This window comes from Candidatus Ruminimicrobiellum ovillum (assembly GCF_002392975.1).
Lineage (GTDB): Bacteria > Elusimicrobiota > Endomicrobiia > Endomicrobiales > Endomicrobiaceae > Ruminimicrobiellum > Ruminimicrobiellum ovillum.
Genome location: NZ_DGIC01000009.1, coordinates 57,672 through 115,342, shown reverse-complemented (window position 1 = coordinate 115,342; position 57,671 = coordinate 57,672). Strand labels below are relative to the sequence as shown.

The 57,671-nt window shown below is 31.3% G+C and carries 54 protein-coding genes and 1 pseudogene (2 of these 55 cut by a window edge); 45 read left to right on the top strand and 10 right to left on the bottom strand.

Going from position 1 to position 57,671, the window contains the following annotated elements:
• The 10 genes in view from hprK to ptsP are tightly spaced (at most 14 nt apart) and all read left to right on the top strand, a layout consistent with a single transcriptional unit that may run on beyond the window.
• On the top strand, nucleotides 1-345 hold the final stretch of the coding sequence (gene hprK / locus B2Y85_RS03425; protein WP_372519076.1) for an HPr(Ser) kinase/phosphatase. Its footprint begins 603 nt before the window's first position; the window shows 345 of its 948 coding nt (coding positions 604-948); its start codon lies off the left edge, out of view; it ends in the stop codon at nucleotides 343-345.
• Entirely contained in the window at nucleotides 335-1,195 is an 861-nt protein-coding gene (rapZ, locus tag B2Y85_RS03420; protein ID WP_372519075.1) for an RNase adapter RapZ, read from the top strand. Before hprK ends, rapZ begins: the two co-directional genes overlap by 11 nt.
• Nucleotides 1,185-2,150 (top strand): gluconeogenesis factor YvcK family protein, encoded by a 966-nt coding sequence (locus B2Y85_RS03415; protein ID WP_372519074.1) that lies wholly within the window; start codon nucleotides 1,185-1,187, stop codon nucleotides 2,148-2,150. The genes rapZ and B2Y85_RS03415 overlap by 11 nt, the downstream gene beginning before the upstream one ends.
• A complete protein-coding gene (locus tag B2Y85_RS03410) occupies nucleotides 2,147-2,560 on the top strand; it encodes a PTS sugar transporter subunit IIA (RefSeq protein WP_372519073.1) in 414 nt (137 codons plus the stop codon). Before B2Y85_RS03415 ends, B2Y85_RS03410 begins: the two co-directional genes overlap by 4 nt.
• A gap of 14 nt (nucleotides 2,561-2,574) precedes the next feature.
• Nucleotides 2,575-3,081, top strand: a complete 507-nt coding sequence (locus tag B2Y85_RS03405; protein ID WP_372519072.1) for a PTS system mannose/fructose/N-acetylgalactosamine-transporter subunit IIB — start codon at nucleotides 2,575-2,577, stop codon at nucleotides 3,079-3,081.
• A gap of 13 nt (nucleotides 3,082-3,094) precedes the next feature.
• Nucleotides 3,095-5,152, top strand: a complete 2,058-nt coding sequence (locus B2Y85_RS03400; protein ID WP_372519071.1) for an alpha-amylase/4-alpha-glucanotransferase domain-containing protein — start codon at nucleotides 3,095-3,097, stop codon at nucleotides 5,150-5,152.
• Nucleotides 5,153-5,155: 3 nt separating this feature from the next.
• Complete coding sequence (locus B2Y85_RS03395; RefSeq protein ID WP_372519070.1) at nucleotides 5,156-5,800, top strand: PTS sugar transporter subunit IIC; 645 nt, start codon at nucleotides 5,156-5,158, stop codon at nucleotides 5,798-5,800.
• Entirely contained in the window at nucleotides 5,793-6,569 is a 777-nt protein-coding gene (locus B2Y85_RS03390; protein ID WP_372519069.1) for a PTS system mannose/fructose/sorbose family transporter subunit IID, read from the top strand. Before B2Y85_RS03395 ends, B2Y85_RS03390 begins: the two co-directional genes overlap by 8 nt.
• A gap of 2 nt (nucleotides 6,570-6,571) precedes the next feature.
• On the top strand, nucleotides 6,572-6,841 hold the full coding sequence (locus B2Y85_RS03385) for an HPr family phosphocarrier protein (RefSeq protein WP_372519068.1): 270 nt from the start codon (nucleotides 6,572-6,574) through the stop codon (nucleotides 6,839-6,841).
• Nucleotides 6,841-8,589: a phosphoenolpyruvate--protein phosphotransferase gene (gene ptsP / locus B2Y85_RS03380; RefSeq protein WP_372519067.1), complete on the top strand. Its 1,749-nt coding sequence runs from the start codon at nucleotides 6,841-6,843 to the stop codon at nucleotides 8,587-8,589. Before B2Y85_RS03385 ends, ptsP begins: the two co-directional genes overlap by 1 nt.
• Here the strand turns inward: ptsP and B2Y85_RS03375 are convergent.
• The 4 genes from B2Y85_RS03375 to B2Y85_RS03360 form a co-directional block, all read right to left on the bottom strand.
• Nucleotides 8,586-9,971: a GGDEF domain-containing protein gene (locus tag B2Y85_RS03375; protein WP_372519066.1), complete on the bottom strand. Its 1,386-nt coding sequence runs from the start codon at nucleotides 9,969-9,971 to the stop codon at nucleotides 8,586-8,588. The genes ptsP and B2Y85_RS03375 overlap by 4 nt on opposite strands.
• A gap of 3 nt (nucleotides 9,972-9,974) precedes the next feature.
• A complete protein-coding gene (locus tag B2Y85_RS03370; protein WP_372519065.1) occupies nucleotides 9,975-11,348 on the bottom strand; it encodes a sensor domain-containing diguanylate cyclase in 1,374 nt (457 codons plus the stop codon).
• Nucleotides 11,332-11,829: a septation protein SpoVG family protein gene (locus tag B2Y85_RS03365; protein ID WP_372519064.1), complete on the bottom strand. Its 498-nt coding sequence runs from the start codon at nucleotides 11,827-11,829 to the stop codon at nucleotides 11,332-11,334. The genes B2Y85_RS03370 and B2Y85_RS03365 overlap by 17 nt, the downstream gene beginning before the upstream one ends.
• A gap of 89 nt (nucleotides 11,830-11,918) precedes the next feature.
• Nucleotides 11,919-12,248, bottom strand: coding sequence for a helix-turn-helix transcriptional regulator (locus B2Y85_RS03360; RefSeq protein ID WP_372519063.1), 330 nt, complete (start codon nucleotides 12,246-12,248; stop codon nucleotides 11,919-11,921).
• A 223-nt stretch (nucleotides 12,249-12,471) separates the two neighbouring features.
• On the opposite strand from B2Y85_RS03360, the gene B2Y85_RS03355 reads away from it, so the two are divergent.
• The 20 genes and pseudogenes from B2Y85_RS03355 (at nucleotide 12,472) to gcvPB (ending at nucleotide 30,895) form a co-directional block, all read left to right on the top strand.
• Nucleotides 12,472-12,984 carry a nucleoside-diphosphate kinase gene (locus B2Y85_RS03355; RefSeq protein WP_372519062.1) on the top strand — a complete coding sequence of 171 codons (513 nt, stop codon included), beginning with the start codon at nucleotides 12,472-12,474 and terminating at the stop codon, nucleotides 12,982-12,984.
• A gap of 32 nt (nucleotides 12,985-13,016) precedes the next feature.
• A pseudogene (locus B2Y85_RS03350) lies at nucleotides 13,017-14,822 on the top strand (phosphoenolpyruvate carboxykinase (GTP)); the annotation flags it as partial.
• Between the two features lie 193 nt (nucleotides 14,823-15,015).
• Nucleotides 15,016-16,740 carry a threonine--tRNA ligase gene (gene thrS, locus B2Y85_RS03345; protein ID WP_372519061.1) on the top strand — a complete coding sequence of 575 codons (1,725 nt, stop codon included), beginning with the start codon at nucleotides 15,016-15,018 and terminating at the stop codon, nucleotides 16,738-16,740.
• Nucleotides 16,740-17,804: a threonine synthase gene (gene thrC, locus B2Y85_RS03340; protein WP_372519060.1), complete on the top strand. Its 1,065-nt coding sequence runs from the start codon at nucleotides 16,740-16,742 to the stop codon at nucleotides 17,802-17,804. The genes thrS and thrC overlap by 1 nt, the downstream gene beginning before the upstream one ends.
• Nucleotides 17,805-17,927: 123 nt before the next feature.
• A complete protein-coding gene (locus tag B2Y85_RS03335; protein WP_372519059.1) occupies nucleotides 17,928-18,227 on the top strand; it encodes a DUF3467 domain-containing protein in 300 nt (99 codons plus the stop codon).
• 9 nt (nucleotides 18,228-18,236) lie between these two features.
• A complete protein-coding gene (locus tag B2Y85_RS03330; RefSeq protein ID WP_372519058.1) occupies nucleotides 18,237-19,529 on the top strand; it encodes a competence/damage-inducible protein A in 1,293 nt (430 codons plus the stop codon).
• Nucleotides 19,530-19,805: 276 nt separating this feature from the next.
• Entirely contained in the window at nucleotides 19,806-20,231 is a 426-nt protein-coding gene (ruvX, locus tag B2Y85_RS03325; RefSeq protein WP_372519057.1) for a Holliday junction resolvase RuvX, read from the top strand.
• Nucleotides 20,232-20,280: 49 nt separating this feature from the next.
• Nucleotides 20,281-21,039 (top strand): hypothetical protein, encoded by a 759-nt coding sequence (locus B2Y85_RS03320; protein WP_372519056.1) that lies wholly within the window; start codon nucleotides 20,281-20,283, stop codon nucleotides 21,037-21,039.
• 19 nt (nucleotides 21,040-21,058) lie between these two features.
• Entirely contained in the window at nucleotides 21,059-21,697 is a 639-nt protein-coding gene (locus B2Y85_RS03315; RefSeq protein ID WP_372519055.1) for an outer membrane beta-barrel protein, read from the top strand.
• Nucleotides 21,698-21,777: 80 nt separating this feature from the next.
• The gene (locus tag B2Y85_RS03310) at nucleotides 21,778-22,356 is read left to right on the top strand and encodes an outer membrane beta-barrel protein (protein ID WP_372519054.1); all 579 of its coding nucleotides are present in this window, start codon (nucleotides 21,778-21,780) and stop codon (nucleotides 22,354-22,356) included.
• A 94-nt stretch (nucleotides 22,357-22,450) separates the two neighbouring features.
• Nucleotides 22,451-23,032: an NYN domain-containing protein gene (locus B2Y85_RS03305; protein WP_372519053.1), complete on the top strand. Its 582-nt coding sequence runs from the start codon at nucleotides 22,451-22,453 to the stop codon at nucleotides 23,030-23,032.
• Entirely contained in the window at nucleotides 23,020-23,973 is a 954-nt protein-coding gene (mltG, locus tag B2Y85_RS03300) for an endolytic transglycosylase MltG (protein WP_372519052.1), read from the top strand. The genes B2Y85_RS03305 and mltG overlap by 13 nt, the downstream gene beginning before the upstream one ends.
• Nucleotides 23,974-24,186: 213 nt before the next feature.
• Entirely contained in the window at nucleotides 24,187-24,699 is a 513-nt protein-coding gene (locus B2Y85_RS03295; protein ID WP_372519310.1) for a peptidylprolyl isomerase, read from the top strand.
• Nucleotides 24,700-24,701: 2 nt separating this feature from the next.
• On the top strand, nucleotides 24,702-25,205 hold the full coding sequence (locus B2Y85_RS03290; RefSeq protein WP_372519051.1) for a DJ-1/PfpI family protein: 504 nt from the start codon (nucleotides 24,702-24,704) through the stop codon (nucleotides 25,203-25,205).
• Nucleotides 25,206-25,210: 5 nt separating this feature from the next.
• Nucleotides 25,211-26,224: a hypothetical protein gene (locus B2Y85_RS03285; protein ID WP_372519050.1), complete on the top strand. Its 1,014-nt coding sequence runs from the start codon at nucleotides 25,211-25,213 to the stop codon at nucleotides 26,222-26,224.
• Complete coding sequence (locus B2Y85_RS03280) at nucleotides 26,224-27,033, top strand: undecaprenyl-diphosphate phosphatase (RefSeq protein WP_372519049.1); 810 nt, start codon at nucleotides 26,224-26,226, stop codon at nucleotides 27,031-27,033. Before B2Y85_RS03285 ends, B2Y85_RS03280 begins: the two co-directional genes overlap by 1 nt.
• A gap of 2 nt (nucleotides 27,034-27,035) precedes the next feature.
• Nucleotides 27,036-27,650 carry a YqaA family protein gene (locus tag B2Y85_RS03275; protein WP_372519048.1) on the top strand — a complete coding sequence of 205 codons (615 nt, stop codon included), beginning with the start codon at nucleotides 27,036-27,038 and terminating at the stop codon, nucleotides 27,648-27,650.
• A gap of 80 nt (nucleotides 27,651-27,730) precedes the next feature.
• On the top strand, nucleotides 27,731-28,111 hold the full coding sequence (gcvH, locus tag B2Y85_RS03270) for a glycine cleavage system protein GcvH (protein WP_372519047.1): 381 nt from the start codon (nucleotides 27,731-27,733) through the stop codon (nucleotides 28,109-28,111).
• Between the two features lie 5 nt (nucleotides 28,112-28,116).
• Nucleotides 28,117-29,457 carry an aminomethyl-transferring glycine dehydrogenase subunit GcvPA gene (gene gcvPA / locus B2Y85_RS03265; protein WP_372519046.1) on the top strand — a complete coding sequence of 447 codons (1,341 nt, stop codon included), beginning with the start codon at nucleotides 28,117-28,119 and terminating at the stop codon, nucleotides 29,455-29,457.
• A 4-nt stretch (nucleotides 29,458-29,461) separates the two neighbouring features.
• A complete protein-coding gene (gene gcvPB / locus B2Y85_RS03260; protein ID WP_372519045.1) occupies nucleotides 29,462-30,895 on the top strand; it encodes an aminomethyl-transferring glycine dehydrogenase subunit GcvPB in 1,434 nt (477 codons plus the stop codon).
• A gap of 1 nt (nucleotide 30,896) precedes the next feature.
• Here gcvPB and B2Y85_RS03255 read toward each other — a convergent pair whose 3' ends face one another.
• Together B2Y85_RS03255 and B2Y85_RS03250 are read right to left on the bottom strand one after the other, a co-directional pair.
• The gene (locus B2Y85_RS03255; RefSeq protein WP_372519044.1) at nucleotides 30,897-32,375 is read right to left on the bottom strand and encodes an SH3 domain-containing protein; all 1,479 of its coding nucleotides are present in this window, start codon (nucleotides 32,373-32,375) and stop codon (nucleotides 30,897-30,899) included.
• Nucleotides 32,376-32,447: 72 nt separating this feature from the next.
• Nucleotides 32,448-33,050: a hypothetical protein gene (locus tag B2Y85_RS03250; RefSeq protein ID WP_372519043.1), complete on the bottom strand. Its 603-nt coding sequence runs from the start codon at nucleotides 33,048-33,050 to the stop codon at nucleotides 32,448-32,450.
• Between the two features lie 79 nt (nucleotides 33,051-33,129).
• Here B2Y85_RS03250 and B2Y85_RS03245 point away from each other — a divergent pair, with 79 nt between their 5' ends.
• The 11 genes from B2Y85_RS03245 to miaA are packed head-to-tail and all read left to right on the top strand — an operon-like array spanning nucleotide 33,130 to nucleotide 40,130.
• Nucleotides 33,130-33,756 (top strand): hypothetical protein, encoded by a 627-nt coding sequence (locus B2Y85_RS03245; protein ID WP_372519042.1) that lies wholly within the window; start codon nucleotides 33,130-33,132, stop codon nucleotides 33,754-33,756.
• A 19-nt stretch (nucleotides 33,757-33,775) separates the two neighbouring features.
• Nucleotides 33,776-34,291 (top strand): nitroreductase family protein, encoded by a 516-nt coding sequence (locus B2Y85_RS03240; RefSeq protein ID WP_372519041.1) that lies wholly within the window; start codon nucleotides 33,776-33,778, stop codon nucleotides 34,289-34,291.
• 12 nt (nucleotides 34,292-34,303) lie between these two features.
• Nucleotides 34,304-34,723, top strand: a complete 420-nt coding sequence (locus B2Y85_RS03235; RefSeq protein ID WP_372519040.1) for a secondary thiamine-phosphate synthase enzyme YjbQ — start codon at nucleotides 34,304-34,306, stop codon at nucleotides 34,721-34,723.
• A gap of 44 nt (nucleotides 34,724-34,767) precedes the next feature.
• Nucleotides 34,768-35,598 carry a 3-deoxy-8-phosphooctulonate synthase gene (kdsA, locus tag B2Y85_RS03230; protein ID WP_372519039.1) on the top strand — a complete coding sequence of 277 codons (831 nt, stop codon included), beginning with the start codon at nucleotides 34,768-34,770 and terminating at the stop codon, nucleotides 35,596-35,598.
• A gap of 1 nt (nucleotide 35,599) precedes the next feature.
• Nucleotides 35,600-35,824 carry a hypothetical protein gene (locus tag B2Y85_RS03225; protein WP_372519038.1) on the top strand — a complete coding sequence of 75 codons (225 nt, stop codon included), beginning with the start codon at nucleotides 35,600-35,602 and terminating at the stop codon, nucleotides 35,822-35,824.
• Between the two features lie 14 nt (nucleotides 35,825-35,838).
• Nucleotides 35,839-36,372, top strand: coding sequence for a KdsC family phosphatase (locus B2Y85_RS03220; protein ID WP_372519037.1), 534 nt, complete (start codon nucleotides 35,839-35,841; stop codon nucleotides 36,370-36,372).
• A 2-nt stretch (nucleotides 36,373-36,374) separates the two neighbouring features.
• Nucleotides 36,375-37,274: a lysophospholipid acyltransferase family protein gene (locus B2Y85_RS03215; protein WP_372519036.1), complete on the top strand. Its 900-nt coding sequence runs from the start codon at nucleotides 36,375-36,377 to the stop codon at nucleotides 37,272-37,274.
• On the top strand, nucleotides 37,246-37,782 hold the full coding sequence (lptC, locus tag B2Y85_RS03210; RefSeq protein WP_372519035.1) for an LPS export ABC transporter periplasmic protein LptC: 537 nt from the start codon (nucleotides 37,246-37,248) through the stop codon (nucleotides 37,780-37,782). Before B2Y85_RS03215 ends, lptC begins: the two co-directional genes overlap by 29 nt.
• Nucleotides 37,775-38,464, top strand: a complete 690-nt coding sequence (locus B2Y85_RS03205; RefSeq protein ID WP_372519034.1) for an LptA/OstA family protein — start codon at nucleotides 37,775-37,777, stop codon at nucleotides 38,462-38,464. Before lptC ends, B2Y85_RS03205 begins: the two co-directional genes overlap by 8 nt.
• On the top strand, nucleotides 38,461-39,180 hold the full coding sequence (lptB, locus tag B2Y85_RS03200) for an LPS export ABC transporter ATP-binding protein (RefSeq protein WP_372519033.1): 720 nt from the start codon (nucleotides 38,461-38,463) through the stop codon (nucleotides 39,178-39,180). The genes B2Y85_RS03205 and lptB overlap by 4 nt, the downstream gene beginning before the upstream one ends.
• A 20-nt stretch (nucleotides 39,181-39,200) precedes the next feature.
• Complete coding sequence (gene miaA / locus B2Y85_RS03195) at nucleotides 39,201-40,130, top strand: tRNA (adenosine(37)-N6)-dimethylallyltransferase MiaA (protein WP_372519032.1); 930 nt, start codon at nucleotides 39,201-39,203, stop codon at nucleotides 40,128-40,130.
• Between the two features lie 19 nt (nucleotides 40,131-40,149).
• Here miaA and B2Y85_RS03190 read toward each other — a convergent pair whose 3' ends face one another.
• A complete protein-coding gene (locus B2Y85_RS03190; protein WP_372519031.1) occupies nucleotides 40,150-41,895 on the bottom strand; it encodes an ankyrin repeat domain-containing protein in 1,746 nt (581 codons plus the stop codon).
• Nucleotides 41,896-42,603: 708 nt separating this feature from the next.
• Here B2Y85_RS03190 and nusB point away from each other — a divergent pair.
• From nusB to B2Y85_RS03170, 4 genes are read left to right on the top strand one after another with little or no spacing between them, the layout of a single operon-like run.
• A complete protein-coding gene (gene nusB, locus B2Y85_RS03185; RefSeq protein ID WP_372519030.1) occupies nucleotides 42,604-43,014 on the top strand; it encodes a transcription antitermination factor NusB in 411 nt (136 codons plus the stop codon).
• Nucleotides 43,015-43,021: 7 nt separating this feature from the next.
• Entirely contained in the window at nucleotides 43,022-45,019 is a 1,998-nt protein-coding gene (gene ligA / locus B2Y85_RS03180; RefSeq protein WP_372519029.1) for an NAD-dependent DNA ligase LigA, read from the top strand.
• Nucleotides 45,009-45,725 (top strand): RluA family pseudouridine synthase, encoded by a 717-nt coding sequence (locus B2Y85_RS03175; RefSeq protein ID WP_372519028.1) that lies wholly within the window; start codon nucleotides 45,009-45,011, stop codon nucleotides 45,723-45,725. Before ligA ends, B2Y85_RS03175 begins: the two co-directional genes overlap by 11 nt.
• A 2-nt stretch (nucleotides 45,726-45,727) precedes the next feature.
• Complete coding sequence (locus tag B2Y85_RS03170) at nucleotides 45,728-46,771, top strand: DUF362 domain-containing protein (RefSeq protein WP_372519027.1); 1,044 nt, start codon at nucleotides 45,728-45,730, stop codon at nucleotides 46,769-46,771.
• Here the strand turns inward: B2Y85_RS03170 and B2Y85_RS03165 are convergent.
• The 3 genes from B2Y85_RS03165 to B2Y85_RS03155 form a co-directional block, all read right to left on the bottom strand.
• Entirely contained in the window at nucleotides 46,768-47,706 is a 939-nt protein-coding gene (locus B2Y85_RS03165) for a tetratricopeptide repeat protein (protein WP_372519026.1), read from the bottom strand. The genes B2Y85_RS03170 and B2Y85_RS03165 overlap by 4 nt on opposite strands.
• 82 nt (nucleotides 47,707-47,788) lie before the next feature.
• Nucleotides 47,789-54,565 carry a hypothetical protein gene (locus B2Y85_RS03160; RefSeq protein ID WP_372519025.1) on the bottom strand — a complete coding sequence of 2,259 codons (6,777 nt, stop codon included), beginning with the start codon at nucleotides 54,563-54,565 and terminating at the stop codon, nucleotides 47,789-47,791.
• Nucleotides 54,566-54,576: 11 nt separating this feature from the next.
• On the bottom strand, nucleotides 54,577-57,671 hold the 3' portion of the coding sequence (locus B2Y85_RS03155; protein ID WP_372519024.1) for an HD domain-containing protein. It continues 970 nt past the right edge of the window; 3,095 of the gene's 4,065 nt are visible here — the last part of the coding sequence; the start codon falls outside the window, past its right edge — the gene reads right to left on this strand; the stop codon is at nucleotides 54,577-54,579.

The window sequence follows — 57,671 nt, the reverse complement described above, 5'->3', positions numbered from 1 at the left end:
GTAAAGCACCATATGGAACTAAGAGGTGTAGGTATAATAGATATAAGAAATATGTTCGGTATAGCAAATATTCTGGATGAATCCAAAATAGAGCTTGTCATAAATCTTGTCGATTGGATGGAAGTAAAAAAATATGAAAGATTGGGAATAGACGAATATTATGCCAATATTTTAGGTGTTAGAGTTCCGGAACTTACAATTCCCGTAGCTCCGGGAAGGAATTTAGCTATTATAGTCGAAACTGCAAGTTTAAATCAAAGATTAAAAAATAAAGGGTGTTTCACTGCTTTAGAAATGAGTAAAAAATTGATGGAACACATGAATAGTACGAAAAATGAAAAATAATTTTTTAATTGTTTCAGGTATATCGGGAGCAGGAAAAAGCCAAGTCTTAAATATATTGGAAGACTTTGGTTTTATTTGCGTCGATAATATGCCGTTAGAGTTTGTTTTCGAATTTATACAATTGTGCAAAAAAAATAAAAAAGAGTATAAAAATATAGCATTAAGTATTGATGTGAGAGCCGGTAAAAATATTAATAAAATTTCCGAAATACTTGCCGTATTAAAAAAAGAAAAAATAAAAAGTAAGGTTTTTTTCTTAAATGCCGATAATGCAACATTATTAAAAAGATATTCGGAAACAAGAAGAAAACATCCGTTGGGAATGATAGTTAAAGAAGGCATTGTTGCCGAAAGAAAAATGATGGAAGTTGTTAGAAAGGTTGCCGATATAGAGATAGATACTACAAATTTGACGATAGGTGAACTTAAAAACACTCTCGCACAATTAATAGGTCTTTCCGCAAATAACAGGCAATTACTTTTGTCGATAATGTCTTTTGGTTTTAAATATGGAATAGCAGCAGAGGCTGACATTGTTTTTGATGCAAGGTTTATTCCCAATCCGAATTATGTTACCGGACTTAAAACGAAAACCGGTAAAGATTTGGAAGTCGTAAAATATATTGAAAAACAGAAAGAGTATAAGGGTTTTTTTAATAAAATATCAACATTGTTGCTGTCTTTAATGCCCGGTTATATAAAAGAGGGAAAAAGTCAATTGACTATCGCGATAGGTTGTACTGGAGGCAGACACAGATCCGTGGCAACCGCTGAAAAATTAGCTAAATTTTTTATTAAAAATAAGTATAAAGTAAAATTGTATCATAGGGATATTCTTCGTGCAGGATAAAAAAAACTCAAAATATAAAATAGTTGCAATCGGCGGAGGAACAGGTCTTTCAACATTATTAAGAGGATTAAAAGCTTATGATGTTGATATTACGGCTGTTGTTACGGTTTCCGATGACGGCGGAAGTTCCGGAAAGTTGAGAAAAGAATTAGGTGTTTTACCTCCCGGCGATATAAGAAATTGTCTCGTAGCTTTAGCCGAAGAAGAAAATTTAATAACAAAGTTATTTCAATACAGATTTCCGAGAAAAGGGGGATTGTCCAATCATTCTTTCGGGAATTTGTTTTTAACGGCATTAACGTCAATTTCAGGCGGATTTGATAAGGCAATATTAAATGCAAGTGATGTCTTGGCAATAAAAGGCAGAGTTCTTCCGGTATCTTTGGATAATGTTAAAATGAAAGCAACTCTTGTTGACGGTGAAAAAATTATCGGTGAATCAAAAATATCAAAAAGTAAAAGTGCCATAAAAACAGTTGAGATAGAACCTAAAAATGCAAAAGTTTCTCAGAGTGTTATAGATGCCATATTAAGTGCGGATTGTGTTATTTTAGGTCCGGGTTCGTTGTATACATCGGTTATTGTTAATTTATTGTTTGACGGCGTTATTCCCGCTTTAAAGAAATCAAAGGCTATAAAACTTTATGTTGCAAATATTATGACTCAGGTCGGAGAAACTTCAAATTTTACACTCGGAAATCACATAGATGCAATAATACAACATTCTTATCCTGAGATATTAAATGCGGTTTTTGTTAATAACGGAAAAATTCCCGAACATATTGTAAATCGTTATGCTAAACTTAATTCAACTCCCGTAAAAACAGATAAGTTAAAATATAAAAATATAAAAATAATAAAAAAAGATTTTGTATCAAAAAGTCAGTATGCTCACCATGATTTTATAAAATTATCAAGGGCAATATTTAATTTTTTGAGAGGTGAAATAAAATGATAAATATTTTGATACTTTCTCACTGCGAATTAACCAAAGAGTTAATAAAAACTGCCGAGGTTATCGCGGGAAAACAAGAAAATTTATTTTATATCGATCAAGATATAAAAAATGAAAATCTTGCAAGTTTACAGGAAAAGATAAGTGAAATTCTCAAAAAAGTAAATAACGAAAAAGGTACTCTGATTTTAACGGATATGCTTGGAGGAACCCCTTGTAATGCATCCGTTTTACTTACTAAAAATTTTAATATAGAAGTGTTAACGGGTGTAAATTTACCGATGATATTGTCAGCCGTTTTTGCAAGCAGAACGGTTAACACTGCAAAAGATTTGGCGGATAAGGTATTAGCCGACGGTAAAAAAAGTATTGTAAATGCAAAACAATTATTGTTAGAAAGAATGAAGTAAAAAGGAGTTAAATTGTGTCCATTAAAATTGTAAGAATAGATGACAGACTTATTCACGGACAGATTGTTCAGGGGTGGCTGAAAACCGTGGAAGTAGATAAGATTCTTATTGTTTCCGACGAAGTAGCTAACGATGAAATGCAACAAATTTTGTTGTCTATGGCAGTGCCGAGTTCGGTAAAACTTGTAATTAAAAATATAAAAGATGCAAGTTATGAACTTTCAAATGATGTGTATGAAAAAGATAAACTTATGATTTTGTTTTCGAACCCTCAAGAAGCGGTAAAAATAGTAGATAACGGGATAAAATTTCAATCGATAAATATAGGAGGTATGCATTATTCTCACGGAAAAAAGCAGTTGCTGCCAAATCTTTCCGTTGATAAAAATGATGTTATATCTTTTTTAAAACTTATAGACAGCGGAATAGAACTTGAAACAAGAGCATTGCCTCAAGATGACAGATATAATGCCGTTAACGATATTCAAAAAGAGGCCGAAATTTTAGGAATAAACAGATAAGGAATATTATAAAATGAAAAAAATTAAATTCGTGTTAGGAATACACAATCATCAACCGGTTGGAAATTTTAAGTGGGTGTTTGAAAAGGCTTATGAGGTTGCATACAAACCTTTTTTTGAGGTAATGTTAAAACATAAAAATATAAAATGGAATTTACATTCCAGCGGTATGTTATGGGAATTTATGCTCGAAGAACATCCCGAGTATATAAAAAACATTAAAAATTTAATTTCAAAAGGAACATTGGAAATAATTTCCGGAGGATATTACGAACCTATTCTATCCGTAATTCCGGATTCCGACAGAAAAGGTCAAATAAAACAATTATCCGATTTTATAAAAAACAAATTAGGATATAATTGTAAAGGTGCATGGGTTGCCGAAAGAGTTTGGGAACCTTCATTGGTAAAAACGCTTGCCGATACGGGGATAAAATATACAATTCTCGACGATGTTCACTTTATGGCGGCAGGTCTTAAAGAAAACGATTTAAAAGGTTTTTATACAACCGAAGATCAAGGTAAAGTATTAGCAGTTTTTCCTATAAGCCAAAAATTAAGATATTTGATTCCGTTTCAGGATGTATCCGTTTGTATTAATTATTTCAGACAACTTGCAAACGAAGATAAAGATATTGCAGTTGTTATGGCTGACGACGGAGAAAAATTCGGTATGTGGCCAGGAACAAATAAACACGTTTATGAAAACGGCTGGTTGGATAAATTTTTAACGGCAATAGAAGAAAATTCCGATATCGTTGAAACTGCAACTTTTTCCGAAGTTTTAGAAACAATGAAGCCTTCCGGAAGAATTTATTTGCCGACAAATTCTTATTTTGAAATGTCGGAATGGACTTTGCCTTCTGCGGTTCAAAACAAATTTGATAATTTTGTTAAACAAAATGAACATGATAACGAAGTAAAACCTTTTATAAGAGGCGGATTTTGGAGAAATTTTTTAAATAAATATGATGAAGCAAATAATATGCATAAGAAAATGCTTAGAGTAAGCAACAAAATACAAAATAAATCGGTTCCGTTGAATTCCGAATTACAGAAAGCATTATATGCCGGACAATGTAACTGTGCATATTGGCACGGCGTTTTCGGAGGATTATATTTGCCTCATCTAAGAAATGCCATATATGACTCTTTATTGAAAGCCGAAGATTTATACAATAAAAAGTTTGGAATTAAGAGTTCATGGTCTAAAGATGATTTCGATTGTGACGGAAGTGATGAATTTTTATATGAAAGTTCACAACAGGATATTTATGTCGATGCACAAAACGGCGGCAGTATTTTTGAATTTGATTTGTTGGATAAAAAATATAATTTTTCTAATGTATTAACAAGAAAATATGAAGGTTATCACAAGAAACTGAAAGAAGCAATAGAAAATAATAATGTAACGGATTCTCAAGAACTTACCTCAATTCACAATGATGCCGTTAAGGTAAAAGAAATAGGATTGGAAAAACATTTGGTATATGATTGGTACAGAAAAGCATCTTTACTCGACCATTTCTTTAATAACGATACAAAATACGAACAATTATACGGAGTGAGGTTTAGAGAAGAAGGAGATTTCGTTTTAGGTGAATATAAAGCAAAAATTGTTTCGGGAAGTTTAGAACTTATAAGACAAGGTCATGTTTGGTATGACGGTTCTCATTTATCGGTAGAAGTAAAAAAGGTGATAAAACCTTTAAAGAAAAACGGATATGAAACCGAATATAAAATTAAAAATATTTCCGATAGAGAAATAAAATTTACATTCGGAGTAGAGCAGGTTTTTGCTTTTTCCGAAATGATATCGGATGATATGGGAGAAATTAAGAATAAAAAAGTTTGGGAAAGGAAAGATAAAAACTTAGGTATGAACATAAAATTAACAAGTTCAAAACCATGTGACTATTGGGTTGTACCGATAAACACAGTTTCTACCTCGGAAAACGGTTATGAAAAAACTTATCAGGGGACGACAGTAGTTAATGTGTATAAATTTACTTTAAACAGAAATAATTCTTTTTCTTTCAAAATAAAAACGGAAGTTTTAAATAAAAAATAATTTATGGAACACATCGTACTTTTTTCAATCATAGGTGCAATTTTAAGTGCCGATATAACTATGTTCGGTCAATTTATGATTTCAAGACCGATTTTTTGCGGGCCGTTATTCGGTTATATTTTAGGAGATATTCATACAGGATTATGGATCGGTATGATTGTTGAAATGATGTGGATAAATGCCATTCCCATGGGGGTATCTGTTCCCGTAGATTTGACGATGATGACAAGTTTATCCGTTATTTGGGCATGTTCTTTTTTTCAAGGAAGTCAGGAAGCGGCTATTTTTGCGTTGGCAATAGCTATACCTTTTGCATATTTATATAAAGAAGTTGATTTGGCGGGAAGACTTTTTAATACAAAAATAATGCATTGGGTGGAAAGAGGGCTTGAAAAAGGATACGAAGGAAGAATATCAAAAGGAATATATTTGGGACTATTCTTTTTCTTCATAAGAACATCTTTAATGTACGGATTGCTGATGTTTTTAGGAGGATTGTTATATAAAGAAATGTATTCTTATCTTCCTGGTCAGGTAATAATAGCATTTAAGAAAGCATGGTATTATTTACCTGTTTTCGGATTTGGTGCCGTATTGTACAACTTTAAAAGTATAAAAATACCGTTTATAAAAAGGCAAAATGATTAAAAATTTTATTTTTTTAAGAACATTCTTTTTACAAGCTTTGTGGAATTTCGAGAGACTACAAAATATAGGCTTTTTGTATATCTTATATCCTGTATTTAAAAATTTGTATAAAGATAAAGAAAAAAGAAAACAAGCATTGTTAAGGCATATGGGATTTTTTAATACAAATCCGTATATGGTCAATATAATAGTTGCTATGGTTATTAATACGGAAAAAGATATTGCTTCCGGACAAGAACAAAATATAAAAAAACCGGAAATGATTAAATCCGTTATGGCCGGACCTACAGCTGCAATAGGCGATTATTTCTTTTGGGGAACCTGGAGACCTTTTGTTTCTTTTATATCAATACTGATGATAATTCTTTCCATGAATATGTTCAGTATTAATTTTTTGTGGATAGCGCCGGTGATATTTATTGTGGTATATAATATAGTTCATCTGGCTTTTAGATATTGGTCTTTGTTTGTCAGTTTTAGATTAAATGAAAAAATGATAAAGTTGATTTCAAAATTGGAAATAAAATTTATAGTAGATATTTTCAGAATAATAGGACTTGTAATAATTACGCTTGCAATATTTTTTTATTTTAAAACTTTCGGCTTGATTCCCGTTATTGATGCTGATTTACATAAATTGGTTTATCCCGATGTATTGATATACGGAGCAATATTTTTAATAAGTTTTTTGTTAGGCAAAATAAGGCCTGTCATAATGTTTTACTTTGCACTGATTTTTAGTTTTATATTAGGATATTTGGGGATATAAAAATGAAAGAAAAAAATGTAAAAATCGTTAACAAGTTGGGACTACATGCACGACCCGCATCTTTAATTGTTCAAACAGCAATGGCTTTTTCTTCAAATATATATATAATTAAAGATGAGACAAAAGTTGATGCTAAAAGTATTATGGGAATTTTAATGCTTGCGGCTGCTTGCGGAACGGAACTTATTCTCAGGACTGAAGGACCGGACGAAGAACAAGCTTTGGAAAAAATGGTGGAAATATTTAATAATGGTTTCGGAGAGGAAATATAATGAAACAAAATAACATTATTTTAAACGGTATTGCCGCATCATCGGGTGTTGCGATAGGTAAAGTTTTTGTTTTGGAAGAAGATGAATTTCTTGTAGAAAAGAAAGAAATTTCAGGTATTCAAATAAAACAAGAGCTTAATCGTTTAAAAGATGCTATGGATAAAACCAAAATAGAGCTTGAAGATAATAAGAAAGAACTGAGCAAAGTTGTAGGCGGTAATTATGCAAAGATTGCAGCTGCCCATCTTCTTATCTTAAACGATCCGATGGTGAAAAATGAAGTTATAAAAATGATAAAAGAAGGTGTAAATGCAGAATATGCAATACACAAAGTTGTTGAAAATTTTTCCAAGACATTCGATTTAATAGATAATGATTATTTCAGAGAAAGAAAACATGACCTTTTAGATGTTGCAAAAAAGGTTATGAGAAATCTTTTAGGAAAAACAAAAAAAAGTTTATCTAATTTAGAGGAAGATTCCATAGTTGTTGCAAAAACACTTACACCTGCCGATACTGTTACGATGAAAGAAGTTTTAATAAAGGGATTTGTAACGGAAATAGGAGGAAAAACTTCTCATACCGCACTTGTTGCACAAAGTCTTGAAATTCCTGCGGTTGTCGGTTTAAAAAATATAACTCATCAGGTTAAGCAGGGTATGTCTATTATTGTCGACGGTAATCTCGGATTGGTAATTTTAGATCCGTCGGAAGAAACCATAGAAAATTATAAAAGAGAACACGAAATACAAATTTCGAATAAAAAAGAGCTTGAAAAATTTAAAGATTTACCGGCAATAACTACCGATGGCAGGGAAGTTATATTAGGCGCAAATATAGAAAATCCCGAAGAGGTAAGAGCAGCTTTAAGACACGGAGCAAATGCCGTGGGATTATATAGAAGTGAATTCATGTATTTATCAAGAAAAACAATGCCTACGGAAGAAGAACATTATCAAAATTACAGTAAAGTAGCTAAGATGATGATGCCCTATGAGGTTATAATAAGAACTATAGATTTGGGCGGTGACAAAATTGCAAGATTGGGACTTATGAATGTAGGCAGAGAAGCCAATCCGTTTATGGGCCTTAGAGCAATAAGATTTTGTTTAAAATATCCTGAGATATTTAAGGCACAGTTAAAGGGTATATTAAGAGCATCGGTTCACGGAAATATAAAAATAATGTATCCGATGATATCCAGAATTGCCGAGATAAAAGAAGCAAACAGAATATTGGAACAGGCGAAAGAAGAATTGAGAAAAGAAGGGAAAAAATTTAGAGAAGATATAGAAGTCGGGGTTATGATAGAAGTTCCTTCCGCGGCCATAATTTCCGATGTAATCGCAAAAGAAGTTGATTTCTTGTCAATCGGTACAAATGATTTAATCCAGTATACAATGGCCGTAGACAGAGTAAATGCCGATGTTGCACATTTATATTCTCCTATGCATCCCGCAATTTTAAGATTATTGAAGACAATAATAGATTCTGCTCATGCTGCGGGGAAAAATGTAGGTATGTGCGGAGAAATGGCGGGTGATCCTGCATATACGGTCGTTTTATTGGGATTGGGGCTCGATGAATTTAGTATGTCGGCCGTACAAATTCCCAAAGTTAAAAAATTTATAAGAAACATATCGAAGTTTGAAGCAAAAAAATTAGTAGAACAACTTTTAAGTTGTTCTACCATGCAAGAAATCGATATAACCATGAAAAAATTCAAATATAGACAAAATTTACTTTAATCTTTTTTTGTTATATTGTTTTCATCTTCATAGAATATTATGTTATCTCTTCCGGAATTTTTTGCTTTATAGAGGGCTTTGTCGGCATTACCTATCAAATTATCTATATCCGTATCTTTATTATATTTTGCAATACCTATACTGATTGTTACGGAAAAAGTTTTATTGTCAAAATTAAAATTAATATCCTTTAATGTCTTCCTTATTTTTTCTGCAATTTTTAGAATTTTTTCCTGAGTTATTGATGAAACTATTACTATAAACTCTTCTCCGCCGTATCTTCCTATAATATCACCTCGTCTTACAGAAGAAGATATTGTTTTTGCCGTTGTTTTTAAAACTTCATCACCTATTAAATGTCCGTAAGTATCATTTACTTTCTTAAAGTGATCTATATCCAACATCATTAAATAAAAATTTGTTTTGTATCTTTTGGCTCTTTCTATTTCCGAATATAATTTTCCTAAGAAAAATCTTTTTAAATATAAGCCGGTTAGTCCGTCGATTCTTGCTTTTTCTTTAAGCTCCGAAAAAAGCATTATTCTTTTAGTTCCCAATTTTAAGTGAGGAATAAAAAACTCTCCTTCTTCTACATATATTCTTGCGTATTCCGGTTCTACGACAAGAAATGTACAAGAATTTAGTTGCTTATCTATTATCATAGGCCAGGCAATTACAGGTTTGTTTTCAATATTAAATAAGGATTTTACTATTGCAGGCCCTTTTAAAGATTTTATTTCTTCATTGTTATTTATTAAAGAAAACCATATCTTTTTCTTTTCTTCGTTTAATCTTGATAATATTTTTAAGTTTTTATTATTGTCTTTGGATTCAAAAAGAGTTCTGTTTTTTGTAGTTATAACAACATAACATACTCCGGTTCTTGTTTTCAAAACATTAAGCAGAGCATTTGCTAAATCTTCCGGGACATCCATATTTTTTGTTAAATCTTTTGAAATTATATAAAAGTGTGTGATTCTTTCGAGTTTCTTTTCTAAGGCTTCTCTTTTATCAGAAAGACTTTTTTCTTCATTGATTAATTCTTCTTTATAAAATTTAAGTTCGTTGTTTCTTTTTTTCAGGTTTGGATATTGAATTATTTTTCTGCTTGAAAACAAAAATAATATCGGTATCATACTAATAAAAATTATGGAAATAATTAAAGTATAATATGTGAGTCCGAAGGTAAAAAAAGCAGTTGTTATTGCCGTAATACAAAAAGCTATATAATAAGGAATATTCACTTTTTTTGAAAATAAAGGAAGAGGCAATAGAAAAAGAATCAATATATATTTATAATAATTTGCATCAAGTTTATTATAAATCATAAAGAAACACATTAATAAAACCAGAAGTTTTAAATAAAATATTACTTTTTTCATTTTTTACTCTTCATAAATACAAACTCTGTTTCTTCCGCCTTCTTTTGCTTTATACAAAGCATCATCGGCTTTTTTTATAATTTCATCCGGAGTTTGTTCTTCTTTTAATTCGGCTACACCTATGCTTATAGTCTTTTTTATTTGTATAGGATGATAACTTTCTATAGGCATAAAAAACTTTTCTTCTTCAACCATTTTACGGACTTCTTCTAAAATTTTATAACTTTCGTTAATAGTCGTGTGGTACATTAATACGGCAAATTCTTCTCCTCCGTATCTGGACAAAATATCAACGGATCTGAACCTTCTTCTTAGAATATTAGATAATTGTTTTAAAAAAGTGTCTCCGGCTAAATGTCCGTAAGTGTCGTTGACTTTTTTAAAATAATCAATATCTATCATTGCTACGGTAATCGGTATACTGTTAATTTTTGCTCGCTCTATTTCTTCTTGAAGCCTTTCTATAAAATAAGTTCTTGTATATAAACCCGTGAGTCCGTCGGTTATAGCAAGAGACTCAACTTTTTTAAACATCATCGCATTATTTAAAATAAGTCCTATTAAGCTTGCCAATATTGATAAGAGTCTTAAATCGTAATCGTCGAAATATTCTTTTTTATCCGTACAGTAACCTTTTATTGCTCCCCAATAATTATTTTCTATTTCTATCGGAACAACCATTAAAGATGAAATATTTTTGTAGTCTGTTTCCGTAAACCTTCTGTCTTCTTCCGTATTTGTTATAAGTAACGGGATTTTATTGAACTTAGAATAATTAACAAATATGTCTTTGCTGGAATGTCTTTTTATGTTCCATTTACCTTTAGATATAAATTTTTGTGTAAGAGTTTCCAATAATTTTATAAGCTCTTTTTCGTTCATTGTGTTTTCTATGGAGTTTATCATTTGATCAAAAGATTGAAAGATTTGCATTCTTTGATTTATCGCATTTATTTTATTTTCGTTGTCTGTTATCGAAGATTGTATTAGAGTTAAGTCTCTGTCCAAAACTTCATGCTCAACTTTTAATTTGATTTTCTCGGATATCCATAATTGTCTGTATTTTTCGATTCTGAAAAAAACTAAAATTATCCATAAGATTTCAACTACCAACAAAAATTTATTTATTGTGCCTGTTGTGGCTATTGTAAAAATACCGGCAGATATTGCAAAAGCAAGCAGAACGCCGCCGAACACACTTCCCGAGAAAATATACATTACTATAAATACTAAAAAAATCGTCGGAAAAACCAATATCGGGTATTGAAATAAGAAAAATAACCAAATAATAAAACATATACCCGATAAAACAGGTATAAGTACCGTTTTAAAAATATCTATAAAAAAAACTTTGTTCTTCTTAAAGTTTATCATCATTTTTCTTTTGCTTATAATATTTTAATAAAGCATTTTCTATTTCTTCTTTTAGCTCTTTATCTTTTATGTTAAATATTTTTATCCATTTATCTTTTTCTTTTATTGACGGCCAAGAAATCCAAAGTCCGTATTTTCCGTTAAGTATATTACAATTTATTTCAATGTTATCATTGAATATCACAGACATAAAAGCCAATATGGTTTTTGGATTTTTTACGATATTACACTTGTTTATTTTATATTCGATTTTTTCCTTTGTATTTGTAAAAGTATTGTTTTTATTGTTTATTTTATTAACAATATTATTTTTAAAATTTCTATTTAAGAAATGAAAAAAATAATATTTGTTGCCGTTATTTTCATAATAGGGGGATATTAAAGTGCCGTCTTTTAATATGAAATCGTGCAACTGTAAAGTATTGTTAAATTCTATATTTATTTTGTTATTTTGATTAGTTATTTTAGTTAAATTTAAATCCAAAGCATAGCTTCTAATACAAAATAAAAAAAGTAATAGTACAAACAAAAATCGTTTCATATACATAATAATAAAAAGTCTAATACAAAAAGTTAAAACAAACAACCTTCATTTTTTTTGTATCTTATTCTTTTCGGATATCTCTGCCTTTCAAGATTTATGCCTTCACTGTCTTGAAAAGGGTCTAATAAATTTTTAAGTTTATCCGTTAATCCTAAATTAAATATTACCAATGCATAAGCACCTATGGAGACATTCGGATTTCCTTTTTCTATCTTCCCTATAGTGATTCTGGTAATACCTGTTTTTTGAGCCATGAGAACGGTTGAAATTCTTCTCTTAATTCTTGCCTCTTTTATGTTTTGACCTATTTTTGACAATGCTTCCTGAGATTGTATGGGTAATAGTTTTTTTCTTTTCATAATTGACTCCTACCCTGAATTTATATATGTTTAATGTATAATATAATTATCATTATGTCAATGCTTTTACGGTTTGTTGTTTGTTGTAAAATATATTGAAAAAAATATTTGTTTTTTTTATAATATATTGATTGTTATTATTGTGATTTTTTGAAATTGTAGCAATCACTGCTACAGTTTTTTTATTTTGTATAAAAATTCAGTTGAAATTTGGAGATTAAAAATGGCAATGGAATACGCTTTGATTTTAATAAAACCCGACGGAGTAAAAAAATCTTTGACGGGAAATGTCTTGTCGAAACTTTCACAAACTGGTTTTCATATTATCGGTTCTAAAGTTGTAAAAGTTTCAAGAGAGTTGGCAAGTGAACATTACAGACATTTGAAAGATAAACCTTTCTTTGAAGACGTTTTGGATTTTATTCAAGGTAAAACTTTCGGCGGTGCACCTTACGACAGAGTAATTGCATTTGTTTATAAAGGGGAAAATGCAATATCAAAATTAAGAGAAATTGTCGGTGCAACAAATCCTGAAAATGCTGAACCTACGACGATAAGAGGTTCTTACGGAAGAATAGCTAAAAACGGAACAATGGAAAATGTTGTTCATTGTTCTTCGGATATAAACGATGCAAAAAGAGAAATACAACTTTGGTTTAGTCCCGACGAATTAACGGAAGAAGTTTATCCGACAAAGAAAGAAACAGTAACCGAAGAAAAGCAAGTTTGGGCTTAAAAAGGCAATTAGTAATTAGAAATTAAAATAAAAATACAACAAATCGCGAAGCGATTTTATGGAGAGAAAGAGAAATGAAAACACCTTTACAGAATTGGGTTGACGAACAAATTGCATTAATGCAACCGGACAAAGTATATTGGATGGACGGTTCCGAAGAAGAAGGTAAAAGATTAGCTGAAATAGGTGAAAAGGAACAAATTGACGGACATCCTGTTTTGGAGAAATTAAATCAAGATGAATTTTACGGTGCATATTGGCACAGATCTAATCCTAACGATGTTGCAAGAACGGAACAATTAACATTTATTTGTTTACCGAACAAAGAAGATGCAGGACCGAACAATAATTGGATGGATCCTACGGAAGCAAAAACAAAATTAAATTCTCTTTTTAAAGGTTGTATGAAAGGAAGAACAATGTATGTAATTCCTTTCCTTATGGGTAACCCCAAATCTCCTTATTCAAAATGTTGTGTTGAAGTTACAGATTCAGTTTATGTTGCAATAAGTATGAGAATCATGACAAGAACGGGAAAAGTAGCTATAGATAAAATAGGCAATTCAAACGATTTCTTTAAAGGTATGCACTCTATCGGTGATGTTAATCCCGAAAGAAGATATATTATGCATTTTCCTCAAGAAAATTTAGTTATGAGTTTCGGTTCGGGTTACGGCGGAAATGCATTGCTCGGTAAAAAATGTTGTTCTTTAAGAATCGGTTCTTATTTAGGTTATAAAGAAGGTTGGCTTGCGGAACACATGATTATTATCGGAGTAGAAGATCCCCAAGGTAAAAAAACTTATTTCTTGGGTTCTTTCCCGTCAGCATGCGGGAAAACGAATTTAGCATTATTAAACCCTGTATTGAAAGGTTATAAAGTTTGGACATTGGGTGACGATATTGCATGGATTAATGTCGGACCGGACGGAAGACTTTATGCAATGAACCCTGAAATGGGATTTTTCGGTGTAGCACCGGGAACAGGTAAACACACAAATCCTATAATGGTAGAAACATTGAAGAACAACAAATTCTTCCCCACATTGTATACAAACACTGCAGTTAATGCAGACGACAATACACCTTGGTGGGAGGGATATTCGGAAACTCCTGAAAATTTAATTGATTGGCACGGAAAGAAATACGATAAGAATTCAGGTGAAGTTGCGGCACATAAAAATTCAAGATTTACGGTTTCAACATATAACTGCCCGACACTTGCAAAGGAATTTGATGATCCTCAAGGAGTACCTATTTCAGGTATTATATTCGGAGGCAGAAGAAAATCCACAATTCCTTTGGTATACGAAAGTACAAGTTGGGAAAACGGTGTGTTTGATGCATCAATTATCGGTTCTGAAACAACTGCAGCAGCTGCAGGTAAAGTCGGTGCCGTAAGAAGAGATCCGATGTCTATGTTACCGTTCTGCGGTTATAACATGGGTGACTATTTCGGTCATTGGTTAAGTTTTGCAAAAAGAGCAAAAGTATTACCTAAAATATTTATGGTTAACTGGTTTAGAAAAGACGAAGACGGTAACTATATGTGGCCGGGATTCAGAGATAATTCCAGAGTATTAAAATGGATGATAGACAGAATCGAAGGTAAAGTTGAAGCTCAGGAGAAAGAAATCGGGTTGTTCCCGAAAGTAGAAGATTTGGATTTATCAGGTCTTGATATATCTAAGGAAACTTTGAATAAATTGTTTAAAGTTTCTAAAGAAGAATGGCAAAAAGAAATTCCTTTGATAGAGGAATTTTATGCAAAGTTCGGTGACAGATTGCCGAAAGCTTTGAGAAAACAACTTGATGATTTAAAGAAAAAATTTGCTTAAGAAGTTTTTAAGATTAGGAATGTTGAAATGGGAAAGAAAATATACATATTGAAATATTCAATATCACATTTTATAATTAAGTATTCGTTTGATTCACGCACACGAACACGAACTTGTAAATAAAATAGTAAAGATTGTTGTAGGCAGTATTATTAAAATTTAACTAAATTAGTTTACAAGTGGAGAAAAGAATATGGAAAAAGATTTACAGACGTTAAGACATTCAACATCACATCTCATGGCAGCAGCGGTTTTGGAATTGTTTCCGGGAACAAAAGTTGCTATAGGTCCTTCAATAGAAGACGGTTTTTATTATGATTTCGACAGAAAAGAACCTTTTACCGTTGATGATTTAGCAAAAATAGAAGAGAAAATGCACGAACTTGCAAAAAAAGATGATCCTTTTATTTGTACAACAGTAAACAAAGCGGATGCAATAAAACTCTTTGAAGAAAAAGGTGAAAAATATAAAAAAGAATTGGCAGAAGCTATTGAGGGTGATACCGTAACATTTTATCAGTCCGGACAGTTTACTGACCTTTGCAGAGGACCTCATATAAAATCTACAGGCGAAATAAAATATTTTAAACTTTTGTCCGTAGCAGGTGCTTATTGGAGAGGAGATTCCGACAGAGAACAATTACAAAGAATTTACGGAACGGCATTTTATACAAAAAAAGATTTGGATGAATATTTAAATAAATTGGAAGAAGCTGCAAAAAGAGATCACAGAAAATTAGGTAAAGAACTTGATTTGTTCTCTATAAACGATGCAGTCGGCGGCGGACTTGTTTTGTGGCATCCTAAAGGTGCTATGCTTAGAAATATAATTGAAACCGAATGGAAACAATTCCATTTGGATAACGGATACGATTTATTGTGTACACCTCATATTGCAAGTGAAGAACTTTATGCAATAAGCGGTCACTTACAAACATATTCCGAAAATATGTATGCTCCTATGGAAATTGAAGGCAAACCTTACAGAGTAAAACCTATGAATTGCCCTATGCACTTGATGATATATAAAACAAAACTTCATTCTTACAGAGAACTTCCTATAAGATACGGAGAATTGGGAACAGTTTACAGATTTGAAAAGTCGGGTGTATTGCACGGTCTTATGAGAGTAAGAGGATTTACGCAAGACGATGGACATGTTATCGTTCAACCAGAACTTTTGGAAGAAGAAATTTTGACCGTATTTAAAATGGCAATAGATTGTTTAAAAATGTTCGGATTTAACGAATATAAAATCTATTTGGCAACAAGACCCGAAAAGAAGTATGTAGGTGAAATAGAAAAATGGAACGATGCGGAAAAATCTCTTGAAAATGCATTGAAGAAGACAGGTTACGATTACGAAATAGATGCTGGCGGCGGAGCATTTTATGGTCCTAAGATAGATATTAAGATAAAAGATGCTATCGGAAGATTGTGGCAGTGTTCCACAATACAGTTTGATTTCAATTTACCTGAAAGATTTGATATTTATTACATAGATAAAGAAGGTAAAAAAGCAAGACCTTACATGGTTCACAGAGCATTGATGGGTTCTTTTGAAAGATTTATCGGTGTATTGCTCGAACATTATGCAGGAGCATTGCCTGTATGGTTGTCACCTGTTCAAGCAGCGGTTTTAAATATTGCTCCCGAACAAGAACAATATTGTAAAGATGTTGTTAAAAAATTAAAAGAAGCCGGAATCAGAGTAAACTTCGATGACAGAAACGAAAAAATCGGTCACAAGATAAGAGAAAATGCAATGCAAAAGATTCCTTACTTGTTGGTTGTCGGCGGTAAAGAAGTTGAATCCGGTGCTGTTGCCGTTAGAGCAAGGGGAAATAAAGATTTAGGTTCAATGCCTGTAGAAAAGTTCATTGAACTTGTTAAGAATGATGTTAAGGAGAAAAAATAATGGCATATAAAGGATTAATTGAAAAATACAGGAAATATTTGCCGGTAAGTGACAAAACTCCGGTAATAACATTACATGAAGGAGATACTCCTTTAATTCCTGCAAGAAACCTTGCAAGAGAAATAGGTTTCCCGGGAACAATATATTTTAAATATGAAGGATTAAACCCTACAGGTTCCTTTAAAGACAGAGGAATGACAATGGCTGTATCAAAAGCCGTTGAAGAGGGCAGTAAAGCCGTTATCTGTGCTTCTACAGGTAATACATCTGCATCTGCAGCAGCTTATGCGGCAAGAGCAGGAATAAAATGTGTAGTTTTAATTCCTGAAGGAAAAATTGCTTTAGGTAAACTTTCTCAGGCTGTTATGCACGGTGCATTGGTACTTGAAATAGACGGAAATTTTGATAAAGCTTTGGAACTTGTAAAAGATTTAAGCAAAAATTATCCGTTAACTTTAGTAAACTCAATTAATCCTTACAGAATACAAGGACAAAAAACAGGTGCTTTTGAAATTTGTGAATATTTGGAAAAAGCTCCCGATTATCAGTTTATGCCTGTAGGAAATGCAGGAAATATTACGGCATATTGGAAAGGTTATAAAGAATTTAATCAGTTGTTCCCTGAAAAATATGCATTACCTAAAATTATGGGATTCCAAGCGGAAGGTGCAGCTCCTATAGTTAGAGGTTATCCTATAGAAAAACCTGAAACATTGGCTACGGCAATAAGAATCGGTAATCCTGCGTCATGGAAGACGGCGGAAGAAGCAAGAGATGAATCCAAAGGCGTTATAGATATGGTTAGTGATGACGATATTATAGAAGCATACAAAATGATAGCAAGACACGAGGGTGTTTTTGCGGAACCTGCTTCCGCATCATCGTTTGCAGGTTTATTAAAATATACAAGAAAGGGTTATTTTAAAGACCAAAAAGATGTAACGGCAGTTTGTATATTAACAGGTCACGGATTAAAAGATCCTGATAACGCTGTTAAAAATTCAACAAAACCTACACAAGTTAAAGCAGATATGAAAGAAATTATAAAGACAATAGGTTTATAAAAATCGCAAAGCGATTTTTAGCTTAAAGCTTATAGCTTAGAGTTTATAGTTAAACGGCAATGTGAAGACATTGCCGTTTTTTTGTATAATATCAATGTAAGCAAACTATAGCGGGAGAAAATTATGGCAGAAGAAATAAAAAAGCAAGAGATTAAAATAGAAATAGATGAGCAAACAGCTAACGGAAGTTATTCGAATTTAGCTTTAATAACTCATTCTCAAACTGAATTTATTATCGATTTTATTTTTGTTCAACCGCAAAACGGTAAAGCTAAAGTAAAAAACAGAATAATAACATCTCCGTTGCATGCAAAAAAATTTTTACAGGCATTGCAAGACAACATTGCAAAATATGAAATGAGATTCGGTCAGATAAAAAACAGTGAAACAAGTATTCAGGAACAATCAAAATTTTATAATTAGGTGATTAAATTGAACATAGAATTAATTTGCAGCGGCAGTGAATTGCTTACGGGAAAACTAAATACACATGCAGGTTTTATCGGTTCGAAACTTAACGAGATAGGTTTATCGTTATCGTTAATAACGACCGTTGCCGACAGAAAAAATGAATTTAAGTCTGTTTTACAGGAAGCTGTAAAAAGAAGTTCCGTTATTATAGTTACCGGCGGATTAGGACCTACTTTCGACGATATAACTGTAGAAACAGTATCGGAAATATTAAATATAAAAACTTATAAGGATGAGTCTGTCGCAAAAGCAATAGTTCAATATTTTGAAAAAAGGGGAATAAATTGTCCTGCCGCAAACAATGAAAGACAAGCTCAAATTCTTGAAGGTGCAAAAGTTTTGGAAAACAGATTCGGAACTGCTCCCGGACAAATGTTGCATTTCAATTATTCTTCGGACGAAAATAAAAAAGTAAGAAAAACAATATTTTTACTTCCGGGACCGCCGAGAGAAATGCATCCGATGTTTGAAGAAAATATTTTACCTTTTATGAGAAGTTATCAGGTTAAAATGAAAAAAACATTGATACTTCATATTTGCGGTATGGCGGAATCTTTGGTTGATGAAAAAATTAAACCGACAATAGAATATTTGTCTAACGATGAAGATATTGAGTTTGCGATATTGGCACATAACTTTTTAATAGATGTAAAAGTTTCCGTAAGCGGTGAAAACGAACTTACAATAGACGATACATTGAAAAACATAAATAATGAATTTATAAATGTGTTAGGTGACAATATTTACGGATATAATGAAGAAACATTGGAAGGTGTTGTTCAAAAAATGTTGATAGAAACAAAAAGAACAGTATCCGTTGCCGAATCATGTACGGGCGGTATGGTGTCATCAAAACTCACAAACACACCCGGAAGTTCAATGTGTTTCAAAGAGTCCGTGGTTACTTATTCAAACGAAGCTAAAATGCAGTTGTTAAATGTTAAGCAAGAAACATTGGAACAGTTCGGCGCCGTAAGTGAACAGACGGCAAACGAAATGCTTAACGGAATTATTTCTTTATCCAAGTCGGAATATGCAATAAGTATTACGGGAATTGCAGGGCCCGGCGGGGGAAGCGCTGAAAAACCGGTAGGACTTGTTTATATAGGTGTTTCGTTTAACGGAAATAATGAAGTAAACAAATTTCAGTTTTTGGGAACAAGACAAGACATAAGAGAAAGAGCAACAAATGTTGCACTTGACAGTATAAGAAGATTGATATTAAAAACAAGAAATAAAAAAATCACAAAGTGATTTTTATTATTGTTCTTTTAAAATTTCTCATTTACAAGCAAAAAAGCCATTCGCTTGAAATTTTTAAAGCCGTGCTCCAACTTGATTTTTTCTAATGACATAATGTAACGGAAAAATCTTCAAACATGTTCGCACTAAAAAGCTTTTTGATTTATAGCTTTTTACTTTAAAATTTTCTGCACTCATAGACGGCTTTAATCATGCTTGTAAACGAAAATTTTAAAAAGGCAATTATAGTAATAGTTATAAATTGCCGTAAATCCGGAGGGTTTTGTTATGGGTAGGTATTTAGGAATAGATTACGGAAAAAAAAGAATAGGGTTGGCTTTGTCCGACATTATGGGAATGATGGCACAGCCTTTTGATGTTATAGAATTTAAAGGACTTAAAAATAACATTGAGAATATTTTAAAAATAGCTAAAGAAAAAGAAGTTTCTTGTATAGTTGTCGGAAAACCGGTAAATATGAATGCCACCGAAGGTGAAATGGCGGAACTTGCTACGGAATTTGTTGAAGAGTTAAGAAAAGTTACCGATATAAAAGTTGAAATGATAGACGAAAGATTAACTACCGCACAAGCTGAAAGAGTGTTAGTGGAAGAAGCAAATATTTCCAGAGAAAAAAGAAAAGGTTTAAGAGATAAATTAGCGGCAACATTTATTTTGCAAACATATTTGGATATTCATTTAAATTCTTTATAAAATTATTGTAAAATATGTAAATATTAAGAATATTGATTCGGGAGATATTATGAAAAAATTTTTGGCAATTTTAAGTTTTTTATTTTGTTTTAATTTAGCTTATGCCGGATTATCGGTTGACCCGTCCGTAACCAATGTTTTCGGTGAACCGGGTTCTACTTATGAAGGAAAATATACCGTAAAAAACACTTATGAAAGAAATATAAATATTACTGTTGAAGTTACTAAGGGAAATACTTTTTCGGCAAATAAAGATGCGGACGTTAACAGTTGGTTGGTTTTTGAAAAATATAAATATTTTATTCCTGCAGGAGAAAAAGTAGAAGTTCCTTATACTGTTAAAGTGAATGAAAATTTTAAAGGTTCAATTTCCGCAAGAATAAATTTCTCGGTAGATCAAGAAGAAGGACAAATGATAAGTATATCAATATCTGTTCCGATATATGTTACGGTTCAAGGAACCGAAAATGTGGATTTCGGTATAGATTCTTTAGATTTGTATACGGCAGGAGATTTCATATCTTATAAATTAAAATTGGAAAATAAAGGTAATGTCCATATAAGACATTCCGGAAACGTTGAAATATATACCAAGAAGAAAAAGAAATTATTAAAAACTCTTCCTATACAGGAAACAGTTCCTACATACTGTGAACAGAAAAGAGATTTTAATGAAAGATTGTTACCAAAAACCGATTTGAAAAAAGGCAAATATGTTGCCGTATTTAAAGTAAGAGCATTAGGTAAAGAAGTAACAAAAGAAATTAAGTTTAAAGTTTCAAGACTTGGAGAAATTGTAACACAATAATATAAAGGAGGTAGTAACAATGAAAAAGTCGTTGTTGGTTGTATTGTTGGCAGTAGCAATGGTAATACCTGCATTTGCAGCAAAAGGGGATGTGTCCGTCAATGCAAAATTGGGATTAGGTTTAAACAATTCTGTTTCGTATTATGGAGCTTTTGGTGCTCCGGACGATGTATCTCTGGATTTAAAACTTAATATGCCGGTATCGTTGGGAGCTGAATTTTTTTATGGAGTAATGGATAATTTATCCGTAGGTTTTGGTGTAAGTTATGTTTTTGATGCTGAAGCTAAATCCGAAGATCCTGCCTTCAATTCAAAAATTAAAGCCGGAACAACAAATGTTTATTTGGCTGTAAAACCTGAAGCAAAAATCGAATCTGAAATATTTTCAAGCATATATGCAATTGGTCAAATAGGTTTGACAACGGCAAGAGCAAATGTAAAAAATGATCATTATGGGATAGATGAATCTCCGGCAATAGATAGTGGATTATATTTGGGTTTAGGTTTTGGAACAATTATAAAAGATGTTGTTATTGTAGAAATTATATGCTCTTCCGCTAACGGAAAAATCGAAGGAGACCTTTTTGGAGGTTCTTCAAAGATAGATGTTCAATATACGGCAACAACACTTAATGTAGGTTATAAATTCGCATTGTAATTTTGTCGTTAAAATCTCGACAACAGTGTCATCTCGTACTTGATACGGGATTTATGAAAAAATATAAGGAGAAAAAAATAATGAAAAAAAGTTTAATAGCTTTAATATTAACAGTGGCACTTGTAGTACCTGTATTTGCGCAAAAAGGAGATATGTCTGTTAATGCAAAATTAGGTCTAGGTTTAAGTAATAATATTAAGAATGGTGAGGATGATATTAGTTCTACTTTTAAATTAAATATGCCGGTATCGTTGGGAGCTGAATTTTTTTACGGATTGTTTGATAATTTATCTGTAGGTGCAGGTGTTAACTATACTTTTGATACTGAAACAAAGGCTGATGTTGATGGAAAAATGAAAGCAGGAACCACAAATATATATTTGGCTGTAAAACCTGAAGCAAAAATCGAATCCGAAATATTTTCAAGTATGTATTTAATCGGTCAATTAGGTTTGAGTATGGTAAGATTAGATGAGGCTCCAAAAGATCCTGATACGGGTATATATTTGGGTATAGGTGCCGGAACAGTAATAAAAGATGTTGTTATTGTAGAGTTTGTACTATCATCATCTAACGGAAGTGTTAAATATCATGCACACACAGTTGATCTTCAGTATACGGCAACAACACTTAATGTAGGTTATAAATTCAGTTTATAATTTATAATTTAAAGAACAAAAGCGAGAAAGAACAACAATCTTTCTCGCTTTTTTTGTGTAAACATTTATATTAAGTTTTTGATATAATATAAAAATGGAATTTTTGATAGACGGATACAATGTAATTAAGTTCAGCGAGATGTTTTCTGCAAGGACACTTGAATTGCAGAGAGATAAGCTTATTGACTTTATATTGAAATATAATCCGCAAGGTAACAATAAAGTTACAATTGTTTTTGATTGCAGAAGTTCCAACCCTTATGAAGCCGATGGTTATACGACAACCACAATAAAAGGAATAAAAACAATTTTCAGTGAAGGACAAAAATCCGCTGATGATGTTATTGTGGAATATGTTGAAAAAGCTCAAAAGCCGTATAATATTACGGTAGTTACCAACGATAAAGGTATATTTAGGAGAATCGGCGGTAAAGGTGCAAAAAAAATGGCAGTTGCCGAGTTTATATATAACAGAGCAAAAGAACAAACAAGGCCGAACAATATTATAAGAATGAAACAAAAAGACGATTTTTCAGAAATAAGCAGAGAACTCAGCGATTTATGGTTGAAGGAAGATAAACAACCTAAAAAAGAAAATAAAAATAAAAAGAAAAAGGAAAATGCCGATACGGAATTTGATATAACGGCGGAGTTGAGCGATTTATGGCTAAAATAAAAAAAATAATAACAACAATAATTTTTATAATATTTTTCGCTTTTGTTTTATTAATAATATTTCAAGCAACAAGAGAAGATAAAGTTGTTGAAGTTCTTATACCCAAAGGTTCTTCGCCTCATACAATAGCAAAAATTTTAAAAGATTCCGAAGTGATTTCATCACAAAAATTATTTGTTGCTTTAATAAAATTTTACGGCTATTCCACAAAATTGCAGGCAGGGTTATACGATTTTAATAAGAAAGATCCTTTAAATACAATAATAAGCAAAATAAAAAACGGTGAAAGTAAAAATATAAAAGTAACTATTCCGGAAGGTTTTAACATAAAACAGATAGCAAAAGTTTTAGCGGAAAATAAAATTTGTGACGAAGAAAAATTCATTAATTTGGCTACCGAACAAAATATGGAAGGTTTTTTGTTTCCTAACACATATTTCCTTTTGCCTCAAATGGACGAACAAGAAATAATAAAAGTTATGAACGAAGAATTTAACAGATTTTGGACAATAGACAGAGAAGCAAGATTAAAACAAATAAATAAATCTAAAAAAGATATTATAATTCTTGCTTCAATAGTTGAAAAAGAAGCAATAGCAGACAGTGAAAGACCTATAATAGCGGGAGTATTTCTAAACAGATTATCTAAAGGTATGAGATTGGAATCTTGTTCGACGGTTTTATATGCTATGGGGATAAACAAGGCAAGATTATCTTTCGAAGATTTAAAGTTTGAATCTCCGTATAACACATACAGATATAAAGGATTACCACCCGGACCAATTTGTAATCCCGGAGCGGAAGCGATAGATGCTGTATTGTATCCTCAAGCAACGGACAGTTTATATTTCGTTTCCAAAGGTAACGGTACACACTATTTTTCTTCAACATTCGAACAGCACATTAAAAACAAAATTGTTTCCAAAAAGAACAATAAATAAGCTGTAAGCAAAAAAATGCTCCGCATTTTTTTGTTGACACCAAACAAAGTTTTGTAGTAAAATTTTCTTATTATGAAAAAGATATATTTTATATTATTAAGTTTGTTTTTTGTTTTTGCTTGTTCGTCAGATAAAACTGTCGTTAACAAATCGGATCAAGTAAAAGATGATTATGATGTTGCCAAAGAAATAAAAAGAATGGAGAATAAACAAATGAAAGCAATTATTGAAACATCTATGGGAACAATCGAAGTTGAATTGTTTGCGGATAAAGCACCTGTAACGGTAGCAAATTTCGTAGGTCTTGCGGAAGGTAAAAAAGAATTTACGGATCCGAAAACAGGTAAAAAAACAAAAAGAAAATTTTATGACGGTTTAACTTTTCACAGAGTTATTCCCGAATTTATGATACAGGGCGGATGTCCTTTGGGAACAGGAACAGGCGGTCCCGGGTATACTTTTGAAGATGAAACGAACAACGGTTTAAAATTTAATCAACCCGGACTTCTTGCCATGGCAAATGCCGGTCCTAATACAAACGGTTCACAGTTTTTTATTACCGAAGTTACAACACCTTGGTTAAACGGTCATCACACTATATTCGGTCAAGTTATGAGCAACGAAGATTTGGAAATAGTTAAAAAAATCGCAAGAGTCGATTGCGGATTTTCCAACGATCCTATTGAACCGGTATATATAAATAAAATAACAATAAAAGAAAAATAATTATGAAAAAAATTGTATTTGTGGTTGCACCGGAAGTTTTTAGAGACGAAGAATATATTGAACCTAAAACAATATTGGAAGATGCCGGTATTGAAGTTACTACGGCAAGCACTGTTATCGGCGAAATATACGGAAAAATAAAAATAAAGGCTCAAAGTCAAATGCTTGCAAAAGATATAAAAGTTGACGAATTCGACGGAATATTTTTTGTAGGCGGCGGCGGAGCAGCCGTTTATTTTGAAGATGAAACAGTTCACGATATAGCAAGACAATTTTATGCAAAAGGTAAAGTCGTAAGTGCTATATGTATAGCTCCCGTAATACTTGCAAATGCAGGATTGTTACAAAATAAAAAAGCAACGGTATTTCCGGACGGAGCAGATGCTTTGTTACAAAACGGAGCGATTTATACCGGTAATTCCGTTGAGGTTGACGGAAAAATCGTTACCGGTAACGGCCCTCAGGCAGCAACGGAATTTGCCGAAACATTATTAAAAGTAATATAACCCTTATGAAAAGAAATATAATAATTTTATCCGTATTATCATTTTTGTTTTCTGCAGTATTGATGTATTTGTTTGCAGAAATTCTCTATAAAGAAAGAATTTCCGTACAAATAAAATCGGCTCAAGAAAGTATAGTTTCGGGGATAGAACTTATAGCTCCGGAAATAAAAGCTTCCTTAACAAAAGTTGATGACATATCTTTACTTTATTCAATAGAAAAATTATCAAAAATAAAATCGGTTCAGGAAAGTTTTATTATAGATTCAGATTTGAATATTTTAATTCACGATAATTCCGAAAAGTGGAATAAAAAATATGATCAGGATTTTTATAGAGAACTTGTAAAAATAAAAGAGGTTGCCGTAAGAAATATTGATTCTTATACCATGGTTTATTCGTTACCTTTAAACGAAACATCTTCGCTTTGCGTAAAATTTTCATTACAGTCAATTTATGACAGTTTGAAATTATGGAAAATAAAACTTTATGTGTATGGATTTATTGTTTCACTGTTGTTTGCTTTTGCGGTTTATTATTTGTCGAAATTTTTATTTTTGCGCCCTTTCAATAAGGCAAAAAAGTATTTGTCGGTAAATAATACAACGAAAAAAACAATTTATTATGACATTGTTAAAATGGCATTGTCTTATAGCGGAAATGCAGATGAAAACGACGAAAACAGTCTTTTAAAATTGAAAAATTTTATGAATGTTTTATGTAAATCTTATTTAAGTTACAGTGATGAAATTTTCGTTGTTTTAGACAGTAATGCAAGACTTATTTATTGCTCGGATGATAACAATGTTGTATTGGATGAAAAAACAGTAGGGGAACATATAGTAAAACTTACAAGAAATTCCGAAATATTGAAATCAGTTTCAACTTTGTTGGAAAATCCTTCGGATGTTATCAATATTGATATATCCGCATATAAAATAAATCTCACTCCCGTAAAAGATGAACAAGACGATTTTGTCGGAATAATTATTTCCGGTAACACAAGAAAGGATACATTCTAATGTTGGATATAATCCTGATATTTAAAACAATTTTTTTGGGAATAGTAGAAGGTCTTACGGAATTTTTGCCGATATCTTCCACGGGACACTTGATTGTTTGTGCCGATATAATAAAATTTAATACCGAAATTACAACACTGTTTGAAATAGTAATTCAGCTTGGCGCAATACTTGCCGTTGTTTGGCTATACAGAACAAAAATTTTAAATTTAATAACAACTGCATTCAAAGATAAAAAGTCTTTTGATTTTATAATAAATCTTTTTATAGCTTTTGTTCCTGCATCTGTTGTAGGTTTTTTCTTTCACGGAATAATAAAACATTATTTGTTCAATCCCATAACAGTATCTTTTGCACTTATTTTGGGCGGATATGCAATAATTTATATAGAAAATAAAAAGTTGCAGGTTAAAACTCAAGAAGCATATGATATAACGAAAAAGTCGGCACTTATAGTGGGACTTGCACAGATATTATCTCTTATACCCGGAGTATCAAGAGCGGGAGCAACCATAATGGGGGGGGTTTGTTCCGGACTTTCCAGAAAAGCCGCTGCGGAATTTTCTTTCTTCTTAGCTATACCTATAATGTTTGCTGCAACATTGTATGACTTATATAAAAGTTCGTCGATACTTAATTTTGATTCTTGCATAATAATAGCCGTTGGATTTGTTTCCGCGTTTATATCCGCGATAATTGTTATAAAATGGTTTATAAAATATATTTCCGTAAATAACTTTAAACTGTTCGGTTGGTACAGAATTTTGTTCGGAGCACTTCTTTTAGGCTTTTATTATTTTAAAGGTTAACGATGAAAAAAATATTTGAATATCCGATGAACTTTATAAGAAAATGTTATGATTGGACAATAAATTGGTCTAAAACCAAATATGCAAGTTGGGCACTTTTTTTTATAGCATTTGCCGAAAGTTCTTTTTTCCCCGTTCCGCCTGATGTTTTGCTTATTCCTATGGTTATTGCCGAAAGAAAAAAATGGTTTCAAATAGCTCTTATTTGTTCCGTAGGTTCCGTTTTAGGCGCTTTATTGGGATATTTTATCGGATATCAGTTTTATGAACTTATAGGTCAAAAAATTGTAGATTTGTATAATTTACAGGGTGCTGTGGATGTTGTAAGCGCAAAATACCATGAGCATGCCTTTCTTGCTATTTTTACTGCCGCATTTACACCCATACCGTTCAAAGTTTTTACAATAGTTGCAGGTCTTGTTAAAATTTCTTTAATATCTTTAATTGTTGCATCGTCAATAGGAAGATCTGCAAGATTTTTTATAGTTGCAATACTTATAAGAGTTTTCGGCGAAAAAATTCAATACTTTATAGAAAAATATTTTAACCTTCTTACAATTATTTTTACAATCCTTCTTATCGGGGGATTTTGTTGTGTTAAAATGTTTGCAAAATAATTGGCTTTTTGGCTTTTAATTTAGTATTCTATAAAAACATTTAAAACAACTTTTAAAATATTAGTTTTCGGGAGAAAGAAATGAATACACCAAACAATTTGTGTTATGCAAAAACTCATGAATGGGCAAGAAAAGAAGGTAACAAAGTTTATGTCGGAATTACCGACCATGCACAGCATGAAATTACGGATATAGTTCATGTTGAATTACCGGAAGTAGGTAAAAAATTCGATAAAGAACAACCGTGTGCTGTTGTTGAATCGGTAAAATCGGCATTTGATATTTATTGTCCTGTATCGGGAACAATAGTTGAAGTTAACGAAGAATTACTTTCCGCACCTGAACTTATAAATCAGGATCCTTACGGAAAAGGATATTTTTTCGTATTGGAAATATCAAATGAAGAAGATTTAAAAAGTTTAATGAATGCGGAACAATATACAAAATCAATTGAAGGTTAAAATAAATGAATTATATACCAGTAAGTGATAAAGACAGAAAAGAGATGTTTGAAAGTATCGGTGTAAAAGATACACAAGAGCTTTTGTCTCTGCAGATACCCGAAACATTGAGAGTAAAAAAATTAAATTTAGATAAAGGTATGTCCGAACAGGAATTGATATCTTTATTTAAACGGTATGCGCAAAAAAATAAAGCAAATCTCGCTTGTTTTAGAGGTGCTGGAATTTACGATCACTTTGTTCCGTCTATAGTTGACGAAATTATAGGAAGATCGGAGTTTTGGACGGCCTATACTCCTTATCAGGCGGAGGCAAGTCAGGGAACATTACAGGCAATATTCGAATATCAGAGTGTTATGTGCGAACTTACGGGAATGGAATGTTCCAATGCTTCAATGTACGACGGAGCAACGGCAGTTGCCGAAGCAATACTGCTTGCAATCAGAGCATCAAGAAAAAATAAAGTTGTTATATCAAGCGCTTTAAATCCCGAATATATTTCGGTTGTTGAAACATATACCAAAAATTTGAACATTGAAATTATAAAAATCGATGTTGATTCCAAGACAGGGGCTTTAAACAAAGATGTTTTAAATAATGTTTTAGATGAAAAAGTAGCTGCTGTGGTTGTTCAATCTCCGAACTTTTTCGGAACAGTTGAAGATATGCAGGAGTTATCAAAAGCATCAAAAGATAAAAAAGCTTTGTTTGTTGCGGTTGTTAATCCCGTATCTTTAGGTTTATTAAAAACTCCCGGTGAGTACGGTGCCGATATTGCCGTAGGAGAGGGACAAGTTTTCGGTAACCAAATGTATCTCGGAGGTTCAACATTCGGTTTTATGGTTGTAACAAAGGCATTGGAATGGAAAATGCCCGGAAGAATTGTAGGTCAAACCGTAGATAAAGACGGTAAAAGAGGTTTTGTTCTTACATTGCAATCCAGAGAACAACATATAAGAAGAGAAAAAGCAACATCAAATATTTGTACCAATGCCGCACTTAATTCTTTTGCTGCATGTGTTTATGCCGCTTATCTCGGCAGCCAGGGAATAAAAGAGTTGGCGGAAACAAATATTTCCAAGGCAAGATATGCTTTTGAAAAAATAAAGAATATAAAAGGTTTTGTTCCGCTGTTTGAAAATTCCGTATTCTTTAACGAATTTGTTTTCAAAACGGATAAAAATATAGACAAAATAAACGAAGAGTTAATGAAAGAAAATATTTTAGGTCCGTTGGATTTAGGCAAAACAGATGCAAAATATAAAAACTGCATAATGTTTGCAGTTACGGAAAAAAGAACAAAACAGGAAATAGATAAATTAGCTGAAATTTTAACCAGAGTGTAAAACTATGATAAACAATAATAAAACATTAAACGAAATACAATCAAACAGAAGTACCGTAATAGTTGAGAGTGATGTTGAATTAAATGCAAATATTGACGATAAATATAAAAGAACAACAGTTCCTGATATCCCGAATCTTTCGGAATCAACTTTATTGAGACATTACACAAATTTATCGAGAAAAAATTATGCTTTAAGTACAACAATGTATCCGTTGGGTTCGTGTACAATGAAACATAATCCGTTAGTAAATGAAAAAATCGCAAAATTCGACGGGTTTTCTACAATACATCCTTATCAGGATGAAGAAAGTATGCAGGGCAGTTTGGAAATAATGTACGAATTACAAAAAGATTTGTGCGAAATTTCAGGTATGGATTATTTTACTTTACAACCTGCAGCGGGTGCTCACGGAGAATATACCGGGCTTTTAATAATTGCTCAATATTTTAAAAATAAGAATGAAAAGAGAACCAAAATAATAGTTCCGGATTCCGCACACGGAACAAACCCGGCATCGGCGGCTTTGTCGGGATTTGAAATTATTTCTTTAAAATCCGACGAAAACGGTATTGTTTCTCCGGAAAAATTAAAAGAAGTTTTAAACAGTGATGTTGCCGCTATGATGATGACAAACCCGAATACTTTAGGTGTGTTTGAAAAGAATATTGAAGAAATATCAAAATTAATTCATGATAACGGTTCTTTGCTTTATTACGACGGTGCAAACCTTAATGCCGTTATGGGAATTGTTCGTCCGGCGGATATCGGTTTTGATGTTATGCATATTAATTTGCATAAAACGTTTTCTACTCCGCATGGCGGAGGAGGACCGGGATCAGGACCTGTAGGTGTAAAAGCATTTTTGAAAGAATGCTTACCTTCTCCTGTTGTTGTAAAAGAAAATGAAAAATTTAAACTTTATTTTAACAATAAAGATAAATCTATAGGAACAATGAAAGCTTTTTACGGGAATTTTCCCGTTATATTAAAAGCTTGTGCTTATATAAAATCGCTTGGTGGGGAAGGTTTAACAGAGGCTTCCAAACAAGCTGTTATAAATGCAAACTATATATTGTCAAAATTAAAACACAAAGTTAAAATTCCTGCAGGAAATTCTTGCATGCATGAATTTGCAATGTCGTTAAAAGGTGTTTTGGGTAATGATATAAAAACATTGGATGTTGCAAAAAGACTTTTGGATAACGGTTATTATGCACCGACAATTTATTTCCCGTTAATAGTTGAAGAGGCAATGATGATAGAACCGACGGAAACCGAATCTAAGCAAACGTTAGATGAATTTACGGATACATTGTTGAATATAATAGAAGAATCCAATACTAATCCGGAAGTTGTTCATAATGCTCCGGTAAATACTTCCGTTAAAAGATTGAATGAAGTTGAGGCGGCAAGAAAACCTAAACTGCATTGGTAATTTATTTTCTTAAAGTTAAAGTATTAACTTTGGTAACTCTATGTAAAAGAGAACCTTTTGATGTTCCTTTTCCGATATTTAGATTTGATACTACAACTTTGTTTATAAAGCTTACAACTCTTTCTTTTTTGTTTATAAAGTGTTCGTTACCCCATATTGCATGAATTATGTATGGGGTATCGTTTTCATTCCCGATATAAAGCATTATATGTCCCGGTAAATATAATATAGATATTGCAGGTGTCGTTTTTGATATAATTTCTTTGCTCTTTTCCGAATCGGAAGTTTTTCTTTTTAAAGTTGTTTGTTTGTTTCCAGATTTTATTTGTGCTAAAGAATTTCTCGGAAGAATTAAACCGAAACTTCCGAAAACTTGTCGTATAAAAGTTGAACAATCGGGATCACCGTTATATCCTCCCCAAGAATAGGGGGAATTAAGATGTTTAAATGCTTGTTGCAGAACATTTCTTTGCGTATATTTTAAATAACCTACATTTATATCTTCACCGTTAAGATATACTTTTTCAAAAATTAAATTATCTTTATTTGTTTTTTTCGGTATTTTTACGCAAATAATATTGTTGTCAAATTTTTTTAATATCGGTAATTTTGTCGACATACGAATAAAATCATAGTATTTTGTCAGTTCTTTGTTTAAATAAATATCTGTGCCGGTATTTGTTACAACTATAAAATTTTTTTCGTTTATCCAATCCGAGAAAGTTTGTTTTGAAGTGAAAGCGATATCTTTTGTTTTTACCCAACCTTCCGCACTGTAAGATACAACAAAAGTCCATTTGTTATCTTTGGTTGATAATAATGCAATCAAAGGTGTGCCGATATCAATACTTGAAACTTGTAGCCTGTCAATATCGTAAGTTATTTTGTCGTATAGAAAATTTGTATCCGACGGCATTAATCTTATATCCGTATAAGAAGTTGCAAGTGCATATTTTGTTTTGATTTTTTTTGAATTCGGAAATTTTATATTGTTATGAATATCGTTTACATAATTTTTATTTATGGTATTAAACGAACCGTCAATATATTTTCTGTAATAGAATAATTTAAAAATTTGTTTTTGTTGTCTTTTCAATGATGCGGTGCTTACATATTCGGGAAAAGTCTCAATGTTATTCAAATAAATTAAATCTTTAAATAATTCTTTGTTTTTTGCTTTTATTTGATTCTGTGTTAATATTTCTTTGTCCGGATTTTTTATTTTTGATATCCAATATCCGGCAGATTTCATTTTTCTGGAAACATCTTTTATTATTATCGGACCGTTGGGAATAAAATTGCTGTTTGAAAAGATATCGTTTTCGTCAACCGGTATATCATCCGAATAAGCTTCGTCAAAATCTTCGCCGTCAACAAAAAAAACATAATCTCTATCCGTAAAAGATTGTTCCTCCTGTGCGTATATTGACGAAATAAGTAATATTGGTAATAGAAAAACAAGTGCTTTTATGAATTTCATACACGATTATTTTACAAAATTTAAAGTAAAATTTTAATTTTCTTTATGAGAATAAAATAACAAGAAACAAATTTATTTTATTATAGAATCATTAATGTCTTCATATTTTTTATTCTCTGAGTCTGAAATTGTTTGTGTCTGTTGATTTTGCATAGATTGTCGGATTTGTTGAGTTGTCTTGGTTTCTTGTATATTGTTTTTTACTCTATTTGCTTTTGCAACGACAAACAGCATTAGTAACGGTATCGTAACAAATAAGGCACCGAAGAAAAGGAAAAAAGTTTGGCAAATTGTATGATTGAAATCAGTTCCGTTTTTTATTGCATTGTTTATTTGTGTTTGCAACGACAGTTTGGAATTATATCCGGAAGAATAGTATGTTGTAACAGGATAAAGATATCCGTTATATCCCTCCAATTCCACTCTGTAAGATGCTTGTCCCTTAGAACTTCTTGAAGATGTTATTACAGCTTGTTTTAAGTTCGGTATTATCAAATCAATGTTTTTAAAAGGGGGGATCATTGATTTTCTGTGTATCTGTGCTTCCGTGACCGATTGTAACTTTTTTATTTCTATTTTTACGGGAAAACTTCCGACTATACAGAAATAAAGTCCTATCAATATGAATAAAAGCAAAAATGTTTTCGGCGGTTGTTTTTTTATTTGTTTAGCCATATATTAATTATACAATTTTTAAACTCAAATATAAATAATTGAAAAAAACTGTTTAAATGAATAAAATATATTTCGTAAAATGAACAGAACAAGTATACAATTATTTTTTATTTGTCTCTTGATGGCGGTGATAGGTTATTTCGGACTTATATATGAGAAAGCTCCGCAATGGAGAGGTATTCTCGTAAAAAAAGAACCGATACAACGAATGATAAAAAAGCCTAAGCCTTTTAAATACAAAAAATTTTTTATCACACCGTTAGCCGATTATTCTATAACAGGCGTGGTTATAAGTACGGAAAGATATTTTTTTGATCCAACATCTTCGATATCGCCTATAGATGTTGCTTTGGCATGGAAAAAGATGTCTATGCCGGAAGTTATAACCGAATTCAAGTTTAAACACAGAAGAAGATGTTTGTTGTATTCCCCGAAAAAAGGATATTGGCCCATAATGGAACACGATATAAGAAATTCGATATCAAATAATCATTGTATTCCTGCAAACAAAGATATTAAAAAGAAATTGTTTAAAATAAAACAATATGATTTGGTAACAATTAAAGGTCAACTTGTAAAAGCCGAAAAGCCCGGTATGATGCCTTGGACATCCTCTCTTTCCAGAAACGACACATCATCTTGGGGCGAAATGGTGGGTTGTGAAATTATTTATGTAACGGATGTTGAAATTTTGGAAAAACAATAAAGTTTTAAGGAGATAGTATATGGATTTTTTAGAGTTGGTAAATAAAAGATATTCCGAAAGATTTTTTGATAGTATACCCGTAGAACAAGAAAAACTCGATAAAATACTTGAATCCGGGAGACTTGTCCCTACGGCATGTAATTATCAGCCTCAAAAGTTTTATGTGTTAAAAAGCAAAAAAGCTTTGGAGCTTGCGGCAAAAGTTACACCGTTTACATACAATGCTCCGTTGATAATTTTAATTTGTTACGACAACAATGAGGTTTGGAAAAATAAAAGAGAGGAAGGTTACAATTCCGGAGAACAAGATACAGCTATTGCCGCAACAACAATGATGTATGAAGCTGAATATTTAGGAATACATTCTTTATGGATAAGGGGCTTTAATTCAAAAGTTGCTTCGGAAACATTTAACCTTTCCGAAAATATTGTTCCCGGTATGATGTTGGCTTTAGGATATCCGTCGGAAAAATCGAAGCCGAGTGACTGGCACTATAAAAGAAAAGAGATGAAAGATATGGTAATTGAACTGTAAAAAGGAGAAGAAATGAAAACTTTTAGAAAAGAACTTTTTTTTAACACAAAAAACAGAATAGATTTTATTAATATCACCGATGATGTTCAACAAGCAATAGTTGAGAGCGGGATAAAGGAAGGATTATGTTTGGTAAATGCAATGCATATTACCGCAAGTGTTTTTATAAACGATAATGAGTATGGTTTGCACAATGATTTTAAAAAGTGGCTTGAAAAACTTGCTCCGCACGAACCGATAAATTTTTACAGACATAATGACACCGGTGAAGATAATGCGGACTCTCATTTAAAAAGACAAGTTATGGGCAGAGAAACGGTTGTCGCAATTACAAACGGAGAACTTGATTTCGGTCCGTGGGAACAAATTTTTTACGGAGAATTTGACGGACAAAGAAGGAAAAGAGTGCTTATAAAAATTATCGGTGAATAGATTTTTAATTGATAAAGACATAGCATAATTGGTATAATATAAGAATGAATAAATTTAAGAAAATAAACATTACGAAAAAAATAAGTTTGGCAAATAATTTGCCGTTAAGTATTATTGCGGGACCATGTGTTATCGAAAACAGAAAACAGGTTTTTGATTTGGCTAAAAAATTAAAAGATATTTGTTTGAAAGAAAAAATAAATTTTGTGTTTAAGGCATCTTACGATAAGGCAAACAGATCTTCTCTTGATTCTTTTAGAGGGCCCGGAATAGATGACGGATTAAAAATTTTGGCTGAAATAAAAAAAGAATTTAATGTTCCCGTTCTTACCGATGTTCATTGCACACATGATGTAGAAAAGGTGGCTCAGGTTGTAGATATAATACAAATACCGGCTTTTTTATGCAGACAAACAGATTTGGTTGTCGAATGTGCAAAAACAGGTTTGCCGGTAAATGTAAAGAAAGGTCAGTTCCTTGCACCGGAAGATATGTTTCAGGTAATAAATAAAATTGCAAAGTTTAACAATAAAATTTCCATTACGGAAAGAGGAGCAAGTTTCGGCTACAGAAACCTTGTAGTTGATTACAGATCTATAGAAATAATGAAACAATTCGGCTATCCTATAATTTTTGATGCTACGCACAGTGTTCAAAAACCGGGAGGACTCGGAACTTCAAGCGGAGGAGACAGGCAGTTTGTGTTGCCTCTTGCAAAAGCCGCTTGTGCCGTAGGAGTTTCTGCTTTATTTATGGAAACTCATCAAAATCCGGATAAAGCTCTTTCCGACGGAGCAAATTCCGTAGATTTAAAAATGTTTAAGTCAATTTTAAATCAAACAAAAAAAATAGATACTTTGGTAAAGGATTTTTAATATGGCAGATAAAGATATTAAGACACAAGAAACTTGGATGCCGACATTTACATGGCTATGTAAATCTTTTCTTGTAATAACGGTTTTTCTTGTAATAACTTTTTTTTCTTTGAACTTTTTGTTAAAACCTTATATGAGAGATATCCCGTCGGAAATTACTCCATGGCTGGAAAAAAATCCTCAACAGACGGAAATTGCCGTTGAAGATAATAACTTAAATAAATAATAACGGAAGAAATAATGAAAAAATATGCAAAACAGTTATTAAATGCAGCTTCAAAAATAAAATTGCTTGCTACCGATATTGACGGCGTTATGACTGCCGGAGAAATTATTTTACTTGAAAACGGTGAAGAAATAAAAATTTGGAATGTTAAAGACAGATTAGGAATGCATTTGTTGAAAGAATATTTACCCGATGTTAAAGTTGCTTGGATTACAGGAAGAAAATCAAAACAAATTGAGATAAGAGCTAAAGAACAAAAAGTGGATTTTTTAGTTCAAGAATGTAAAGATAAGTTAAAATCTCTTAATACGATTGCAAATAAAATGTCTATAGGAATATCCGAAATTGCGTATATAGGGGATGATATTATAGATTTGTGCGTGTTAAGAAAAGCAGGATTATCTGTTTGCCCGAGAGATGCAGTCATGGAAGCAAAAAAAATTTCAAAATATATTTCTCAATATGATGGCGGTAAAGGTGTATTCAGAGAAGTTTGTGAAATTTTGTTGAAAGCAAATAAAAAATGGGATGATATAATAAGTAAATAGTCATGAAAAAATATATAAGAAAATGTTATTTTTATGCAGCTTGGTTGTTTTCTAAAATAGTTTTGGTTTTGCCTTATAGATTTACCGTAGGTTTCTTGTCGAACTTTTTGGGCGGTCTTGCATATTATGTTGTAGGTGATGCACGAAAAAAAGCAAGAAAACATTTGACAATGTGTTTTCCCGAAAAATCTCAAGAAGAAATAACAAAGATAATTAAAACGATTTTTAAATATGAGGCAAAAAATTTTTTCGAATTGTTAAATTTTCCTAAAATGAGTGACAGCTTTTTTGATTCGGTTGCGATAATGGAACAGGAACAAAAAGATATTTTCAACAGACTTCTTGAAAGAAAAAAAGGAATTTTGGCTTTAAGCGGTCACATCGGAAATTGGGAAATGCTTGCCGCAGGTGTGGCAAAACATTATCCTTTAAATGTTATCGCAAGAAAAATTTATATTGAAGAATTAAATGATATGCTTGTAAAATACAGAAACATAAAGAATGTCAAAGTTATTTTAAGATCCGAACTTTCTTCTGCAAGAAAGATGCTTAAAGCTTTAAGAAACAATGAAATAATTGCAATGTTGATAGATCAAGACACTTCCGTTCAAAGTGTTTTTGTGGATTTTTTCGGAAGACCTGCATCAACACCGTTAGGTCTTGCTTCGATAGCATTAAAAGTTGGGACACCGGTAGTTTTAGCCGTAGATAAAAGATTATCTGACGGAAAACATAAATTTGTAATAAGCGATGAAATCGTTCCTCCGGAACCTACCGGAGATTTTGATACGGATGTAAAAAATTTTACGGCAAAACTTACAAAATGTCTTGAAGATTTTATAAGAGAAAATCCTGAACAGTGGGTATGGTTTCATGAAAGATGGAAAACAAAACAAAAGTAAAATTTTGTTTCTATCATTAAGCTTGATATTTTCACTAATGCTTTGTTCTTGTGTCGAGGAAGAAAATACGATAGAGGAGACTCCTCCCACTACGGAACAAACGATCGAAAAATTCGTTATTACGGAAACCAAGGACGGGCAAATAAAAACAATTCTTGAAGCCGAATCTGCAATAATAGATGAAGATAATAAAACAGCAAAATTGAAGTTGCCTAAAGTTAAATTTTATGATGACGGAAAATACAAATCCATACTTATTGCCGAATCAGGTGAAATAAACATGGAAAACAACAGTGTAAAAGCTTTTGGTAAATGTACCGTTGAAACCGTAGATAATGAATATCTTCAAACCAGAGATGTTTCTTACGATGCAAAAAAACAATTAATATATTCCGATAGTGATATAAAAATTACAAAAGATAAAGATGTTATGTATGGTAAAGGTTTTGAATCAGACATCAATTTGAAAAATATTGTTATAAAAAAACAAAGGATTATAATTGATTAAAAATATATTGTTTATCACGGCGTTGTTGTTTTCTTTTTCGTTTGTTTTTGCTTCGGAACAAAAACAGAAAACGGAAATTGTCGGCGATAAAATGATAATAAAGGACAAAGGTAAAATTGCCTATTTTAAAGGACATGCAAATGTTAAAAGAGGCAATTATAATATAACATCCAACGAAATGATATATTATAGAATGACTGACGATGTAGATGCGAAAGGAGATGTGAAATTTTCGGCGGTAAACGAAGACGGAAGCATTATAAAAGCAAAAGCCGGAAATGCAAAATATAATACCAAATTGTTAAACGGGATGATGTGGGGCGGTAATCCGGTTGTGGAATATGAACTCAAAAATTCTACGGATACGATTTATCTTTATATGGATAAACTTTATTTAAATGATAATTTCGAATCCGTAAAAGCCGTAGACAATGTTAAGATAATTTCTTCTTCAGGAACAATAACGGCAGATAATGCATTATTGAAAAAAGAAGATAATTCTTTATATATGAAAAAAGATACAAATAAACCTCAGGTAAATGTTTGGCAAGAAGATAAAAAAGCAGAATTTAAAGCCGATGAAATATCTTTACTGTATGATGAAAAAACTGTTAAAATGAGTAACAATGTTGAGGGGAAAATTATTTTTGAAAGTTTGGATAATTTAGAGGTAAAACAATGATACTTTCAGCACAATCTTTATATAAAAAATATAAACACAGAATGGTTGTAAATTCCATAAGTATAAAAGTCGAACAAGGGGAAATCGTAGGGCTTTTGGGACCAAACGGTGCCGGTAAAACAACAACTTTTTATATGACGGTAGGACTTATAGAACCTTACGACGGTAATGTTTATTTGGATAAAAAAGATATTACGAAAGCTCCTATGTATGAAAGAGCAAGAGCCGGTATAGGGTATTTACCGCAGGAGTCTTCAATATTCAGAGGATTAACCGTAGAAGAAAATTTAATGGCAATAGCACAAATGTTACCGATATCAAAAAAACAAAGAAAAGAAAAAGTTGATTCTTTGTTAGAAGATTTTGGTTTAACAAGACTTAGAAAACAATTAAGTACGACTCTTTCCGGAGGAGAAAAAAGAAGATGCGAAATTGCAAGAGCTCTTGTTAACGAACCTAAATTTTTGTTATTGGATGAACCTTTTGTTGGAATTGATCCGATAACTGTTGCCGATATTCAAAAAATTATCTATAAACTCAAAGACAGAGGTTTAGGCATACTGATAACCGACCATAATGTTAGAGAAACACTTGAAATTATCGATAGAGCTTATATTGTTTGCCAAGGGCAAATTCTTATTGAAGGAAGTGCCGACGATTTGATAAATAGCGAGGAAGCAAGAAAAGTTTATCTCGGCGATAATTTTAAAATGTAGTTTTTGTTGAACATCGCAAAATGAATAAAAATCAAACAATAATTATTTCCGGACCTACGGCTGTCGGTAAAACGGCAGTTGCGGTTGAATTGTGCAAAAAGCTGAACGGTTCCATTCTTTCCGCAGATTCAAGGCAGGTATACAAATATCTTGATATAGGAACAAACAAAGAGGGTGTTTTAAAAGGTGATATAAGAGAAGTAGAGGGGGTAAAACAATATCTTACCGATATTATTACCCCGAATCAAAAATATAGCGCCAAAATGTTTGAAGTTGATGCACAAAAGTATGAAGATATTATTTTAAAAGAAAATAAGGTTCCTGTAATTGTCGGGGGAACAGGTCTGTATTTAAAAGCTTTTTTATACGGTTTAGATGATTTACCTGATGCAAATGAAGAAATAAGGAAAGAAATCGAAGGAATGGTGTCTGAAAAGGGTTTAGATTATATTTATGAGCTTTTACTTAAAACAGATCCTGTAAGCGCTAAAAAAAATAAGGGAAATACTCAAAGACTTATAAGAGCATACGAAATATATAAAATTACCGGTAAACCTATGACAACATTGTTACAAAACAGCAAAAAAGCGGAAAAGAAAAAAAATTTTAAACATTTTGTATTACTGAGAGATAGGGGAGTTTTATACAAAAAAATAAACGAACGATGTGAAAAAATGATTAATTCCGGTATGTTGGAAGAAACAAAAAAAGTTTTGGATATGGGATATAAACAAGATTGTTACGGTCTTACGGGAGTCGGATACAAACATATAATAAAATATTTTAATAATGAAATATCCAAACAGAATCTTATTGAACAATTTTCACAAGATACAAGACAATATGCAAAACGACAAATCACTTGGTTTACAAAACAACCTGATATAAATATCATAAAAATCGACGATACCATGAATATTCATGATATCGTCAATAAAATAATGTTATAAGATAAATCTTATTGCTTCTTTATTTCTTTTTAACGGTTTTCTTAACCGGAGCTTTCTTCTTAGCTGCGGCTTTTTTCTTTGCGGCTGCAGCAGCTTTTTTCTTTGCGGAAATTTCAGCCTCTTTAGCGGCCTTTTCCGCCTCTAATGCTGCGGCAGCTTCCGCTGCTCTTGTTCCGTCTAAAATTTTTACAATCTCTTCGTGATCTTCATCTTTGTATGTCTTTGCAATATCCAAAGCCGTATATCCTTGTTTGTTTTGAATTTCTTTATCGGCACCCAAAGAATTTAATATATTTACAACAGGAATATTTCCGGATTTTACTGCATAAACCAAAGGCGTATTTCCTTTTGTATCGATATCGTTTATATCCGCCGAATATTTGGTTATTAAATCGGTTATTACCTTTATATAGCCGTTTTCACATGCATACATTAATGCACTTTTACCATTGTTATCCGATACTTTGATATTTGTTTTTTTGTTATCTAAAATTAAGTTTATCATATCAAAATTACCGGTTTCTATTGCATACATTAACGGTGTTTTTCCTTCATTGTTCGCCGAATTTACATCCAACCCGAGATCTAAAAGATAGGAGACTGCGTTGAGATTTGAAGATTGTGCTGCCAATAATAAAGCATTATTTCCGTTTGTATCTGTTTGATTTACATTGATACCTTGTTCCGCCAAATAATTTGCAGATTCTATATCATTTTCTTCTATTGCCAACATAAAAGTGTTCATACCTTTATTGTTTGCATTATTTAAATAAGCACCGTTTTCAACTAAATATTCCATTATTTCTTTACTGTTTGCTTTCATATTTTGAACATAATCACAATACTCCGATTCAGATAAAGCACTTAATTCTTTTAAATCGGTAAGCACATTTTGAATTACGTCAGAGTACATAAAAGCAACGGAAGCCATAAGAGCACTGTTTCCCTGTTTATCTTTTGAATTTATATCTATTTTCAGCATTTCAACCATATATTTTACCGCATCAAGATTACCGCAGGCAGCACAAGCAATGAAGGGGGTTACTCCGTTAATATTTGCATCGTTGATATTTGCTTTTGCAATTACCAGGTAGTTCATTATATCTCTGTCTCCGTTTCTTGCGGCAAGAAAAAATGCTGAAATTTTATTTCTGTCTTCTATATTAACGCTTGCTCCGTTTGATAATAAAAACTTAACGGCATCTATGTTTCTGTTTTTTACGGCGACCATAAGGGGGGTAGCTCCTATATTATTTGCTATATTCGGATTAGCTTTCTTTTCTACCAATAATGTCAAAATTTCGGCATTACCGTTCATTGCCGCATACATTAAAGCTGTTGAACCTGTTTTATCCTTCAAATTTACGTCTATTTTTTCTTTTAATAACATTTTGACTATATCCACGCTTCCGGCATAACAAGCAGCCATTAACGGGGAAACACCGTCTTTATTTACTATTTTTACATTGGCTTTTTTCTTTAAAAGAACTCTTACTACATCTACTTTACTCTTAGAACATGCATATATAAGGGGAGTATTTCCTAAATAATCTTGCTGGTTTATACTTTCTTTTTTGTTAATTGCTTCTTCTATTGTATAAACATCACCTTTCTTGGCTGCCGAAAATATATCAGTTGCTATGCTTACTTCTTCAAGCACCTCATCATCATCAATATCATATTCTTCAGCTGCCAAGTTACCTAAAAAGATTAAATTTAATGCAAATATTAGTAAAACCGAAAGCGTCTTTTTAAAAATATTCATTAAAGCTCCTTTTTATATAAAAATTTATTTTTAAAAATTATATAAATATTTTACTTGGTAGTCAAAATCTTTTCAAGGGTTTTTAAATAAAAAATTTCTTTAAAGGCTTTTTTCTAAAAAAAATTTTTTACCAAAAATTTGTTAAAATTTGAAAATTTTTGATAATTTTCGTATCTTTTATTGGTTCCGATAAGATATATTATGTTAAGTTGAATATATAAAAAATAAAAGAATTAACATTGAAGTAAAATATTAAGAAACGGTAAATTATTTATAATTATAAATAATAAATTAAATATGCTTTGTATTTTATTTTAAAAATTATACGGTAGCATTCACAGTTGTTTTTTTATAAATTGTAAGGATTATGAAAAGTAGTACTTTAAAATATGTAAAAGCGATATTTTTAATTTTAGGTATAAATATACCTTGTTTTTGTCTTTTGTTTGATGATTGCTTGTTTTTCTTTATTTGATTTTGCGGATTGTGAACTGTTTTTCTCTTATTTAGTTGTTAAAGATGATAATTTTAGTTTTTATCTTGTTTAATGTATATTTAATAATACATTATATATTTTTGGCTGTATTTAGGCTTTTTCTGTTTCTTTCTTAATGAAAATTGCTTAAATTTGACATATAATGTTATAATTTTATAAAATTTCTGTAAGTTTATATTCGTTATATAAATTAAAATAAAAGGATCTTTTTTATGGGCACCAGAAGGCAATCCAGAGAATGTACTTTACAGATGTTATATGCTTTTGATAATTGTTCTATGGACGAAAAGTCTATATTTGAATGTTTTGATACATTTTTGCCGGTAGAAATTCCATACAGAGAATTTTCTGTTACTATTTTTAGAGGCGTTTGTAAAAATCAAAAGGAAATAGATTCTCTTATAGAAAAATATGCCGATAACTGGGAAATATCAAGAATGACTGTTATCGATAGAAATATAATAAGGCTTGCTGCCTATGAAATCCTTTACATGCCAAAAACCCCCATCAGTGTAATAATAGATGAAGCGGTTGAGATTTCAAAATCTTATTCAAACAAAGATTCAAGTAAGTTTGTTAACGGTATATTAGACAAATTGAAAAACGAAAGAAAAACCAAGTAATTATAAAATGGAACAATCAAATTCTATCGAAAAACAAATAGAAGATTTAAGAAATCAAATAAGGCATCACGATTACCTGTATTATTGTTTAGACAATCCCGAAATATCAGATTTTGAATATGACAAACTGTTTAAACAATTACAAAAATTAGAAAATGACAATCCGCTATTTATTACACCCGATTCTCCCACTCAAAGAGTTTCTGGTTCTGTGGTATCTTCTACATTTAAACAAGTAAAACATAATACCCCTATGCTGTCTTTGGATAATTCTTATTCCGTTGAAGATGTTTTTGCCTGGAACGAAAGAATCAAAAAGAATTTGGATACCGATATAGAATTTATAGTGGAACCTAAAATAGATGGATTAAGTGCCAGTCTTACATATATAAACGGTTCTTTTGTATCCGGCGCAACAAGAGGCGACGGAGAATATGGTGAAGATATTACCGAAAATTTAAAAACAATAAAGAATATCCCCCTTAAATTGCTTAAAAACGAAAGTATTTTATGTGAAATAAGAGGTGAAGTTTATATAAATAAAAAAGATTTTCAACAACTTAACGATAACTTGCTTGACGGCGGTATAGCTAAATTTGCTAATCCGAGGAATGCTGCTGCAGGTTCATTAAGACAAAAAAATCCTAAAATAACCGCAGAAAGAAAATTAAGTTTTTATGTACATTCTTTCGGACAGGTGCAAGGAATAAAACTAAACAAACACTCCGAATTTTTGGATTTTTGTTCTAAAATCGGCTTTCCTATACAAAAAGATATAAAAGTATGTAAAAATATTAAAGAAGTTACCGATTTTTTAATGTATTTACAGGAAAACAGAGACAATTTACCTTATGAAATCGACGGTGCCGTTGTAAAAGTTAACGACTATAATTTACAAAAAATTATAGGGTATACAAATAAAAGTCCGAAATGGGCTATTGCTTATAAATTTCCTGCAAGACAGGCTACCACAAGATTATTATCAATTGAATTACAGGTTGGAAGAACGGGAGTTATAACGCCTAAAGCAACTTTATCCCCCGTTCAATTGTCGGGAGTTACAATTTCAAATGCAACTTTACACAACTTTGATGAAATAGAAAGATTAAATGTGAATATCGGTGATGATGTTATAATTGAAAGAGCCGGTGAAGTAATTCCTAAAATTATAAAAGTTGCCAAAAAGAACAGTGACGGATATTTTCTTCCCCCGCTTCGTTGTCCGTCTTGTAACAGCCATATTGTAAAGGAAGAAGAAGATGTTTATTATATTTGTGTAAACCCCTCTTGCCCCGCACAGTTTAGAAGAAGTTTAATTCATTTTGTATCCAGAGATGCAATGAATATTGACGGTTTCGGAGAAGTTGTTGCGGATCAATTATTAAAACTAAACAAAATACATACTTTTGCCGATATATATAAACTTACTTTTGATGATTTAATGTTATTGGATTTGTTTAAAGAAAAGAAAGCGAATAATTTAATACAAGCAATAATCGATAGTAAAAAACAACCTTTGAGTAAACTTATTTTTGCATTGGGTATAAGACATATAGGAGATAAATCAGCAAAAATTTTGGCAGACAAATTTAAAAGTATAGATAATTTTATTTCAGCAAAAAAAGAAGAGTTGTTATCCGTTAATGAAATAGGACCGGTTTTGGTTCAGTCTATTTTGGATTTTTTTGAAAATGAGCAAACTTTAAAAATGATAGAGGAATTAAAGTCATTGGGATTAAATACTACGGAACCGGAAAGAAATTCGTCTTTCTCCCCTCTTGTAAATAAAACTTTTGTTTTAACGGGAGAACTTTCTTCTCTTACGAGAAAAGATGCGGAGAACATTATATTATCACTCGGCGGAAAAACAACCTCTTCCGTTAGCAAAAAAACAGATTATGTCGTTGTCGGAGAAAATCCCGGCAGCAAATATCAAAAGGCAATTACATTAGGTATAAAAATATTAAACGAGCGGGAATTTAAGGATTTGGTAAATGGAAAATAAAAAATTTAATATTCTGTTTGAAAATGATGATGTTATTGTTATAAACAAAGAGCCTGAAATTTTTGTTATAAATAACGAGGAAAATAAAAGTAAAACAATAAAGGATATTTTACAAGAAAAATTAAAAAAAGAAATTATTCCGGTAACCTCTCTTGATTATGAAGCAAGCGGTATAGTTATTTTTGCAAAAAATCAAAAAACTTATGATTTTATTTCGGAACAGTTTAAAAAAGAAAAAGTAAAAAAAATATATCATATATTGATAAACGGTATTATGGAAAACAGTGACGGAGAAATCGATAAAAATCTTTCTGTTAACGAACAAACGACATCCGTTAATGATAAGGGTATAAAATCCGTTACAAAATATAAAGTCCTTGAACAGTTTAAAAATTTTGCCTTTGTTGAAGTTTATCCCCTGACTACAAGAAAAAATCAAATAAGAGCACATTTCTGGTCAATAGGAAACACTCTTGCAATAGATAAAATTTACGGAAGCGAAGAACCGATATTGCTTTCTAATCTTAAAAGAAGATATAAAGGAATATCAAAAGAAAAACCATTGTTAAAGAGGTTGCCTATACATTTATCTCAAATAGAAGTGTTGTTACCTGAAAATAAAGATAAAAGTATATTTACTTCTCAATTACCGAATGATATTCAACTTACATTAAAGCAATTAAGAAAATATAACAAAAGAGGTTAATTATGTCCGGGAAAGTTTATTTTTTACCGTGGAATAAAAAAGACGAATTTTATAAATTTTTAAAATTCGCAAGAGCCTTTGACCATGTAAAAGCAAGACAGTTCGTTGCAATAAAAATGCATTTCGGCGAAGATGGCAATGAAGGTTATGTTAAACCCGAATATACAAAAGTTATATCGAGTATTATTAAAGAAAAAACAGCTTTTCCTTTTCTCACCGATGCAAGCACAATTTATGTAGGTAAAAGATCCGATGCATATCATCATTTATTATTGGCGAACAAACATGGGTTTTCAATAGAAAATTGCGGATGCCCTGTCGTTATTTCCGATGGTTTAAGAGGAAATGCAGCTGCTGAAGTTGAAATAAATCAAAAACATTTTAAAAATGTTTCCATAGCAAGAGATATTTATTATACGGATTCTTTTATTTTTTTAAATCATTTTAAAGGACATGAAATTGCGGGATTTGGCGGTGCATTGAAAAATATAGGTATGGGATGCGGAAGTAAAGCCGGTAAGTATGCTATGCATCACAATACAAACCCTGAAGTCGATACAACAAACTGTATCGGTTGCGGAAGTTGTGTAAAATGGTGTCCGCCTAAAGCACTTGAACTTCAAAATAAGAAAATTGTATTTAATAAAGAAAAATGTATAGGTTGCGGAGAATGTACCATAAGTTGTCCGAAAGGTGTGTTTGAACTTTCTTGGGACGATAGTTTAAAAAATGTGCAGGAAAAAATAGTGGAAGTTTGTTACGGAGTATTAAAAAATAAAAAAAGTTTTAGTATAAGTTTCTTAAATCACATAACTAAATATTGCGATTGTAACACAAGAAAAGATAAAGTATTGTTGGACGATATCGGAATTGTTGCAGGGGTTGATCCCGTTGCGGTAGATAAAGCAAGTATAGATATTGTAAACAAAATCTATGGTAAAGATTTTATAAAACATCTTTACCCAGATATAGACTATATGGTTCAATTAAAGTATGCACAAGAACTCGGTATAGGTTCTATGGAATACGAATTGGTTGAGTATTAAGGCATTTTGTATTGAACGATTCGTAAACTTTTAAGATTTGTTTTTAAATCTCTTATGACAGGATCGGTTGTATACTTATTTAATATAGTATCCCAATCGTTAAAATCGTTTATTTGAATATTTTTATCCTCGGAATAAGCTATATATTTCTTTAAATTATCCAAAGCTTTTTCAAAGTTTTCTATAAAAATATAAGCACCTGTCAATTTATAATAAGGATATTCATATTCAGGGTCAAGCCTTAGGATTTGAATGTAATTTCCTGCGGCATCATTATATTTCTTCAATGTATATTGCATATCAGCGGCTTTTAAATATAAAGGTATCGAAGGAATATTCGTTAAAGACAATGCTTTGTTGTAATCGGTAAGTGCTTCATTATACTTTTTTAAGAGAACATTTGTATCTGCTCGGGCTATATATCCTTCCGGATATTTCGGGTATGAAGATATAATATTCGAAAAATCCACTACGGCTTCATCATACATTTTATCGTTAAGTTTTTTGTTTACTTCATTTATTTTTTTTATCAATTCGTTCCTTATTTTATCGTTTTGTTGTTTATTTCTTTTGTCCAATATCAGCATATAAGTTTCATAGTCTTTCTTTGCACCCGTGTAATCCTGTAGTTTATCTTTTGCTAAGGCTCTTTCCTGATAAGCCTCTGCAAAAAGAGGTTCCATTTGAATTGCCTTTGAAAAGTAAGTTATTGCTAATTTGTATTTCCCGTTCTTCATACTCCTTTTTCCCATAGCAAAATAAGTTTTAGCCGTTACGGGACGAGCTCTTCCTTCTTTTCTTATTTTTTCGGCTTTAAGTTCTTTTTTTATGTATAACGAATCTTCACCGAAAAACTTTATGCCAACGGGATTAAATTCATTTACAAGGTATAAAAAACCGCCGAATACAAGTAATACAAATATTATTTTTTTCATTTTGTTTTTTTTCTCTTTTTTTATTTTTTTTGTTTAAATAATTATATCATATTTTGTTTGAATAATAGCAAGAGTATATTTTTTATGCGGCAGATAAAATATTTTTTATTTTATCAATATTAATATCTGTCGTAAGACTGTCAATATCTGTCGAAGTCTGTAAATTCAAATCATACAACAAAGGTAATATACCGAAAGAATTTGTCAGTGCCTTTTGTAAACTATCTGCTACTGTTTTTTTGTTCTGTTCGAATGTTCCGTCAATATTTATATCGGTTAATATGTTTTTCGATGTTTTTATACCATGTTTTGCAAATTGTTTATTTTTTATCATATTAAAGATATATTTGTTGATTTCGGCTTTTATTTCTTCATCGGAAATAATGGAAGTTTTTTGATATTCGTATGATAAACAGTTTATTATTTTTCCGTTTCCTATTAATATTTTATTTAAGTAAACCGATACCTGCACAGGAATTCCCCTTATTTCAACGGATGTTTCCGTAATTTTTTCTTCTTGAGAAAAAGTTTGAAGTCTGTTTGCAATAACGGGAATTACGGATATTCCGTTTAAATAAGCTTTTTCCACACTTGCTTTTAACTCATCTTCCGTTGTTACCGTTAATATTGTAGAGTTTGATGCTGTTATAATGTTTCCGCCCAAGTAGTCTTTAATTTTTCTTAACGACGAAATCATTTTAAAAAAGTTATCATATGCTTTTTCCGTCAATAATAATATTCTCTTTAATCCCGGGAAAATATTTAACACTATTGTAAATTTTGTATCTTGTTCCGACACATCAGGAGTATAATCACCCGAGAAAGTTTCCGAACTTCCGGTTAAAAAACCTCTGTATCTTACACCGAATAAAGTCATTTCTATACCTAATCCGGCACCGAAAGGTTTTTGATAACCGGAAGACATTTCTCCGTCGGCATTTAAAATTGTCAGTTTTTGTCTGTCTAATTCTCTGTTAAAGAATCTGAGCTTTTCCAGTTCGAATCTTGTTCCCATCTTGGATATCGGATTATGTCCTACAACCAAAGTAGAAATTCCCATCTTATTTAATATCGAGAAAAATCCGCCGAACTTTTCCTTCATTTGTTTTAAATTTGCAGGTTTTATTCTTGTTGTATTATCGGCATAAACTGCCGTTAACAATGTAAATGCTTCCATTACCTGCGATAAATCTTCCGAAGATATATCGTAATCTCTTATGTCTTCCGCAATTTGCCCCAACCCCTTTAATATAGATTTATTCTGATATCTTTTTTTATTATAAACAAATCCTTTTTCTCTTACACCTTGTTCATCCATTTCTATGAAAACACCTTCTTCGTCAACATGACCTATAGAAACTTCACCGTTATCATCTACGGGAAGAATTGAATGCATATAACAATTTCCGAAATGATCTTTTCTGTATAAATAAAAATTCTTATGATAAAATTTCAATAAATCCTGTATTAACGGATTATCAAAATATGTTACCGGTGTGACAAGTTCTTCCTGTAATTTTTTATCGAATTCTCTTTCAAGCTTTTCTTTTTCTTCTTTTTTTCTTTCCTCCGATAAAGAGTAATTTCCTTCGATTAATTTTATTTTTGCCTGTTTTTCTTTTTCAAGTTCTCTTTTTATTTTTCTGTTTAATTGGTTTAAAAATCCGTTTGTTCCTCCGCCCCAATTATTATGAAAAACCCAATCTAAAGCATTCCATTCCGTGCTTTCGTAATTTCTGTACATTATGGAATCAATTACAAGCCATTCCCATTCATCGGATAAATATTTTTCTTCAAGTGTTCGTTGTTGCTCAGTTATTATTGTGTCTATTTCTTCTTGTAGCCTGTTCCAATAGTTTTCATATTGAGGATATTTGCTTTTTAAATTAGAAAGTTCCGTATTTCTGTCTTTCCACCAATTTAGTGACATTTTGTTTACCGCTCTTATACCTGTATAAACAACTACACCTACATTTCTTCCGAAAAATTTCTTGTGAAATCCGAGAAGCTCTTTATCTTGTGCGAAAATATCGGTAGGTGTATTTAAAACGTCTTTTCCTTTTTCATGCAGTTCAAACCCGAATGTTTCTTTGAATAGCTGTTGTAATTCTTGCTCTTTTGTTATACCGTTTTCATTTTTGTCTTTTGTCCACTTTCTTTGAACAGCATCTGCATGTTGCATATATTCATAAAGTTTTCTTGCCCAATGTTTTTTATTGTTGGCTTTTCTTTGTTCTCTTTCTCTGTCTTCTTCACTTATGGTTTTATCATCGACACCGATTCCGAGTTTTCTTTTGTTTTCAAGAAGTTGGTAAATATTTATTTGTGTTGTTCCGTCAAATAAATCAACTGTATAATCTTTTGAAATACCTTTATAGTTATCATAGAACGGAAGATGTAAGCCCAATAAATTCATAAATGCATATAAATCATGATTTCCGATAATATACTTTAATTTTCCTGCTTTCGATATTTGATTCATTAATTCAAAAGTTTCTACCTGTTTATCTCCTCTGTCTAACATATCTCCCAAAATATAAATGTTTTTCTTAATGGTTTTTATTCTGGATATGATATCTTTATTTAATTTTTTTCTTGTCTCTTCTATTTCATCCGTTTCTTCTTCGGTTAAAGAATCTTTATTTAGATCTCCGTTATTAAAAATTCTCATTATTTCATCAATATTGTAAGTCGAGTCCAATAGCTTTATAAGAATTTCGGAAAGTCTGTTATATCCTCCGTGCATATCTGACAAAATAATGTTCGAATGTGACGGTAAATTGAATAATATTCTGTATAATGTTGAAATTTTGGAAGATAAATTAAAAACAGACTCTTTTTTTACGGAACTGTCTACTTTTTCATCTGTTCTTACTCTTAATGTTTCTCTCAGTTCTTCAATCGTTATACTTTCGTATTTCGGTATTAAATTGTCCGTTGCAAAGGTCTCGTTTATAATTTCTATTGCATCGTTTATATCTTGTTCGGAAATATGTTCGGCTTCTAAAAGTTCTCTTATTTCGGGACTATCCAAAAATTTTATTAATGCATATTGATCTTGAAATGCGGCATCGGCAAATTCTCTGGCTCCTTTAGTAAAATAAAAATCCGGATTCCTTCTGTAGAATTGTCTCATCAAATCGTTTATGGCATCTCCGCCGTCCACCCTTAAATATAATCCTCTCTTTATTAATGAAATTCTGTCATTCTCATCACTTGTTTTATCTATTATCTTTGTTTTTAGATTTGGGTTAATAAACGGATCTCCTTGAGCCAACCAAACACCTAATACTCTTGCAAAATCCAATGTTGCCGCAAGTCCGTCCGCATCATGAAGTAAACAAGCTTCATATACATATCCGGGACCGTTAATATTGTGGGCAGGTCTTATTGCTTTTTCTTCCGGAAGAGGTTTTTTGTACTTTTTGTGGTTTGCACCGACTACACATATTTTATCTATTTCTTTTCTTGTTAAATTTGTGCCGTTTTGTAAAATTCTTCTTGCCCATGTTGAAGAGTTTATTTCATGATTTTGTCTGAAAATCGTGCAACTTATATCATGTAACAAGGCTGAATAAATCATTGTTTTCATATCTACTTTATGATTGAAATCAAGAGCAATTAAATCCATGGCTGTGCTTAAAACTTCCATAGAGTGATTTAATGCATGATCGGAAACCATACCTTGTTCGTTGTAATAGGCTTCAAACATCCATGTAGGCATTACTTTATACATTGCCTCTATACATGTGTCGAAGTTGTTTATAAAGTCACTCATCATTATTACTTTAATAATTTCCGTTTTTGAGAAATCTTTAAATTTTTTATTTGCATCAATTCCCAAAATTTCTTTTATTTGTTTTAATTCTGCGGCAGGCATGGTTCTTACTCTGCCTAAATCTTTTCTTGACAAAACAATTTTACTTTCAAGTTCATTCGGATATGATATATTAAGAATATTTCTGTATTTTATGTATAAAGCTAATTTTCTTCCTTCAACTTCTTCTGCTCTTTCTTCCGAAATATGCTCTTCTATAAATTCATCAAATGAAAGAGCTTTTGGAACAGGATCAAACAAATTATAAAAAAATTCTCTTTGCCTTTCTCCTGCCGAACTTACCGATTCCGGATCATTAGGGTCTTCCGGGCTTAAACATTCTTCCAAATGTCTAAGCTCTACTTCTCTTCTTCTTTCATCCGAAATGTTTTTCTTAACAACAACACCAACCATATCGTTAACACTGTATTTATAATTCATTATTTTTTTCATGAAACGATTTTTTTCGGTGAATAAACATATAAGTTGTCCGTTTTGTTCTTTATAGAAAGCATTAAGTATCTGTTGTTTTATTTTTAGCACTTCATCTTTTTCCAATATTTGTTCTTTTTTCTTGTTGTAATCCGTTTTTGCTACAAAATCAATAAGATATTTTATGTCGTCATACATCATTTTACCTTCAAAATTACGATATTCTTTTGAAGATAATTTTCCTTTTAATTCATGAGATATTTCATGAATAATACCGGTTTTCAATAAAGCATGTTTTACCGTATTGTCTTCAACTTCAAAAATAGCCCTGTTTACACCTATAAAACCGTTGTTTAAATGATCTTCGAACAGGTTTGTTGATTTATCTAAAAAGCCTATAAACAAAGTATCTTTAAAAGTTGTTATAGGTTCCCCTACTCTTTTTATGGAGTCTTTTAATAATTCTTTTATATCATCTTCGGTTAAATATTCTTCTAAGCCTTTTTCAACCAATATGGTTATACTTTTTCCGATAAAAGGAGCAAATTCTTGTCTTGTTTTCATATCCTTAAAAAAGTCATCGTCAAAATTTATTGAATAGCTTACAATATTATCTTTATTGGTATATGTTGCATACCCCATCATTAAATCGTATGCAAGGCTATATCTTTTTATTGCACTGAAGAACATGGATAAAGTAAAGAAAAGATTTTTTCTTTTTCCTAATCTCTTTGAAAAGAATTTCGAAGAGTATTTCAATTCCGGATTTAACCTCATTGAGGTTGCTTGAAAGATATTGAAACGTTTTCTTAAAACAGATACGAATTGTTCTATTAAGCGTTTCTTTTCTTGTCTTTGTTGATAGTTATTATATTGTACCGAAGATTTTTCCCATATTATTTTTCCGTTCTCTATTGTAAAAATAAGTTCTTGCCCGTCTATGTCAATGGTAAAAGAAGAATCTGTCTTTTTTACTGATATCGGAATATTTCCGAATAATGGGTTGATGTTTTTAGCACTATCCGTTATTATGGAAGAGAGAATTTTTTCCACATTTTCGGCGGAATAGTTATTTGCAGAGACTAATGCATCTATAAAATATTGGAAAAATACCGCAATAGTTTCTTCTTGCAGGAAACCGGTATTTGCCAACATTATTTTTATGGGAGCCAATGCATCCGTAGACGAAACTATTTCATTATAAAAAATATTTGTTGTTTGTCCGCTTATATTGGGTGTAATAAAAAGATACGAAATATTGTTATCTTTAAAATATTGAGAAATGGAACTATGGAAACCGCCGGCTACTACCACCGTAAGTTTATTCCTATCGGTTTTTTTATTCAAAGAATCAACGATATTCTTTATGAATATTGAATTTCTGTCTTTGTTTTCTTTATGGTATTCAAAAAGCAAATCATCAAATAACAAATCTTCGTAGTCATAGTATTCTTGTGACAGATAGTTAGGTAATAAGTTAATATATCTTTCGTAATTATCAATAAAAAAAGTATAATCCTCATCTGATATCGATAATTGTATGAAAAGTTTAAATAATTGTGTCATCTTCACCATAAAAAGATCTTGTTGCGTTTTATTGCTTGATATTGAAGAAAGATATTTATTAAAAAACTTGTTTTGTTGTGAGATTAAAGATACCAAATTTAATTGTGTTTTTTCCGACGTATATTTTAAAAAATGGAAAAGTTCGTTATATTTATTTAAATACTTTTCATTTGTTGCTGTTTTTTCATAAAGATTATTATAGTATTCCGTCAAATCGTCTTTGTTGGATAAATCAATTAATGTGTTATATTCTTTAAAACTTAAATCATTTTTTAAATCTTTTAATAAAGAAACGTATTCTTTTGTTACTTTTTTTTGCTTTATGTTTTTTATGTTTTTTGAAATTGAAACATATTTATGTAAATCGGTATACTGCAAAATCGGTTGATTCATCGTCTTTAGCAGATCTTCATTTACCAAATCAAGATTAATATATTGTTGTAATTTTTTTAAATTTTTAATTTTTGAATATAATGCTTTTTCAAAACCGAAATATGTTTCTGTTAAATATTCTTTATCTTTTAAAATTTGCGCATTTCTTTTAATGTTGTTTATATATTTATCCCAATCTTCAAGTCCGTAAATTTTTGCGTTTGTGGAATTATTCATAACAAAATATTCCGGACCGGTTAAAACATTTCTTTTTAATAACAGATCGTCGACATTATATTTTTTTAATTCTTGTAAAGCCGAAAGGTTTGCCTCTCCGCTTGGTATACCTTCGAGTAAAATTGTATCTATTTTATATTTAGTATCTAAGTCTTTGAGTATCTCCGAAATATTTTTTTGAACGGAAATATTTCCGTGTAAATCTTGTATAAAAATAACAAAGTTGTCGTCAAATTTCTTTTCGTTAATGAAAGTATCCGTTATTTTTGCATTGGGCATATTTATGCTTGTAATACCGCTTTGGTTTATAACGGGCATAAGCGGCTGTGTAAATGCAAAAAGACAATCATTTAACACAAAAGAATTGATTACAAACAAAGAAACAATAACTGATAAAAATTTCTTAAAGCGTGTGTTGTTTAGTTTAATATTCATGTAAGTTCTCCTTAAGATGCAGATAATATTGCATTAATGTTATCCATTTTTATAAATTCTTGAGAATCTATTATTAATCCTTTTTCTTTTCTGATGTCGTATAACAAAGGAATATCTCCCCATGCGGAAACCAATATTCTTGAAATATCTTGTGATAATGTTCTTGTTTCGGTTAACAGTTTGTAATCGGTTTTTGCTTGATCGAAATTTATCACGGCAATATTTTCTAAAGGTTTTATATATTCGGAATAATTTTCGTTATTCATTATTTGTTGACTGACAAATTTTATTATTTCCGGTTTCAATTCTTCCGGAATATTCGGAGCATCTATTGTTAAAATCTTCATATATTCGGAATAGGCCGAATTCAATTTTATGAAATTTAAATTTATAACAACATGATATGTTTGACCGTTTATTGTGATAGCCGTAGTTCCTGTTTTCGCAGTTTTGTCATCATTCATATTTATTATATTTGTTAAAGGTATATTAGATAAAATATTGTCATCCGAAAAAGAAACCGCAAGAGTGTTTAACCCTAATCTTTCGGCTTTTTCAAGTCTGTATAATTCCTCTTTTGTTCTTACTATATCAATAAGTAAAGTGTTATCCGTATCGATATTTCTGCTAAAATCAAAGATATCATCATGTGTATCTGTCTGTATATCTTTTTTCCCCGGAAGCCTTCCCAATATTTCATTGTATTTTGGGTTCTTAAACATTGTTTTTATTGTTTCCGTTGCCTGTTGAAACTCTTCCTCTGTTGTTCCGTAAGTTTCAATAAGTCTGTCTCTGTATTCGTTAATTATTGATATTAAAGAATCCTGCCCTTTATCCATTGCCGAACTTAAAATTTTTTTTGCACCCGTTGTTAAATATCTTGAAGGTTTCATTCTTACAAATTGCCTTAATAAATCATTTACGGCATCTCCTCCTTCGGTATATAAAAATCTGTCTCTTTCTATGAGGTCAAGTCTTTCTTCGATTGTTCTTTCCTTAAAAAAGAAAGGTTCTTTTGATTTTATCCATACACCCATTATTCTGCCCATGTCCATAACTGCCGAAAGTCCGTCCGCATCATGAATTAATCGTGCTTCATATATTTTATGTTCTACCCTTTCTCCCCTGTCTCCTACCTTTTCATGTGCTATACACGATGCTACAATCCTTCTTTGCAGGTTTGACGGTAAATCGCTGTTTTTCAATATTTCAGATGCCAATATTGCCGAATTTTTTTCGTGATTATCTCTAAATAATGTACAAGCCAAGTCGTGCATTAAAGCGGCATATACCACTATGGTGAAGTTTACTTCGCCAAAAGGCTTTTCTTCTGTTTTTACTATATCAATGACATTTTCTATCAATTTCATCGAATGGTTGAAATTATGATCTGCAACAACGCCTTTTTCATTTAGAAATTTTTCAAACATATGTCTTGGTAAGTTTCTGTACATAAGTTCCAAGCAATTATAAATATTTTGTTCCAAGTTGTTTGCCAATTCTTGTGCACGGCTTTTTTCTTTTTCCGAAACGGAATCCGCTAAATGTCCAGCAAGATATTTTATGTTTTCTTCCATTTTGTGTTGTCTTTCTATTGTTACTCTTTTATCTAAAAATTTTTGAAGAGGTTCTTCCAATGTATTATCGACAATAAGTTGAGAGAAAAATTGTTTTTCGAGAGCTTTTCTTCTTTTTAAAGATTTCTTCGATTCTCCTTTGCTGGAAGAAAAATACTGACTTACTATATGCTTCCAATGCGGCAGTCTGTATTCGCTTAAATAATCTTTTTCTAAAACAGACAGTACTAAAAATTCTATGTTCCCCGAATATCTTTTTAATTGTGAAAGGACTCTGACTTCTTTTCCGGAAAACTCAGTTTCAATTGCTTTTATAAGTTTTTCTATGTTTGGAAGACCGAAAGAATTTTTATCAATATTAAGATTAATAAAGTTAATATCTTCTTCCGTTAATAAATCTTTATCGAAAGCGGTTCTGTCGTAAAAAGAAAAAAGTATTGAATGTATTATTGATATTTCTAAAAATAAATCTCTGACGGAAGAGTCACTTTTTAATAAAGATTTATTAACAAAAAAAGTATTGCTTTGGGCTATATTGTCTATAAATAAATCACTTGAATTGGATTTTTCAAATGTTTTTATTGATATTTTTTTTGCGGTTGCACCTTTTGAATCTTGCTGTAAAAAGGAAACATTTTTTTTTCCCGTTCTGTAAGATATTTCATTTATAATTGTTTGTATAACCTCTTCGTTTAAACTATCGGCAATATCTTTTTCTATTTCGAAAATAATTGTTTGTCCGTCTATAACTATTGAATAATCAACAGTTTTTTTCTTGTTGTAATCTCTTATAAAAACAGTATCATCTTCTATCAAACCTTCTTCATATTTCGTAAAATCCACTCTGTTATTTATAATTTTGAAAGTAAGTCTTTGCTTACCGACATATATGTTAAAAGTATCTTCTTTTATACGTACACTTAAAGGTTCTGCCCATTCTCTTCTGGAAAAGTTGGTAATTCTTTCTCCTATTTTTTCCGGAGTTTCATCGTATACAACAACAAAAGCTTCAACGAGTTCTTCCATAAATAATGCTCTTGTATGTTCCGGTACCAAAGGACTGTTCGCTAAAAATAATGAAACCGGAGCTAACATTTGTTGTTCATATGTACTTGATACAATTTTTGAATACGCATCGGTTACTTTTCCGAATTTTGCATATGGGGTTAACATCAAGAATTGTAAGTTTTTTTCTTTTAAATTATCAAGTATGGAAGAATGGAAACCTCCTGCGACGACAATCGTAATATTTTTGCTTCCTTTTGAAGATAATGAAGATAAGATATTATTAGTGAAAGTTTCGTTTCTTTGAGAGTTTACTTTGTAGTAATCTAAAAATTTATTGTTTTCAAATAAAATATCGTAATATTTCTTTATATCTTCTATTGAAAGGTATTCTTCAAGTAATTGTTTGTATTTATCCAAATTGTTAACGAAAAATTTATATTCATATTCGCTAACGGATAAATTTATAATTTTCTCGAACAAACTTGTCATTTTTAAAATAAATATTTTTTCGGCAAAAACGG

Excerpts from the sequence above, each read along its gene's own strand:
- thrC (WP_372519060.1), top strand. The coding sequence starts at position 16,740 with ATGGCATATAAAGGATTAATTGAAAAATACAGGAAATATTTGCCGGTA.
- B2Y85_RS03370 (WP_372519065.1), bottom strand. The coding sequence starts at position 11,348 with ATGATGATAAACTTTAAGAAGAACAAAGTTTTTTTTATAGATATTTTT.
- miaA (WP_372519032.1), top strand. The coding sequence starts at position 39,201 with ATGAATAAAAATCAAACAATAATTATTTCCGGACCTACGGCTGTCGGT.
- B2Y85_RS03170 (WP_372519027.1), top strand. The coding sequence starts at position 45,728 with ATGTCCGGGAAAGTTTATTTTTTACCGTGGAATAAAAAAGACGAATTT.
- nusB (WP_372519030.1), top strand. The coding sequence starts at position 42,604 with ATGGGCACCAGAAGGCAATCCAGAGAATGTACTTTACAGATGTTATAT.
- B2Y85_RS03255 (WP_372519044.1), bottom strand. The coding sequence starts at position 32,375 with ATGAAATTCATAAAAGCACTTGTTTTTCTATTACCAATATTACTTATT.
- gcvH (WP_372519047.1), top strand. The coding sequence starts at position 27,731 with ATGAATACACCAAACAATTTGTGTTATGCAAAAACTCATGAATGGGCA.
- B2Y85_RS03290 (WP_372519051.1), top strand. The coding sequence starts at position 24,702 with ATGAAAAAAATTGTATTTGTGGTTGCACCGGAAGTTTTTAGAGACGAA.
- gcvPA (WP_372519046.1), top strand. The coding sequence starts at position 28,117 with ATGAATTATATACCAGTAAGTGATAAAGACAGAAAAGAGATGTTTGAA.
- B2Y85_RS03375 (WP_372519066.1), bottom strand. The coding sequence starts at position 9,971 with ATGAAAAAAGTAATATTTTATTTAAAACTTCTGGTTTTATTAATGTGT.
- B2Y85_RS03310 (WP_372519054.1), top strand. The coding sequence starts at position 21,778 with ATGAAAAAAAGTTTAATAGCTTTAATATTAACAGTGGCACTTGTAGTA.
- B2Y85_RS03305 (WP_372519053.1), top strand. The coding sequence starts at position 22,451 with ATGGAATTTTTGATAGACGGATACAATGTAATTAAGTTCAGCGAGATG.
- B2Y85_RS03285 (WP_372519050.1), top strand. The coding sequence starts at position 25,211 with ATGAAAAGAAATATAATAATTTTATCCGTATTATCATTTTTGTTTTCT.
- B2Y85_RS03225 (WP_372519038.1), top strand. The coding sequence starts at position 35,600 with ATGGCAGATAAAGATATTAAGACACAAGAAACTTGGATGCCGACATTT.
- B2Y85_RS03295 (WP_372519310.1), top strand. The coding sequence starts at position 24,187 with ATGAAAGCAATTATTGAAACATCTATGGGAACAATCGAAGTTGAATTG.
- B2Y85_RS03315 (WP_372519055.1), top strand. The coding sequence starts at position 21,059 with ATGAAAAAGTCGTTGTTGGTTGTATTGTTGGCAGTAGCAATGGTAATA.
- ptsP (WP_372519067.1), top strand. The coding sequence starts at position 6,841 with ATGAAACAAAATAACATTATTTTAAACGGTATTGCCGCATCATCGGGT.
- B2Y85_RS03385 (WP_372519068.1), top strand. The coding sequence starts at position 6,572 with ATGAAAGAAAAAAATGTAAAAATCGTTAACAAGTTGGGACTACATGCA.
- B2Y85_RS03390 (WP_372519069.1), top strand. The coding sequence starts at position 5,793 with ATGATTAAAAATTTTATTTTTTTAAGAACATTCTTTTTACAAGCTTTG.
- B2Y85_RS03395 (WP_372519070.1), top strand. The coding sequence starts at position 5,156 with ATGGAACACATCGTACTTTTTTCAATCATAGGTGCAATTTTAAGTGCC.
- kdsA (WP_372519039.1), top strand. The coding sequence starts at position 34,768 with ATGAATAAATTTAAGAAAATAAACATTACGAAAAAAATAAGTTTGGCA.
- B2Y85_RS03175 (WP_372519028.1), top strand. The coding sequence starts at position 45,009 with ATGGAAAATAAAAAATTTAATATTCTGTTTGAAAATGATGATGTTATT.
- ligA (WP_372519029.1), top strand. The coding sequence starts at position 43,022 with ATGGAACAATCAAATTCTATCGAAAAACAAATAGAAGATTTAAGAAAT.
- B2Y85_RS03335 (WP_372519059.1), top strand. The coding sequence starts at position 17,928 with ATGGCAGAAGAAATAAAAAAGCAAGAGATTAAAATAGAAATAGATGAG.
- B2Y85_RS03250 (WP_372519043.1), bottom strand. The coding sequence starts at position 33,050 with ATGGCTAAACAAATAAAAAAACAACCGCCGAAAACATTTTTGCTTTTA.
- B2Y85_RS03280 (WP_372519049.1), top strand. The coding sequence starts at position 26,224 with ATGTTGGATATAATCCTGATATTTAAAACAATTTTTTTGGGAATAGTA.
- B2Y85_RS03400 (WP_372519071.1), top strand. The coding sequence starts at position 3,095 with ATGAAAAAAATTAAATTCGTGTTAGGAATACACAATCATCAACCGGTT.
- ruvX (WP_372519057.1), top strand. The coding sequence starts at position 19,806 with ATGGGTAGGTATTTAGGAATAGATTACGGAAAAAAAAGAATAGGGTTG.
- B2Y85_RS03410 (WP_372519073.1), top strand. The coding sequence starts at position 2,147 with ATGATAAATATTTTGATACTTTCTCACTGCGAATTAACCAAAGAGTTA.
- lptB (WP_372519033.1), top strand. The coding sequence starts at position 38,461 with ATGATACTTTCAGCACAATCTTTATATAAAAAATATAAACACAGAATG.
- B2Y85_RS03320 (WP_372519056.1), top strand. The coding sequence starts at position 20,281 with ATGAAAAAATTTTTGGCAATTTTAAGTTTTTTATTTTGTTTTAATTTA.
- B2Y85_RS03355 (WP_372519062.1), top strand. The coding sequence starts at position 12,472 with ATGGCAATGGAATACGCTTTGATTTTAATAAAACCCGACGGAGTAAAA.
- B2Y85_RS03190 (WP_372519031.1), bottom strand. The coding sequence starts at position 41,895 with ATGAATATTTTTAAAAAGACGCTTTCGGTTTTACTAATATTTGCATTA.
- rapZ (WP_372519075.1), top strand. The coding sequence starts at position 335 with ATGAAAAATAATTTTTTAATTGTTTCAGGTATATCGGGAGCAGGAAAA.
- B2Y85_RS03275 (WP_372519048.1), top strand. The coding sequence starts at position 27,036 with ATGAAAAAAATATTTGAATATCCGATGAACTTTATAAGAAAATGTTAT.
- thrS (WP_372519061.1), top strand. The coding sequence starts at position 15,016 with ATGGAAAAAGATTTACAGACGTTAAGACATTCAACATCACATCTCATG.
- B2Y85_RS03360 (WP_372519063.1), bottom strand. The coding sequence starts at position 12,248 with ATGAAAAGAAAAAAACTATTACCCATACAATCTCAGGAAGCATTGTCA.
- B2Y85_RS03235 (WP_372519040.1), top strand. The coding sequence starts at position 34,304 with ATGAAAACTTTTAGAAAAGAACTTTTTTTTAACACAAAAAACAGAATA.
- mltG (WP_372519052.1), top strand. The coding sequence starts at position 23,020 with ATGGCTAAAATAAAAAAAATAATAACAACAATAATTTTTATAATATTT.
- B2Y85_RS03220 (WP_372519037.1), top strand. The coding sequence starts at position 35,839 with ATGAAAAAATATGCAAAACAGTTATTAAATGCAGCTTCAAAAATAAAA.
- gcvPB (WP_372519045.1), top strand. The coding sequence starts at position 29,462 with ATGATAAACAATAATAAAACATTAAACGAAATACAATCAAACAGAAGT.
- lptC (WP_372519035.1), top strand. The coding sequence starts at position 37,246 with ATGAAAGATGGAAAACAAAACAAAAGTAAAATTTTGTTTCTATCATTA.
- B2Y85_RS03240 (WP_372519041.1), top strand. The coding sequence starts at position 33,776 with ATGGATTTTTTAGAGTTGGTAAATAAAAGATATTCCGAAAGATTTTTT.
- B2Y85_RS03160 (WP_372519025.1), bottom strand. The coding sequence starts at position 54,565 with ATGAATATTAAACTAAACAACACACGCTTTAAGAAATTTTTATCAGTT.
- B2Y85_RS03165 (WP_372519026.1), bottom strand. The coding sequence starts at position 47,706 with ATGAAAAAAATAATATTTGTATTACTTGTATTCGGCGGTTTTTTATAC.
- B2Y85_RS03215 (WP_372519036.1), top strand. The coding sequence starts at position 36,375 with ATGAAAAAATATATAAGAAAATGTTATTTTTATGCAGCTTGGTTGTTT.
- B2Y85_RS03245 (WP_372519042.1), top strand. The coding sequence starts at position 33,130 with ATGAACAGAACAAGTATACAATTATTTTTTATTTGTCTCTTGATGGCG.